The sequence below is a fragment of the Bacillus sp. ISL-77 genome, from assembly GCF_018613105.1.
On the sequence record NZ_JAGGQY010000013.1, the window covers coordinates 1 to 57671 of the forward strand.

A 57671-nucleotide genomic window follows, 5' to 3' on the forward strand; every position below is an offset into this window, starting at 1 on the left:
AGACAGTACATAAATGTGTAGTCGAAATAAAGGAAAAAAGCATCCAATCGTTCCATTAGGACGATTAGATGCTTTTTTTTTATCCCTAGCTATACTTCAAACATAAAAAACTGAAGTTTTTCAGTGGCCTCCATTTATGTAGAGGGTTTTTTGTAAATCGGACGCTCATTCATTGTTCACACAGAACGCTTTTTCCAATAAAAAACAGACCCAAATGCTTGGGCCTGTTTTATCGGCGGGTCATTATGCTTTACGGACGTTTACTGCTTGTGGTCCACGTTGACCACTTTCAATTTCAAACGTAACCTCTTGACCTTCATCTAATGTTTTGTATCCTTCGCCTTGAATAGCTGAGAAGTGAACAAATACATCTTCTCCACCTTCACGCTCAATGAATCCAAAACCTTTTTCACCATTAAACCATTTTACTTTACCATTTTCCATTTTTGTAGCCTCCTAGCATGTAACAATTACATGTAAATTGCAAATTGACTTGCCTAATTATTTTTACCCATTTATGGATTGCATATACCAAACTAATTCCTAAAAAATTTTATCGTCCATATTTTATTTTGACAGCACCCATTTACGGATTGCCTTCGCTACTCCATCCTCTTCATTGGTTGCTGTTACCCAGTCAGCGGACTCCTTTACCGTATCCTGAGCATTTCCCATTGCTACACCCAAACCCGCAGCTTTGATCATCGCTAAATCATTAAGGCTATCTCCTACGGCCATAACATTTTTCATTTCCAATCCCAGTCGGCTGCAAACAATCCCAAGCCCCTTGGCTTTATTAATTCCAGCTGGATTTACTTCAATGTTCTTCAGGGTTGAATTGCTTAATTCAAATTCACCTTTAGCCTGTAATTCATTAAAGATTAGTGCTCTTGTTGCGTCATCATCGATATTAAAACCAAATTTCATCCATTCCAGTGTATGTAGGTCAGCCGGCATTTCATTATGCCAATTACGCTCGGTACTAATCGCCCAAAATTTTGTGTTATGCTGTTGAGATAACCCCCACATCCACTCAACCAGCTCCGATTTGACCAAATTCCTTTCCACTAATTCCCGTTTCTCATCCCAAATTTCACTTCCATTTACCGTTACCAAATATGAATTCAGCTCCAATGAATCAGCATGCTCTCGACTAGTAATCACAGAACGTCCAGTACTTAGAACGACAAAAATCCCTTTGTCCTTTGCAGCTCTGATTGCCTGGCGATTTGCTTCCGATATCTGGCCTTTATTATTTAAAAGTGTGCCATCCATATCAAGTGCTACTAATTTGATTTCAACATCATTTATAAAATTATCCATATGTATAAACATTCTCCCTTCTAACTTTTCCCATTATAAGATTAACACCATTACTAAAAACTAATCAAATTATTAAGTTTACATAATACATTTACGTTAAACAAAGAAGAACCCTGCGAATCCACATTCAATCATAATACAGGAGTACCATTAAGTAACAAATAGGCACACTTTAGCATATAGTACCCATAAGCCAAAGGATAGAAAGGTGTTTAAAGATGCCATCGGTTGTAATCAATTTATATTATTTAAAAATTAACAGTATTTCGGGTAATGGTTCCATAACTATAGGGGAAGCATCTCATAATAGTCCCACTTCCAATACTAAATCACAAGGAATTAATGCTTCATATGGAGATACTTCACCCACTGAAGCAATGATGGAAAACCTATTAAATGATCCTGACGTCAATGATCAAACTTCAATTGGAACTACTGATGTTGCCAATGTAAATAAACCCATTCAACCTGTACCACCAATCTAACATTATAGGGGTTATATGATATGCCATTTCAAATAAATATTTTAAATTTTAAGATTAATGGAGCTACGCAAAACGGAAATGTTGATATAGGTCCTACTGTGCATAACAGCCATACTGCTAATAGTAAATTTGTCGGAGCAAATTTTTCTTTGGGTGATTTTTCACCGGCTTCTTCTCTTATGAACTCTGGCAATCTAGATCCAGATGTTAGTGATCAGGATCAAATAGCTAACCCTTCTATGCCTATCGCCAATCAACTTTAAAGGAGTAGTAAGATGGATATAGAAAAAATGAGAAAATGGCTAGAGATTACAAATGAGTATAGAGAGAGCAATTTTTGGTCTAGCGTACTTAAGCAAAAACATCCTGATGAATTTTTTAGAGAAGCGGTATGTAATCCAAAATTTGATATATATCTAAATGAAAATTATTACTTTATTATTTTTGAAATACCTGGAGTAAATCAAGAAGATCTTTCAATTAACTTAATCACAAATACACATTTAAAAATTAATGGCAGAATAAAGCCGGTTCTACCATTTGAAATGGGAATGAAAAGAGAGCGAATCTATGGTGATTTTGAACGCGTCATTGAACTTCCAGAACCAACTTATGCTCATTTAATGCAAACACAAATTAATAATGGACTACTTCATATATCCTATCCTCGAAAAAGTGTGTTGAATAATTTTCAATAGAAAGAAAAGAATATATTCACAAAAAAAACGCAGTGAACTCACAAGCGTTTTTTCTTGTTTTATTAATGGTGATGATGTACGCCCATTGTTGGGTTGGTAATTAGCCATTCTTCTTTTGGTAATTGGAAATATTGAATCCAGATATTATTTAAGGTCGGATCATTTTTATCAAGAATAAAGTCAATTTCTTTATCACTTGTAACCACTACATCGTTTTCTGTTGGTGTATCAAGCTTTAAATCATAATGGGCGTGGTCCCCGTGGATACTTGTCACATATACTCGAAACAATTTCCCTTGTGCCTCTTCTTGTTCCATCATTTTCTTCAATGCTTTTGCTGCATTCCGATTAACTTTTACCTTCATTTTGTGCTCTCCTCTAACTATGAATTCCTTTATATTATCCCACTTTTAATCCAAAATACAATGTTTAGCTTTGAAACAACAAAAGACATAAATGTACTTTTTGTAAAATTAACTTACCTAATTTTTCCTAGTAAGGGATTTTAAATCCTTAACAAATTTGTCACAATTTAATCTAAAAACCTATATTAACATCACAGCAATGTTGTTAATATAGATTTTAGGAAATACATACAGACTAATTAATATTAAATGATAATTAATTTAAATTTTTACATCTATTACAATGAAGGAAGGAATTAGTCTGGTTTTGTTTGTGAATGAATTCACGATAATCATATCAAAAAATGAACATTCTAGAAGGGAGAAATATTCATGTTTAAAAAAAGCTACATCATTCCACTGTTAGCTTTAGTACCAACTTTACTTTTAAGCGGCTGTACGAATATGGTCGTCTTTGATCCAAAAGGCCCTGCCGCACGTGACATTCTAGAATTAATTAACTGGTCACTTATTTTTATGCTGTTAGTGGTTGTCGTTGTATTCGGTTTATTTGGATATATCATTTGGAAATATCGTGCGAAACCTGAAAATGCAGATTACGAACCGCCTGAAGAACACGGCAGTACAAAATTAGAGATTATTTGGACTGTCATTCCTATTCTGATTGTCATTGCTTTAACGGTTCCTACTGTTAAAACAATCTATAAATTAGAGAAAGTACCTGCCGGGTATGAAAATAAAAAACCTATTACCATTAATGTAACATCAGCTGATTGGAAGTGGATTTTTAGCTATCCAGAACAAGGGATCGAGACAGTGAACTATGTGAATATTCCTGCTGGCACTCCGGTACAGTTTAAGTTAACCTCTGCTGGTACAATGCAATCCTTCTGGGTTCCTGCTTTAGGTGGTCAAAAGTATACCATGAACAAAATGGAGACAGAGTTGTATCTCACAGCAGACAAACCTGGAGAATTTCTAGGTAAAAATACAAACTTTAACGGCAAGGGATATGCTGATATGGAATTTACAGTTGAAGCGAAATCCCCGCAAGCCTTTGAAAAGTGGGTTAAGGATGTCAAAGATACTGCCCCAAAGTTAACAGAAAAGAAATACAATCAACTTCTAAAACCTACACACTTAGGTCGTGAAACATTCCTGGGAACTCATCTAGCATGGGTAAATCATGCTGATATGAATTCTAAAACTTATACAAATCCTGAATTGTACGAAGTACATGGCGTCAAAGGAAAGATTTTTAAAGAGAAAGAAACAAATGGTCATTCTATGGACATGGATGGAATGGAAAGTATGGACATGGGCGAGAAATCAGATGGAGGTGAGCACAATGGGCATTAATTGGCATGACTTTTTTATCGTCGGCAACCCATTAATACTAGGTTCTCAGATTGCTATTCTATTAACAATGATAGGAATTGTAGCAGGGGTTACCTATTTAAAGAAATGGAAATGGCTTTGGAGAGAATGGTTGACAACCGTTGATCATAAACGGATTGGGATTATGTACATCCTTTCTGGTGTGCTGATGTTTTTCCGGGGAGGCGTAGACGGTCTTTTAATGAAGGCTCAAACCTCTCGTCCAGAGATGAAATTTTTAGATGCGCAGCATTACAATGAAATTTTTACCACACACGGTGTGATCATGATTTTGTTTGCGGCGATGCCATTATTAATTGGTTTAATGAACGTGGTGATTCCGCTGCAAATTGGCGCGCGTGACGTGGCATTCCCTCAACTTAACGCTCTAAGCTTCTGGTTGTTCTTTAGTGGTGCTATGTTGTTTAATATTTCGTTTGTCATTGGCGGTTCCCCGGATGCCGGCTGGACAGCCTATTTCCCTCTTGCAGGTAAAGAATTTACTCCTGGGATCGGAAATAACTATTACGCTATTGCCCTGCAAATTGCTGGGATTGGTACGTTAATGACAGGAATTAATTTTATCGTAACTATATTAAAAATGAGAACTAAAGGCATGACACTAATGAAAATGCCAATGTTTACTTGGACTTCATTCATTGCATCGGTTATTATTGTGGCTTCCTTTCCAATTTTCACTGTCGCACTTGCCTTGATGACCTTTGACCGGATCTTTGGAACGCACTTCTTCACCTTAAGCGGTGGCGGTATGGATATGATGTGGGCCAACTTATTCTGGTTATGGGGTCACCCTGAAGTATATATCGTGGTTCTTCCAGCATTTGGGATGTTCTCTGAGGTTATTTCAACCTTTTCTAGAAAAATGCTGTTCGGTTATAAATCAATGGTATTCTCCATTGTTGGAATTGCGTTTTTAAGTATGCTTGTTTGGGTTCACCACTTCTTTACGATGGGGGCCGGACCAGGAGTCAACTCTGTTTTCTCCATTACGACGATGATGATTGCTATTCCAACTGGTGTCAAAATGTTTAACTGGTTATTCACGATGAGAAAAGGTCGAATCGAGTTTACAACAGCGATGCTGTGGGCGCTTGCGTTCATTCCTTGCTTTATCATTGGTGGTGTAACTGGAGTTATGCTTGCCATGGGTGCTGCAGATTATCAATATCACAATACCCTATTCCTTGTCGCTCACTTCCACTATGTGTTAATTCCTGGTGTTGTGTTTGCGGTGTTTGCCGGGTTATATTACTGGTGGCCAAAAATGTTCGGACATATGCTAAATGAAAAAATCGGTAAAATTCATTTCTGGTTCTTTACGATTGGATTTAACTTAACGTTTATGCCGATGTTCTTCCTAGGCTTAGACGGTGCTGTCCGCCGTTCATACACGTATTCAGCTGAATCAGGCTATGCACCATTATTCATGTTATCTACCATTGGCGCAGTGATTTTAGCTATCGGCTTTGGTGCTCTTTGCTATAACATTTATTGGAGTGCACGCTATGCGGACCGTAATATTTCAAACGACCCTTGGGATGCAAGAACCTTAGAATGGGCTACTGCTTCACCACCTCCATTCTATAACTTTGCGAAATTACCTGAAGTGAAATCTGTTGATGCCTTCTGGTATATGAAAAAGGATAACGAAGGATTGACCCTGAAAGACGACGAAATTAAAGAAATCCATATGCCAAGTAATTCAGGCTTACCAATCTATATGGGGGTTATCTTTGGCATCGCCGGATTCTTCCTTGTCTTTGAATGGAAAATTGCGGCTCTGGTAGCCTCTGTTGGAATAATTATTGGATTAATCATTCGTTCGTTCGATTATAACGATGGCTTCCATGTTACTGTTGACGAAATAAAGGAAACGGAAAAAGCATGGCGTAACGTCGATAAAGGGGGGAACAGCCATGTCAGCTAATGTAAATACAGCCTTACCGCTCGAATATCAAACAGAACAGAACCGGATGAATATTCTAGGATTTTGGATTTTCTTAGGAGCTGAGATTGTCCTCTTTGGAACTCTCTTTGCCGTCTTTTCTGTTCTAAGTGCGAGGTACGCAGGTGGTCCCACACCAAAGGACCTTTTTGAAATAAAAGATGTGATGATTGAAACCATACTTCTTTTAACAAGTAGTTTTACTTGTGGTCTTGCGATCTATGAGATGCGCCGCCATAACCGTAATGGTCTATTATTATGGTTCATTATTACCCTTCTACTTGGTGCTGGCTTCGTATTCATGGAGATAACGGAGTTCATCCATTATGTGCAAGAAGGAGCAACAATGCAAACCAGTGCTTTTCTATCTAGCTTCTTTGTTTTACTTGGTACACATGGACTGCACGTGAGCATGGGTATCGGCTGGGCAACCATGGTGATTATTCAAATATTAAAAAGAGGTTTAACACCTGTTACTGCCCGTAAAACATTTATTATCGGTCTATATTGGCACTTTTTAGATGTTGTCTGGATTTTTATTTTCACATTTGTGTATTTAGCAAGGATGGTGGCATAAATGGCTAAAAATACAAAAGGGTTTCCGCTTACACACGTGTTAGGTTTTATCATGTCATTAGTGCTAACCTTTGCTGCACTTGGTGTGGCACTAAAAACCTCTCTTCCCTTTACAACCATCCTTTGGATTATAGGCTCTTTAGCTGTAATCCAAGCTGCCCTTCAATTATATATGTTCATGCATATGAACGAAGGAGAAGATGGTAAATCCCAAATCATCAACGTCATCTACGGCTTCTTCATTGCCTTCGTAACCGTTGCTGGATCCATTTGGGTCATGTCGTTTGGAATGTAAGTAAGGAAATAGAAATAAAAATAGGGTGTCAGGCACCATGTGAAAATTTCACATTGTGCCTGACACCCTTCTTTATTTTGGACTATTTTTTCTTTTGTTCCGAACTAATTGGTAGCCGATAAAAGCTATATAAAGCGGTATTGCTACGTATATGAAGTACGGAAAGCGATGCTGTTCTTTTTTAAAGACAAGGTATATGGCGTATCCCAAAAATAGTGTGACGATAATTCCGTATTTTGGAAGCGGGATATCCTTTAGGCTAGGAATTTTAATGGTACTAACCATCAAGTAGCACAGAATAAAAAAGGCAAAAGGAAGGATAATCGCTGGCATTTTCCCGTGGAACAAGGTAAGAAGTGTTAACAATCCCCCTGCGGCCGTTATTGGGACACCAGTAAAATACTTATTGGATGATTTAACTGCATTAATATTAAACCGAGCTAACCGATAGGCACCGAATAAAGGAAATAGACCAGAAATGGCCATGCCTGCTACCCCAAATTCAGAAAAGTAGGAATAATATGCCATCATTGCAGGGGCCACCCCGAAGGTAACTACATCCGCTAAAGAGTCTAATTCTTTCCCCAATTCACTATCCACCCGTAACATTCTTGCAATTCGGCCATCCATGCTATCGAGCATCATCCCTATCAAAATTAAAATGGCTGCGTTTTTGTAATCCCCTTGCGCAGAATACATAATTGATAAAAATCCAAAAAATAAATTAGAAATCGTAAATAAATTAGGAATACTGTTTCTGATGATATGTATCACTCCATACTAATTAAGATAATCATGCAATACCCTTTTCTCGTTGTTTCTTCTTATTATAACGTTTCTCTTGGTAATATTGAAAAAACAAAATCGCCATTGTAATCCAGAACCCACTTGCAAAATAGCCGCCGATTATATCGCTTGGATAATGGACACCTAAATAGATTCGGCTGATTCCGATTGCTAAAATCATTACCATGCTTACGGAGATTAACACACCTCTGCCAAACCTGCTTGGAATATGACGCCATAATAAAAACGAAAGAATACCATAAACCGTAAAAGCATTCATCGCATGTCCACTTGGAAAACTATAGCCTTCAATATCAATTAAACGATGGAAATCAGGACGGACTCTTTGAAAAAACTGCTTTAAGATATCATTTAATATCGCCGATCCCGTGATTGCCGCAGCAAACAATATTAATTCCAAGCGATGATGAAGTACTTTATAGAGAAAAAATAACAGAAAAAGACTAAGAACAATGACAAAAGGGGCAGAACCAATAAACGTAAAAAATTTCATCACATTTGTAAGAACCAATGTTTCAGACCCTTGGACCATATCAATTACTGTACGGTCAAAATAGATGATTTTCTGATCACTTATCAATAAGGATATCAAACTAAATCCAATTATGGAAACAGCACTAATGCTAAAGGCAATAACAAGATACGTTTTTAAATTCATCAACTCAAACCTCTCAGGCAAATTGGAATTGTGATTGTACGATAATAAGGTGCTCTTAGTTTAAGCCTTTACTGTCTATACTATCACTGAGACTTTGAAAAGTATCTCAAAAATGTATGTTCTTAGTTAGGATTAATAATAAAAGGCAGAACTTTTTAGTCTGCCTTTTATTAGGCTTAAAATGAATTAATAATTATAAAGTCTCTTGTTCTTTTCTCATTGGTTCTGTGCTGTTGTCTTTGGAGAAAAACCAGCCTGCGGCAGCAATACCTACCAACACAACATAAAAGGTTACTTTCCATCCCATTGAATGCGCAAATTCCTCGCTTAAAATAGCCAATGCTGGATGTGATAAGGTGTAAACTGCAAGCTTCACACCGACCCAGCCAACAATCGTAAAGGCAGCAATTTCAAGACCTGGACGTTTTTCTAAGAGCTTTACAAACTGATTTGCTGCAAACCTCATAATAATTAGACCAATAATGCCGCCAGCGAAAATAACTAAGAATTTACCACCATCCAGACCGCCGATATTAGGCAGTGGAGTGTCTGGTAAAGCAACCGCCATCGCGACAGCAGCAAGAATCGAATCAACCGCAAAAGCAATGTCAGCCACTTCGACTTTTAATACAGTCATCCAAAAGCTGCTTTTTTTTGATCCTTCCTTCTCCTCTTTATCCTCTGCTGCCTTCCCTTTGATTACCTTACGGAATATATGATTTCCAGCCATAAACAGTAAATAAAGAGCCCCAATTGCTTGAACCTGCCATACATCAACAAGAAATGAAATCACGAACAAGGAAGCAAAGCGGAACACAAAGGCTCCGGCTAAACCATAAAATAAGGCCTTCTTACGTTTTTCCTCGGGTAATTGCTTAACCATAATTGCGAGTACTAAAGCGTTGTCTGCAGCTAACAGACCTTCTAATGCCACCAAGATCATTAACACCCAGCCGTATTCGAGTAACAGAGTTAAGTCCATGAATGTTTCCTCCTCAAAAGTTTGTTTTTTTAAAATACTCCCTTACGCCATAAAAATAGGCCTTTACTGGTTACAGTAAAGGCCTAAAAAGACACAAAAAGACCTTTACAGTAAAGTAAAGGTCTTGCTAACAACGTAAATGTTGCCAATAAAGCCGGAGAATTGAATTCTCGGAATGACGACTTTATTGTAGCAGCTACTCCCCTTTAAAAAGGAAATATTTAATTAATCATACTATAATATAATTCAAGTTTATTGTCAATGTGAGTTTCCATGTTTAATAAACTTAAATAGTTACAATTCGTAAACCTCTGCATATTTTTTCTCAAGGTACTCGACAAGGTATTCGGCGTTTAATTCCTCACCCGTTACCTTTACAATCAATTCATTTGGGGTGTAAAGCTTACCGTACTGATGAATATTTTCTTTTAACCAATCTTGAATCAGGTCAAATCTGCCATTTTCGATATGGTTGTAGAATTCTGGAAGTTCTCTTTGAATCGTCACGAGGATCTGCGCTGCATAGAGATTTCCTAATGAATAGGACGGAAAATAACCAATACCGCCAAATGACCAATGAACATCTTGGAGTACGCCTTCTGAATCAGTACTTGGTGTTACACCAAGGTAATCCTGCATTTTCTGGTTCCAGACAGTCGGAAGGTCTTTCGCTTCGATCTCACCGCTTATTAATGCCTTTTCGATTTCATAACGAAGCATAATATGCAAATTATACGTTAACTCATCTGCTTCTACACGGATAAATGAGGGTTTCACAGTATTAACCGCCCGATAAAATTCATCCACAGAAATAGTTTCGAGCTGTTTCGGAAAATACTCCTGCAGTTTAGGGTAAAAGTATGTCCAGAAAGCCTTGCTGCGGCCGACCATATTTTCTAAAAACCTCGATTGCGATTCATGGATTCCGAAAGATGCTCCGCTTTGGAGAACTGATTCCTCATAATCAGGGTTGATATTCTGTTCATAAATTCCATGACCCGCTTCATGAATTGTACCGAATAGTGCGGACCGGACGTTTCTTTCTAAATATCGAGTTGTTAACCGTACATCTCCAGTATTAACGGTTTGGGCAAACGGATGGACCGTTTCATCCAACCTGCCGGCCTCAAGGTCAAAACCAATGATAGGCAAGATAAAGCGATTAAATTCCTTTTGTTTTTCAATTGCAAACGATTGATCAAAAATTTCCGCCTGTGTCCGCTTTCCATTTTGTTGAATTCGTTCTAATAGTTTAACACTAGAATCTCTTAACTTGGCAAATAGCGGATCCAGTCTCTTAACCGTTAATCCAGGTTCAAATTCATCCAAGAGAGCATCGTATGGGTGGTCAACATATCCATATATTTCAGCAAATTTCCGTTTGTACTCAACGATTTTTTCTAAATAGGGCAGGAAGCAGGCAAAATCATTGTTTTCCCTAGCCTCTTCCCAGGCATCATTTGCCTGTGCTGTTAGAATGCTATATTCCTGAAAAAGGTCAGCAGGAATGCTCTTCGATTTTTGGTAGTACGCTCTATATTCTCTAACTTTTGCTTTTGTTACTTCATCTAATAAATCAAAGTTGTCAGGAAGAGTTAGTTCCGTTAGCAAGTTGCCCATTTCCTGAGAGACAGAGAGTTTAAAAATTTCCGTCCTAAGTGTGCCAGTTGCCTTGGCAAAGATACTTCTCCCTTTTTTCGGTGCCATGACCTTTTGATCCCAATCAGCCAAACCGATGATACTTGAAAAATGGGTGATTTTTTCATCCAAACCCTTAAATTGAGCTATTGCCCTTTGTACAGCTGGATCGATCACTTTCTGTTCCATAATATACAGACCTCCTAATCATGTTTCTAAAGATGTTCGTTCAAGAAAACAACCACATCCCAATTTATTATAAATTAAAATTTCAAATATAGGAAAAAATTAGAAATTTTTTTATAGACAAAAAATTCATAGAAACATAAATACTGTCGATAAATGATCCCATCACTTAAAGAATTTGATCAATTTTCATACCACTATTTACAAATGGGCAGGATATATATGTAAACATTTTTGTTCTGTAAAAAGGATGTGCAGGCAATTTGGATAAACAGAAAAAGAAGAAGTCACACTTCCCCTTTCGGTTAAATATCATTTTTTTTAGTGTTTTTTTACTATTTTCTGTTTTAATCCTCCGGCTTGGCTTTGTGCAAATCGTGTATGGTGAAAATTTTAAAAGAGATTTAGAAAGAAAAGAAGATGTAACGGTCAGTAATCCTGTCCCAAGAGGAAAAATACTTGATCGGGATTACAGAATCATCGTTGATAATGTCCCAAAGAATGCGATCAGTTACACGAACGAGGGATTTAGCCAACCACAAATGCTTGAAACCGCTGAAAAATTAGCAAAACTAATCAATAAAAAAACAGATAAGGTAACCGAAAGGGATAAACTTGATTTCTGGATTATGAATAATCCTGAGCGTGCTAATGCCAAAATCACAAAGAATGAAATGGAATTATATTATGCCAAAAAATTAACAGACTGGGATATTTATCAGTTAAAATTGGAGCGCATAACACCTGAAGAATTAAAGGAAATAAATAAAGATAGACTTGAGATACTTGCACTTTTTAAAGAGTTCAATAGTGGGTACAAATTTACAACACAGATTATTAAAAATGAAGGAGTTACCGCTAAAGAATTGGCCGTTGTGAGCGAAAATCTCCAATCCCTTCCCGGGGTGGATACTACTACCGACTGGGAGAGGTGCTATGCTTTTGACCGAACCTTAAAGTCCGTGTTAGGAAAAGTCACCAAATCAGATGAAGGGCTGCCAGCTGAACAATTAGAATACTTCTTGGCTCGGGATTACAGCCGTAATGATCGTGTCGGCAAAAGTCAACTTGAATGGCAGTATGAAGATGTTCTTCACGGCTATAAATCAAAATTAAAAAATGTAACTGATAAAACAGGCAATATAATTGAAAATCATCCCGCATCAAAGGGAAAAAAGGGAAAAGACCTTGTCTTAAGTATTGATATGGATTTGCAAATGAAAGTGGATCGGATCATAGAGGAGGAGCTTTGGGCAGCTAAAAGATATCCTGGTACTTTTTTAACTGACCGTGCCTATGTTGTCTTAATGAACCCAAAAACAGGCGAAGTTTTAGCCATGTCAGGTAAAAAAATAGTCAGAAACAAACAAACTGGCAGAGTTGAAATGGAAGATGATGCCCTCGGGACCTTTACCACCACGTATAACGTGGGTTCGACTGTCAAGGGTGCCACGATTTTGACTGGTTATAAAACAAGTGCGATTGGCCCCGGAACTGTTTTTGATGATAAAGGTTTAAAAATTCAAGCTACTCCTCTAAAAAAATCATATGCCTACTTAGGAAAATTAAACGAAATTAATGCCCTAAAATTATCTTCTAACGTTTATATGTTTCATACGGCAATTAGAATTGGAAAAGGTCATTATGAATATGATAAACCCTTAAATATTAGCGCGAAGGCTTTTGACACAATTAGAAACTCATTTGCTTCGTTTGGCCTTGGATCAAGAACTGGAATTGATTTACCAAATGAACAAACCGGATTTAAAGGTCAGAGCCACCTGCCTGGATATTTGCTTGACCTTGTGATTGGACAATATGATACCTATTCCGCCATGCAGTTGGTACAATATGTTTCAACAATTGCGAATGGTGGATATCGAATGCAGCCACATGTGGTCAAACAAATGCTCGAACCAAAGGAAGGGAAAGATGAACTAGGTCCTGTTGTACAAGAAATCTCTCCAACCGTCCTTAACACGATTGATGTGAAACCAGATTGGATGTACCGTGTCCGATTAGGTTTTAAAAAGGTCATGCAAGAACGTGGCGGTACGGCCTATAAGTACTTCAGCACTGCACCCTACTCACCTGCTGGTAAAACAGGTACAGCAGAAGCCTTTTATGACGGACCGGAGCGATATAGGTTTGGTAAGGAACCTCCTCCAGTAATGAACCTAAGCCTGGTTAGCTACGCCCCTAGTTCGAATCCAGAAATCGCCATGGCCGTTATTGTTCCATGGGCATATCAGGGAAAAAAAGACAACCGAGCAAACCTGAAAATTGGCCGCCGTGTACTGGACACCTATTTTGAAATGAAAAAAAAATAAATCATGGTCGAGGGTGCCACAAAATGGCATCCTTTTTCGTTAGATCGTTCCCCTTTTGTCACTTCTTCTTGAGCACTGATTTCAATGCCCTTTCAATTTCAGCATAGCCGGTACATCGGCAGATATTCGACTCCAGCCATTCTTTAATCATTTGATCATCTGCTTCTGGATGCTTTAGTATTAACGAATGGCAATTCATAATAAAGCCGGGGGTGCAGTAACCGCATTGAAATGCAAAGTTTTCCACAAAAGCCTGCTGGATAGGGGTATTCTCCAACCCCTCAATGGTTGTTACTTTTTTTCCCATCGCTTCAACAGCAAGCATTAAACATGATTTCATCGGCCACCCTTCTACATTAACTGTACATGCGCCGCAGTCTCCGTTTAAACAGCCCGGTTTTGCACCTGTCAACCCAAGTTTATCCCGGACCGTATATAAAAGTGTATCGGCAGACCGAACGGTTACACTTCGATTTTCTCCATTTATATTCATCGTAATTGTGTGAGATTTCAAGTTACTCTCCCCTCCTTTTTTTATTTTATGAATCTAACTTCAAGTTCCATCCAAAACTGCTAACACATCCATCAATAGATTCCGCAAAACAAATAGCCTATATTTTGCTGACCCTTCCACATCATCTAAAATAGGCTTTGGTAATTTGGAAACCCCCTCATCAATCCTTGAAACTACTGGCAGATTTCTTTTATTTAACGAAGCTTCCAGTTCTTTTGACCGAAATGGAAAAGGGCAAAAGCCACTGATTGCGACACGTACTTCCTGACCTATTTTTAATGCCGCTACCGTGATCAAAGGGTAGCCAGTGTCCCACTGCTGACGACGCTTGAAACTAAAGAACGGTGCTTTAATAAACCGTGTTTCTGTTGCTAATTGAACGAGAAATTCCCCTTTTTTCAGTTGAAGCTTCTCTAAAAATATCTCATTGATTGGCACCATCTTTTTTCCTTCTGGTCCGACAATTAAAACTTGGCTATCAGAAAGTAAAAATGGCAAAACAGCTTCCCGGTAAAAAATCCGAGCACAGATATTCCCTCCTAATGAAATCTTCCCTCGAGCCGTATGATCAGCGACTTGACTGGCAGTTTTCGTTAATAATGGGAAAAGATTTGCTTCTTCTATTTTTGTAAGTGAGAGGGTACTGCCAAGCAGCAAATGATCACCACTAACCTGCATAACATTGCATTCGAGGATATCCTTTATATCAATAACAGCTTCGGTATAGGCTAAATCTATTCTTCCAAGTGTAATTAATTCGGTTCCTCCCGAAAAGAACATCGGCAGCTTGCCATGCTGATTTAAATACTGATGTAAATCGACTGCTTCTTTCAATGTGGCCGGCTTATAATAATCAAAATCAAAGGGAAGCATTATTTTTGCGCCTCCTTTGCTTTCCAAATCAACTCTGGAATAAGAGGCAAATGATGGAGTGAAACTCCTGTCGCTGTCGACAAAGCATTCCCGAGTGCTGCAGGCATGCCCATTAGACCATGCTCTCCAACTCCGCGGGCCCCATAGGGACCATCCAGCTGCGGTGTTTCCACAAATTCTACTAAATATTCTGGATTCTCACCGTAGCGAAGTGGCCGATACGTTCGAAGTTGGGGATTCAGAACCCTGCCAAGTTCGTCAAAATAAAACGTTTCCCTTCCTGCAAAGGCTAATCCCATGCTCATGGCACCCATAACCTGACCCAAGGCTGCTTTTTCATTTAAGACTCTGCCAATATCAACAACGGTACAAGCCTTCAGTAGCCGATAGGTAAGATCCCTTTTATCCAACTCGATTTCCACTCCATAGGCTGCTACCGTCCATTCGGGTCCAGGTTTTCCAGCCCCAGTCTCAGGATCTAAATGGGTTAGATGCCGCAAAATATAATTACCACGACCTATAATTTGTCCACCAATAGAATTCCCATTTGGATATTGATAACCATAGCAAATATCTTTAAAAGGGACTCCGATTGATGGGTCATCCCGTAAAAAGACTCGACTATTCGCTACTTCAAGATCTTCTATTGGTGCCCTTAAGACCGTTGATGCGATATCTTTCAATTGGATAATGATATCCTCTGCTGCCTCCAATAGAGCTCTACCCGCCATAAATGTTCCCCTGCTTGCGACTGTTTTCCAATGCTCTGGTGTTGTTTGAGTATCTACTTCCATACGTACATAAATTTTATCAACATCCATTTTCAGCCTTTCAGCAAGTATTTGAGCAAGGACTGTCTTCGTCCCTGTTCCAATTTCAATCACACCAGATAGCAAATTAATACTACCGTCACGATTAAACGTTAGAATGACCCCCGATGGTGCGTTTGGATCAATGGTCGATGTTTTCCAGCTGCAGCTAACTCCTTTTACCCTGATCATCCGTTCACTTATTTCTTTGATTGGACCTTCGTCCCATTTCATTAAATCTCTAACTCTCTCAATACATTTTGATAAGTTACCAACATTACTTTTATTTAAGCGGACCCTTGTGGGGGTGGTATTCCCCGGTTTTATGGCATTAATGTTGCGTAGTTCCAGCGGGTCTAGCTTTAATTTTTGCGCCAGTAAATCCACTGTCCGCTCAATGGCAAAGGAAAGTTCCGAATGACTAAATCCTCTAAATGGGGCTGCATAGGGGTGGTTCGTATACATGCAGTACGAATCGCACCAGACATTTTCAATATTATACGGTCCAGTGCAATCTGCTGCACCTGCTCTTGTTAAATCAATTGCTTTATCAGAATAGGCCCCGCCATCCCACAAAAAGCGAATATCTGCTGCTTTAATTTTGCCACTACTGTCTGCTCCAAGTTTAACTTTTGCATCTAAACCTATGTGACAGGGTGACGTTAACATATCTTCTTCTCTCGTATTCAATATCTCTACTGGTTTTCCGCCAACTGCCTTTGAAGCTAGATAGGCAAGAACTTCAAGCTGTACGGCTGCCTTCCCGCCATAGGCTCCACCTACGAGCGGAGTACGGACAATAATTTTCCCCATATCCTCACCAAAGTAATCAGCAATAAGCCTTTTGGCCATAAAAGGGGCTTGAGAAGAAGTGGTAATAATGATAGTCCCCTCAGGTAATATCTCAGCAGACGCACATCTAGTTTCCATTGCGACATGATCAGAAGGGGAAAAGGAAAAACTCGCTTCCACCACTGTTTCACTTTCGCTCCAGCCCTTTTCCCTATTGCCCTTGCGGATTTTAATATGGGTAGCAATATTGGTGTCAGGCACCGGGTGAGAACCATCTTCCTTTTTATAATCACCTAATCGTTCATGGACTAATGGTGCCCCTTTTTCAAACGCTTGTGACGGTGAATTAACCACCGGTAAGAATTCATATTGAACCTTAATAAGGTCAGCAGCCATTTTAGCCTGCTCAGGTGAATCGGCAACAACCAGCGCAACAGTTTCCCCATGATAACGAACCTTGTCAACTGCGATTGGCGGTCGATCTCGGATTGCTTCCCCAGTTAATGGGTAGTGCTTCCCAGCGAGGATTGCCCTTACCCCAGGTATCTTTGATGCCTCCGTTGTGTCTATTTTCACTATTTTGGCGTGGCCATAAGGACTAATGACCATTTTGCCAGACAGCATCGGAATCGTATGATAGTCATGAGTATATTTCGCCCTTCCAGACACCTTATCAAGCGCCTCTTTGCGAATGACGTTTTTCCCAATAATCTCCAATTTCATCCCTCCCCCCATGTATAAGTAGATTTTATACTGAGTAAATCCAACTTATTATGGCCTATAAACCTGTTATTACCTACTGAAGAACAATTCATCTACTCGGGAATAGTCCACAGAAGTTGCACTCTTTCATGGACAGGCTTTCTCCACACCTCAATCAATTGAGCAACTATACTAACAGCGATTTCCTCAGGACCCTTTGCTCTAATATTCTTACCCACAGGTGAATAAATCCAGGTTGGGACATTTTCATATTTAAGCAGCCTTTTGGTTCTTTCCCGCGGCCCTAGTACACCTAAGTACTTTATATGCTCCTTACGTAACACCTCTAATATTTCTTGATCCCTCTCAAAATGATGTGTCATGATGACCACATAATCATAGGGAGAGAAGGAAATTTGCTTCAAAAGCTTTTTAGGAAAGCCCAATAGGAGCTGCTCAGCTTTTGGAAAATATTTTTTTTGACAAAACTCTTCCCGCCAATCGCATACCGTTACTGAAAATCCTGTTTCCGCGGCCAGGTGAACAAGCGGTTTTGCGTCTTGTCCTGCCCCGAAGACTATGAGCCTTGGCCTAGGTTGATACGTATGTTGATAAATGGAATCAGTTCCAGGAATGATTCCACTTTTAGATGTAAAGGCAATTTTAGGAATATCTCCTGACCAATTGCCAAACGGATCCCCTTCCTCCTCAATAAAAAGATACTCCCCCAATTCATCGAGCTTTTTTAACACAATTACAGGTTTACAGTTATCTAGGGATCTTTTTACAACAAAGAGATCTTCTGTTAATTTTTCAGAGACTGGCTCTAGTAAAATATCAATTGTTCCATTGCAGCCATTACCTTGACCCCAACTCATATCGTCTTCATCTGCCAAATTATAATGGAACATTTTTGCTTCCTGCTTTATGAAAACCTCTTGAGCTTTTATGGTCAAATCTGTTTCCAAGCAACCTGCAGTTAACATGCCTAATTGCTTCCCATCCTCACAAAAAAGCATGGAAGAACCTTCTCTTTTATATGCTGATCCTTGAACACGAACAATGGTTGCTAATACCTTTTGGCCTGGTTGATCAATGACTTCTAAAATTGGATAAATATCATCCATAAGACTCCTCCACTTCATACTCAAAAATTCCTATCTTATTTATATTAGTTTGGAGGCTATTCCTAGAATGATAAATTTTCAATGTGCCACTCATAGAAATAAATATATTGCAAAAAATAAACTGATTCTAAATCCAGCAAAGGATGAAGACATGAAAAAAAATCGTGCATTATTTTTAACAGCTGTCGCCTCTGGAACGATGTTAAATCCTCTTAATTCATCAATGATCGCCTTAGCATTACACAGTATACAGAAGGATTTTCAGCTTTCCTTTACAACCGTTTCGTGGTTGATATCCAGCTTTTATTTAGCAAGTGCAGTAGCACAGCCGGTTACTGGAAAGATTGGTGATATTTTTGGTCGGAAAAAAACCTTTTTAACGGGACTCATTTTAGTAGCCTTGTCAGCGTTTGGGGCACCTATGTCACATACCTTTCTCATGTTGCTTGTCATGAGACTGTTTCAATCGATAGGGAGCAGTGCCATTTATCCAGCAGGGATGTCGTTAATTCGAGACCATATCAAAGAAAGACAGGCCTCAGCCCTTGCCGTATTATCGATTTTCGCTTCGGCAATGGTAGCACTAGGGCCTACTATTGGAGGTTTCTTAATTGTTTGGGGCAATTGGCCAGCCATCTTCTGGGTAAATTTTCCCTTTATTATCCTCAGTTTTCTGCTGGGGTGGTATATGTTTCCGAAAGACATCAAACAAGATAAGGCTCAAATGAAGAAATTATTCTCCAACTTGGATTTTCTCGGAATCGGGTACTTCGCTGCAGGAATGGTATTCTTTTTATGGTTTTTGTTATCTTTTGAAGGAAAAATTCATTATCTGTCGGGGTTTGTTGGAATCATCTTTTTCGGTTTATTTGTTCTGAGGGAGTTAAGAGTCAAGGAGCCATTTATTGATATTCGCATTTTTAAAACACATCCAAAGCTTTCGATGGTGTACATCCAGTTCATATTTTTGAATATCTTTTTTTATTGTTTATTTTTCGGGCTGCCCAGTTATTTTCAAGAAGGATTGGGTTTAAGCGTGGAAATGAGTGGCTTGTTAATGTTATTTATGTCTGGAATAAGCATTATTATTTCATCTGTAACAGGAAAATGGATCGACCGGGCCGGTGTAAACCTGCCGATTATGGTTGGCTCTTTTATATCGATTATTGGTGCACTAGCTTTTATCCTGTTTTTTGTAAATACTTCCTATTTAGGCATTGGGATTATTTTATCAATCATGGGCTTAAGCTATGGAATTGGAAATGTTGTTCTCCAAGTGGCCATGGTTAAGGAGAGTCCAAAAGAGATTATTGGGACAACATCCGGCTTATTTCAAACCTGTCGATATTTGGGCTCCATTTTATCTTCAATCATTTTAGGATTAATCTTTGGGAAAGATGTTACAGCGGAAAATATGAAAATCATCGGGGAAGTTTTACTGTTCACGGGCATCATTAGCTTTTTAATGAGCCTATGGTTTTCTCGGGAGACATTTAACTATAGAAAAATGCGGCATGTTTAATCACACACTATTCGAATTTCAGTCCTCATGACTCCCATGAGGACAAAGCTTGCTCTTCGATTCTGATTTCTGTCCTCATGAACGCTCCATGAGGACAAATTTCGCTCTTCCATTCTGATTTCTGTCCTCATGAACTTTCCATGAGGACAAAGTTTGGTCTTCGAAACAGATTTTTGTCCTCATGAACAACTTACGAATGAATCGGCAAGACATAAAACAACACACAAAAAAAGTGAGCAACACTGGCTGCTAATACAAATAGGTGCCAGACTGCGTGGTGATATTTAAACCCACGCCACACATAGAAAATGGCTCCGAGTGTATACAGTGCGCCCCCAATAGCTAAATAGGTCATCCCTTCCAGAGATAGATTATTCACTAATGGTTTCCATGCGAAGACAATTAACCAGCCCATGACCACATAAAGCGCCGTTGATGAAAAAAGGTACTTTTTCACAAAAAAGCATTTAAAGACGGTACCCGCAATCGCAAGTCCCCAAACTATTCCAAAAAGTGACCAACCTAGTGTTCCTTTGATTACGATTAATAAAAATGGTGTGTAGGTCCCGGCAATAAAAAAGTAAATTGACGAATGGTCAAAAATTTCAAAAATGTCCTTTGCCTTTCCTTCAGGTAAACTATGAAGCAAGGTAGATGACATATAAAGTATAAACATTGTTACTCCAAAGATCGTGAAGCTAACCACATGCCACACCGTTCCATATAGGGATGCATATACAATTAAAATAACTAACGCAGAAATGCTTAATAGTGCCCCCACTCCGTGTGTGATGGAATTAGCTAGTTCCTCTTTTTTTGAAAAAGTATGTGTAACTGCCAATAGGGTTTCCTCCTTTCAAGTAAAGCGCGATTCAATTAAATAGAAATGATATTCATGAAAATAACATGATTTGGAAAGGAGGACAATGGACATTTGTCATCTACCAAAACTAAAAAAAGTGAAACTTATCGTTAAGTATCACTTTCCTTTCTAACCTTATTAACATTATCGATTATTTTCTTAATATTTTCTCTCGGACTCCAGCAATTAAATTGGTAGTTCGTTTTTGTCTCAAAGCCTAAACGACTACAAAAGTAGAGCATCCCCTCTGGCTTTTTTTCTGCCTTAAAATGCCTGCATGTCGCACAACAATGGAAATCTTTCATTTACTCTCCTTATCTTTTCTTAAACTATTAATCTTTCGTTCATAATTTATTAATAATTATCCATTAAGATTTAAATAGGTTCACGGAAGAACCTTAAACCTCCGCCCCCTTAAAATATAGATTAGTTTGAATACCCGGCCCCATGGCCGGGTAATTTTTTTATAGAAATTTCCACACCTGGATAAGTATACTTCTCCTAAACCCTGTCAATAACAATACCAATCATGGAAATAGATGAGGTGTTGTATATGAAGGGAATTTATTTTATCAATGATCGTATTTGTTTAAATGGTCTAACTAAGGAAGAAAGTATTTCAGTTCAAGAACAATCCTTAAAGAAGATGATCCACGACCAAAAAATTCAAGTAGTAAAGTTCAACCCCTACCAGTTGAATGACTATTACACCATTCCACATGCACTTTTATACGATTTAAAAAAAGAAAAAGTTCCTATCGATTGTTTTTTGTATTACTCTTCACAGGTGATCGAAGATTTTATTTACAGCTATCCTGCTAAATGGCTGATTTTAAAAAGCTTCTTTAAGGAACTAATCTCCGTTGAGGAACAAAATGATTTAAATATTCAAGAAGTTGTTTAATCAAGAGAATTCTTTGCCTGCTTTCGATAAACAATAACAAAGTTAATCAGGATAATGATGACCATATAGGCGCCGTAAAGTCCGAAAGAATAAAGCTTGTTATTACTAAATGAAGCACCTGCATAAGACAAAAGCAGAATGTTTGGAACTTTTCCGATCATGGATGCGGTAAAAAATGTTAGCCATCTCACATGACTTAATCCACAAATGATATTGACAACCGGTGCTGGAATGATAGGAATTAATCGACAGGTTAATATCGCTACAAAGGAATTTCTGTTTAAAAACTCATCGTATTCCTGAACTTTTGGATATTTCATCAGTTTATCCTGGGCAAAATCGCGAAAACCATACCTGGATATGAAGAAGAAAGCCATCGTCCCAGCCATGGCCCCTGTTAAGGATACAAGCATCCCTTGGGCTGTTCCAAATACGGCTCCGATCATTCCTGCTAAAACTGGAAACGGGATGATAGGAAAAAAGACACATATCGACACTAATAACATACTAATGAAAATCGAAAAGGCTCCGCCTTGTTTAACAAGATGCAGTAATTCATCCTTTTGTAAAAAACCAATCGTAATAATTACTAGCAATATCCCTATACTTAAAATTCTTTTAAACATCCGACAACTCCATTCACTTCAATTTTTTTGATTAGCCTTATCATACTATATTTTTAATTTTGAAAAAATAAAAAGAGCCTTTCTAATGTTGAAAGACCCTTCTACTTATCACAATTAAAATGCAGTCCTTGCACCAAGGTACCTTGGTTTCCAGTAGGAATTTGTCATATCTGCAATCGATACACCTTTTGATCCCGCTTGAATGAATTGGTTGTTTCCTAAATAAATCCCTACATGTGTAGGACCAGGAGCGTATGTTTCAAAGAATACTAGATCTCCAGGCTTTGGGCTGCTGACAGCTTTCAGTCCAGACCATTGTGTTGCTGCCGTTCGTGGAATGGTTACTCCAACTTTATTAAATACATAACTTGTCAAACCACTGCAATCAAAACCTGCCGGCGTATTGCCACCCCATAAATACGGTGTTCCTATGTATTTTTTGGCTTCATCCATCACCAGTTGCGCCTTTGATATAGTTGGTGCAGGTGCTAGATTTGATGTACCTCCCGCAGTTACCTTTAAGACTTGTCCTACATAGATCGTATCTGATGTGAGGTTATTCAGTGATTTAAGCTGGGCAATGGAAAGTTTGTAGCGTACTGAAATAAGGTAAAGTGTGTCCCCTTTTTGGACCGTATAGGTAGGTGCAACTAGTTCGTGGCTGTGTGGTGCTAATAATGATAGCTTCTGATTTACATAGAGATTATCACTTGTTAGGTGATTCCAAGTTTTCAAGTCAGCAACTGAGACTTTGTTTGCTTGTGAAATCTTCCAAAGTGTATCTCCCGATTGGACAGTATAAATGTTTTCATGTGCACTAGCAGAACCAACAAATGTAGAAAACAGGATCCCCGCCGTTGCTACGAATGATAATAGTTGTTTTTTCATCGTAGTACCCCTTCAATTCGTTTGTGTACCTACATCATAAACGAACATTAAGGATGGAATAAACCCCAAGGATATGACTTACAAGGTAAAAAAATCCAATACTAGCAAAGAAAACCGTAAATATAACAAACACAATTAAGTAACTATCCACTATTTATCATGTTTTTCATGGAATCTTACATTATTTTTTAATGTTTTTGTAACATAAATGTAATAGAAAAGAAGTTTATGATTTTTATAGATATCACATAATTCTCACTAGGATGTAGAAATATTGTAACAATACTCCCATCCACTGTGGGCTGATAAACCTATAATAAACCTATAGTTTATAAATATTAATGAATTTGGGTGATGATGATGCAAGGAATAGGAAAAGGACATCCACATGCTATGGGGCACCCTCATGGAATGAGAAATGTAATAGATTATGATAAAAATCCATTTATCGTTATTTGGGAAGTAACGAGAGCCTGTCAGCTTAAGTGCATTCACTGTCGTGCTGATGCGCAGCTTACTCCAGACCCACGGGAACTTTCACATAAAGAAGGAATCAATTTAATTGATCAAATTTATGAGATGGATAATCCAATGCTCGTTTTTACAGGCGGGGATTGTATGATGAGAGAAGATCTTTATGAACTTGCTGATTATGCAATTAAAAAAGGGATGCGCGTTTCCATGACACCTAGTGCCACAGCGAATGTAACAAAAGAAAAAATGAAACTGTTCAAAGATGTCGGACTCTCACGCTGGGGCTTTAGTTTAGACGGCCCAACACCCGAGATTCATGATCATTTCCGCGGGACCCCTGGATCATTTGATTTAACCGTTGAAAAAATTAAATACTTAAATGAATTAGACATGCCGCTCCAAATCAATACAGTAATCTCTCGTTATAATTATGACTCGCTTGAACAAATGGCAAAACTAGTTGGCGAGCTAGGCGCTGTTATGTGGTACATCTTCCTACTTGTCCCAACTGGCAGAGGTCAAATGGACGCATGTATTTCTCCTGCTGAGCATGAAAAGGTGTTTCGTTGGTTGTATGAATTAAGCAAAACTGCACCATATGATATTAAAACTACCGCAGCACAACATTACCGCAGGGTTGTTTTACAGCAAAAGACGCGCGACCAGTTAATTGAAAAAGGTGAAATTCATTACGAAGACTCGATTACAACTGATTTTGCTTCCATGCATGATGGCTTGAAGCGTGCACCAAAAGGGGTAAATGATGGCAACGGCTTCGCCTTTGTCTCCCATATTGGAGATGTTATGCCAAGTGGATTACTTCCTATTGTCGGTGGTAACATCCGTGATACCCCGCTTGCAGAAATTTATCGTGAGGCAAAAGTATTTAAAGAACTACGTCAACCTGATAACTACAAAGGCAAATGCGGCGTCTGTGAATACAACAAAATGTGCGGCGGTTCCCGCTCACGAACTTATGCCGTAACAGGCGATTATCTGGAAAGTGAACCGTTCTGTGTTTATATACCACAAGCGATGCGGAATAAAGAAACTTCACCAATCGTATAACCATTATTAATTAGTAAAGAGGCATTCTGCTATATAGAATGCCTCTTTTTTTCCATTAAATCCTCAATTTCGAAATGGACAATAAAGACAGGGAAACTCCTTATATAATTTTGAAAATTGAACAATAAAAGTTATGATAAGGTTATACATAATATCTTTTTATGGAATGATAATCGAACGAACTAAGGAGTTAACATGATTAGAACAATTGCGATATCCCAAACTAACCAATTGAAACCAGACCTTTCAATTGAGGAACTGATAAGTGGAGATTTTCAATGGTATTGGATTGATTTTCATCAGCCAACCACCGAAGAAATCGAATTCCTAAGAACCCCTCTTTCCTTTCACCCACTAGCCATTGAGGATTGTATCCATACTTTACAGCGACCAAAGTTGGATTATTATGAAGATCACACTTTTTTAGTTACACAAGCACTAAATCAACAGATGTTTACTCGGGAAGAAATTGATTTCTTTCTTAGCAAGAACTATATAATTACTTTTCATCATAAATTTTCAACTGAAATTGAGGAAGTATGGAAACGTTTGAATTTATCGACTAACATAAAAACGTGGGATCCATCCCATGTTTTTTACCTTGTACTTGATAAAATGGTTGATAATTATTTCCCACTTGTCTATCAAATTGAAGATCGGTTAAATGAAATTGACGAGAATTCTAAAGGAAGATCAATGGAGGCATTGCTCGAGGATTTATTTGACACTAGACACCACCTCCTATCCTTGAGGCATACCATTACACCGATGCGCGATCTAATTTACAGGGTCCTAAATTCTCAGCGAATGACTTCCATTCAGAGGAAAAGGGAATACTTTTCCGATATTCATGACCATTTATTAAAATTAACCGAGATGATTGAGGCAAACCGTGAACTCACCACGGACATCAGGGATAGTTATATTTCGATAAATTCACACCAAACAAATCATGTAATGAAGGTCCTTACCGTTATTACCACCATATTCATGCCGCTCACCTTTATTGCAGGACTATATGGGATGAACTTTCATTATATGCCTGAGTTGACATGGAAATATGGATATTTCGCAACCATTGGGCTGATGATTCTCGTAGCGATCGGCATGTCAGTTTGGTTTAAGAAAAAGGGATGGTTTAAATAAAAAGACTAGCTGCCGCTAGTCTTTCTTGACTTCTACTTATTTCCACTCTTCAAAGTCAACGGTTCCCCCTGTTAAATCAATCGTGTTGCGCTCACCCTTATAATAGGTTTTCCCATCCTTTTCAAAAATTAGATTCTCATACGTATAGACCTTTTGTCCGTTTGGAAGATGGATAACCACCTTTGGTCCCGGATTTTCTATTGGTGCTTCAATTCGAATTGTGTTTTGATAGAAATAACGAAAAGCAAAAAAACCGGCAGTTAATACAATACAAGCTAATATGAAAAAAAATAGACCCTTAAAGGATGATTGCTTCGGCTTAGAGTGGTATAATTCGGCTCTGGTCAACTTTTTCCCCTCCCATTGGTATATATTCTATTAGTTTTTTAAATAGTTAGAATATTTCCATTCATGCCCATACCGTCATTTTTTATTCCTATTTAAAAAAATTTAATACTTGTTAACCTATGCATCACCTAAGGAAAAGTTGATAATAATCGTATCTAGACACATCATTTTCGTAATTATGTATAATATTAGTGAAAGAAAACAGAAAGGGGTAATTGCTTTGCCTACTATAAATCCACAAGAAACCTTAAAATTAATCACTGACTTGGTATCCATTCCAAGCCCTTCAGGAAACACAAATGACGTGATTACCTTTGTTGAAAATTACCTTGCTGACTTACAAATCAAATCCTATAGAAACCGTAAAGGCGGTTTAATAGCCACAATTGAAGGTATTGATTCAAGTAATCACCGTATGCTTACGGCACATGTAGATACTCTCGGTGCGATGGTAAAGGAAGTAAAGTCAAATGGTCGCTTGAAAATTGACTTGATTGGCGGATTTAAATATAACTCGATTGAAGGAGAATATTGCCAAATCGAAACCAGCAGCAGCAAAAAATATTCTGGAACTATTTTAATGCACCAAACATCAGTCCATGTTTATAAAGATGCTGGGAAAGCTGAGCGAAATCAGGAAAATATTGAAATTAGAATTGATGAGAAAGTACATACTGCTGAGGATGTTCGTGCATTGGGAATTGAGGTCGGTGATTTTGTTTCATTTGACCCACGTGTAGAAGTAACACCAAGCGGCTACATTAAATCCCGCCACTTGGACGATAAAGCAAGTGTGGCCATTCTTCTGCAATTAATAAAGAAAATTAAGACTGAAAATATTACCCTTCCCTATACAACCCATTTCTTAATTTCTAATAATGAGGAAATCGGATACGGTGGAAACTCGAATATTACTCCAGAAACGGTTGAGTATTTAGCAGTCGATATGGGAGCAATGGGCGACGGACAATCGACAGATGAGTATACTGTTTCGATCTGTGTGAAGGATGCAAGTGGACCCTATCATTATGAGTTGAGAAAAAACTTAGTTCGACTAGCAGAAGAAAACAATATCCAATACAAATTAGATATCTATCCTTTTTATGGCTCAGATGCCTCAGCAGCGATCCGCTCTGGTCATGATATTGTCCATGGTCTTATTGGACCTGGCATCGATTCATCACATGCATTCGAGCGTACACACGAATCTTCCATTGATAACACTTCCAAACTACTGTATCATTACATTCAATCAGATTTAATCAGATAGGACTATTAAAGCTGGTGGTGGGTCCACCGGTTTTTTTACGATTCCATTTAGATTTTGTACAATTAATGATAAAAAGGTATAATAGACACTGGTTTAACTAGCATTCATCACTAGGAGATGAAAATATGTTTTCTAATATTGGAGTACCCGGATTAATTTTGATTTTAATCGTAGCCTTAGTCGTCTTCGGTCCAAACAAACTTCCTGAAGTTGGCCGTGCTTTTGGCAGATCGATTCGCGAATTTAAAAGAGCGACTGATGGAATTGCTGACGATATAAAGGAAGAGATAAAAGAGGAAATCAAAGAGACTAAACAAGAAACAATTAGTTTAAAAAAATAAGTTTTATGACTTATTGTCGTCAATCATTGGTAATTTCTTGCATCATTAAAAGACATCCAAAAAACATCCCCATCAACTGATTGAGGAGGATGTTTTTTGGATTATTTTTTAGTAAATGCTTGAAATTGATTCATTAATTTTTGCCTGGATTTTGGATTACGAAGTAAATATGCAGCACCTAGTGCAACGGTGGTCATCATTAAATTTTTCCTTCTCATTTCATACCTCCTCGGAATTAATCATTCTTAAATATTCCCTTTAATAAGTTATTTTAACAGCAGTAATTATTGACATCTTGTCATCATGAAGAGGTTGAATAATTGAAGATTGACCTGTTTAAACAAAGAAAAAACTAATCCCTTTGAATTAGTTTTTCGATAGAAGCTCATTACTTTTTCAGTAATTCTTTGATTTTTTGATTATGCTGTTTTGTTTGATCTAACAGTTGATTTAGAAGTACCACGGCCTGTTTATTGTCTTTCTTTTCAACGGCATTCCTTAATTCATGGAATGTCCTCCAATGTGACATTTCTTTTCCGCCATGTGCCTGTTTTATAAATTCCTCTTTTGTTAACTTACCTGCATCAAATTGTTTTTTTAGTTCTTCTATTTTCACCATTTTTTCTTTTTTCCATTGCTCACGTTTTTCAGCATTTTCAGGACTCATCCAATGGTTACTTAGTGTCTTCTTTTCCGCAAGGACGGTTGTCCACTCGCCTTTTTTATCTGGAGTATACTGGTCTACCCATGATAGAAGCATTTTCTCTCTTTCCGCCATCTTTGCTTGCCAATCTTTATGCATCATATGATGCTCTCTGCCCTCTTTACAATCACAAGGTGCTTTTTCCCTTTGCCCCCCATTATTGGTGTCAGGCACCGTTTGGTTTGCTCCAGCCATTCCAGGCACAGACAATAATAATCCTAATGATAAAAGTAACATTTTAAACTTCATAATTATCTCCTTCCGATTTTTTAATTAGTAAAATAAACCTTTTTTAACGGTACGGAATTATCATTCCCAGTTGGTAAAAAAAAATTTACCATTTCGACAAATATTTAGTTATAAAACACTTGAGATTTTATTTGGATTATCGTATTCTAAAAGCAGAGAAGATATGTGAAATGTTTCACAATAAATTAGAGAAAATACTTTACAAAAGTGTTAGGAGTGGGAAGTTATGAACAAACCAAAAATCGTCATCCTCGGTGCAGGCAACACTTTGGTGTAAGTAGAGAACCAGTGAAAGTTACTGTGAAACAGTAAACCTAACCATTATTTATGCAAATTTCCTTCCGGCCGGGGTCCCCTCCCCTTGCAGGAAATTGAATAGAATCATCCCTAAGAAATGTGCCTTCAATCCCCCAATTTAAGGCATTCAGCCCCATTCCAATTTTCTGGAGTGGGGCTGTATTTATCTCAACGTAATTTCTAGAGCCATTCTAATAATTCAAGTCGATTGCCAAACGGATCATGTACATGAATTCTGCTCGCCCCTGGAAGTAGATCGTCCTCTGTATACAAAACTCCCTTTTCACGTAGATGACCTTTTAATTCCTCGATATTTTCTACCACTAATGCAGGATGTGCTTTTTTAGCTGGTGAAAATGGTTCCTCTACCCCAATGTGAAGTTGAAAGGTCCCAAATTCAAACCAAACCCCACCGCGTTTCTTTAATTCTGCTGGCTTTTCTACTTCAATTAATCCCAGAATTCCATTGAAAAATTCCCTCGCGGTTTCTTCACAGCCCTTTGGGCCAGCAAGTTGAATATGATCGATCTTTTTTATTGCAAATGACATAGACACTCCTAAATTTGTCAATTATCCTCTCTATATTTTATTGATTTTATAATATTCTTTCAAGTTTGAACTTTCGTTTTTTAATTTAACTCTGTTAAACTGGGCTGTTGATTTCCACTCCAGGCGCTTCGCTCCAATCACCTTGGCTATAAAAATCAACTATGACCATAACACACCCAATAAAAAAGCTATTCCCGCAAACACGGAAATAGCATTCTCTAATAGACATCTCTTCTAGTAAAGACAAAAAATGAAACGAATAAGGCAACAGCCCACCATATAAGGAGGATTTGGATGGAAAATGAAAGATCCATGCCTTCAATCGGAGGTGCTGTTCCTTTCATATAATCGGTTAACCGTAAATTAACCATAAAAAAGTACTTTGCAGATTCCCAGGAGGATACCATGTTCGTTAATATAGCTCCTGAGATTAAGGAGGCAAGCATGACACCCATGCCGGCAGCCGTACTGCGAATCAAAACCGACAACATAAAGGATAAGGTACCGACGACAATAGAGACAAACCAGACCAGTCCAAAGTCCATTAATAAAAATTTCCATTGCCCCATAAGTTTGACTTCTGAAGTATTTAAGCCTGTTTCGGTCACATTAAATCCTGTTAAAATGGGTGCTCCCCAGCCTTTGTATCCAAACACCAAACCAGAAATCAAATAAGAAAGGATTCCTGAGATCGCAATAATTAAAGAAATGGCTAAGCAAAGCGTCAAATATTTACTTAAGAGTACCTTCCATCGTTTGACCGGCCTCGTCAATAGCAGTTTAATTGATCCTAAACTGTGCTCGGATGAAACCAAATCACTGGCAATGACCATGACCATTAATGGAATAAAGAGATCAATCGAGTTTTCTAAGAAAATCCTCATAAACGTTGGTGCACCAGGCTCAGAAGGATTAATATCATGATCCAGATAATATTGTTGCTGTTGCAGGGATATTTGCAGTTGTTTCTTCCATTCATCGGTAATCCGACTGCTGCTCAAACGATTGGTCGTATCAACAATTTGCTGTTGTAAAATTGTTCGCCAATCACTAGTTCCCAATTTTTCTCGTTGTGTTTGAACTTGTTTATATTGTGCATATGTAAATAACATGACAAGAACACCAATAATGATAGCAATAACAATAAGCCGCTTCTTGGCAATCAGTTTCATCATTTCATTTTGAATCAATTTATTCAATTGTATCACCCCCCGTAAGTTCGAGGAATAAATCTTCCAGGACTGGCATTTTTCGATTCATTTCAGTCACAGCAATTCCTGCTTCAACCAACTGCTTATTCCATAGAGGTATCTTTTGTTCATTAAATTCTGTCAGTATGGTACCATCTTCTGTTACATCAATTTTGGTTAACGAACTTAATACTTCCTTTCCCTTCTCAAGCGGATGAACCTGCCAAACGACTCTCTCGCGATTTGCCAGCAGTTGATGGACAGTATCCGTTCGAATAATCGTCCCTTTTGAAATAATCGCGACACGGTCACACAAAAGTTGAATTTCGCTTAGCAAATGACTGGAAACTAAGACGCTTAAGCCTTCATCCTCTGCAAGAAACCTGATAAATTGTCGCATTTCACGGATTCCTGCCGGATCCAACCCATTAGTTGGCTCATCAAGAATCAGCACTTTTGGTCTTCCTAATAAGGCTTGAGCAATCCCAAGACGTTGTCTCATCCCTAAAGAATAGGTTTTTACCTTATCATGAATTCTTTCTGTTAAACCAACAAGTTCAGTAACCTCTTTAATTCGTTGTTCTCCGATTCCTTCGAGCATTCTGGCAAAATGAAGGAGGTTATTATACCCGGAAAGATATGGATACAATTCTGGATTCTCGACAATACAACCAAGATTGGTCATTGCTTCTTGAAAATTCTCTTCTATATTCGCGCCACAAATGTGAATGCTGCCGGATGTGGGTTTGATTAATCCAACAAGCATGCGGATCGTCGTTGTTTTCCCTGCTCCATTTGGGCCTAGGAAGCCAAATACCTCTCCTTCCCGTAAATCGAAAGTCAATCCCTTGATAATTTCCTTTTTTCCAATTACTTTTTTAAGATTTTTTACAGATAGTGTAATTTTTTTCTCCATCGAATTCCTCTCCTTACCAGGTAAGCAATGAGGCTACCCGTTCGGCAATTAAACGATACCCTTTTGAATTTGGATGAAACTTGTCGGAATATAAGTAGTCATTAACCTTTAACTCAAACAAGTCGAAGGTTGGTATAAACACGATTTTTGGAAAAGAGGCACTGACTTCTGCACTATCGTAATTCCAGTGGCGGACCACTTTCGACATCTCTTTTCCCTGCTCTAATTCAATAAATGGATTATACAAACCAATGAAAAACACATTGGCATTTGTATTGTTTTTACGTATTTGCTCAAAAACAAACTTCAAATTATCCAGGTATTTCTTCTCAATCGCTGCAATATCTTCAGTTTCAAAATCGCTTAAGCCTTGCCCCCCGCGGAACAAGTCGTTTCCGCCAATCGTCACTAGGACAATATCCGCTTTTTGAATTTGGCGCCCTACTTCTTTTTCCTGTACTTGCTTCCTAAGAGATCCAGATCTTTGTCCATTGATGCCAAGGTTGGTCAACTGTACCGGACGCTTTGTTTTTCCCTTGATTTCATCAATCAAGACACCCACATATCCTTTTCCGGTTTCATCGCCTGTTCCTCGAGTTAACGAATCACCTAACGCCACGATGGTTAACCCCTTTTTATTTTCCACCTTGGAAACGGTTTTTGCTTCTGGAACCTTTTCTGGTTTTCCAGCATAAAATTCCCCTACCGCCCAGCCAAGCCCGATCAGCCAGAGGAGGCAAAATAATACAGCTATGCCCGTGATCGAACGTATGACATTTTTATTCATTAAATAACATCCTTTCTGGCCATTTCTCTATTTAATTTAATCATAGTTGAGATATGAATCAAACTTTCAAGGAACATATATCGTATAAAATACATAAAGTTCGAAAATTGTTAACTTCTACAACTATTTTCTCTAAATAAAAATCAAAGGAACCGTTGAGAGGACTCCTTTGATCTTAATTTGTTCTCCTATTTGGTTCCTGTTTCTATAACTACATTCCTTAATTTCCTAATCCCATAAATAATTACAATTAAAATGACAATAACTACGCTAGTTAAAATTAAATATTTCCTGATGAGCTCAAAAAAAACTTCCCATTGAGGACCAAGTATTTTTCCTAAAGAGATAAAACTAGAAACCCAAATCGCTGACCCGAGCCCTGTATACAAGGTATAAACCCTAATTGGTAAACGTGTAATCCCTGAAAAATAACCGATAAAATGCCTAAATACTGGAATAAATAAGGCAATGATTAATATTTTATTGCCATATTTTCTTAACCAGTTTGAAATTGAATTCAAACGATCTGGTTCTAAATGTAGCCGCTTCCCATGCTTTTCAAAAAAATGAATCCCCAGCTTACAGCCTACCCAATAGGAAAGCAACATTCCTAGCGTACAACCAGCTGTAGAAGCGAGTATACTTCCAATCCAATTAAGCTTTCCAAGAAAGGATAAAAATCCTGCATATGCCAACATTGCTTCCATTGGAATCGGAAGTGCAAAAATACCTAGAGTAATGGAAAGAAAAAGAACAAGATACCCGTACTCGTTCATGATCGTCGTTAAAAAATGCAATAATGTTAGCTCCTTTCCTAAAAGGGATATTTGGCATTGAAATGGCATCAATCTTATTGGTATTTTAACCAAACTTCTCTAATATAGTTATCGACTTGTAGATTCAAATTTATATTCTTTGAAAGGCTGTTCGTAAGTTCACTACAAAAATAAAGCCGACTTCTATTAGAAATCGGCTTGTTTCTCTGTTATTCTTCTAAATTCCCCATAGGACCAAAAAATTCAAAGTGAATTCTTTCTTGATTTACCCCTAATTCTTTTAATGAACGATTAATAGCTTTCATAAATGGAACAGGTCCACAGAAATAAAAATCGGCGTCCTTGGTTGTGATATTTTCTTTCAGCCACTCACGGGTTACATAGCCTTCAACATCAAAGAGGTTATTCTTGCGATCCTCTTCTGTTGGTGAATCGTAAAAGAAATAAGAATGTACGTTTTCAAGCTTTGATACCTCTTCTACTTCGTCTCTTAGTGCATGTACATTCCCATTCGCAGCTGCATGGACAAATGTTACCTTACGTTCTGGCTGGACTTCAACGACTGTTTTTAACATACTCATCATTGGTGTTAAACCAACGCCGCCACTTAGTAACACAACAGGAGTATTTTTCTCAGTATCAAGAACAAAATCCCCCGCTGGAGCACTTACTTTTAAAATATCTCCTTGGCTCACTCCATTGTGTAAGTAATTAGATACCATGCCGTCCGGGTTTGCAGTTCCCGCTTCGCGTTTAACACTGATTCGGTAATAGTCTTTACCTGGAGCATCTGATAGGCTGTATTGACGAATATGTGTGAACTTTTCACCAGCCATTTCTAGCTTGATACTAATATACTGACCAGGGGTAAAATCGGCAATTCCTTTGTTGTCTTCTGGTTTTAAGTGAAACGAGGTGATCACTTCACTCTCAACTACTTTACGGTCAACAATAAAGTTGCGAAATCCCTTCCAACCACCATGTTGATTTTCAGTTTCATCATATAATTCTGCTTCTACACTGATAAAAACATCTACAATTACATTATACGCTTGGGCCCATGCGTCAATAATCTCGTCTGTTGCTGCATCACCTAATACATCCTTAATCGCTAGCAGTAGATGTTTACCGACAATCGGGTAATGTTCAGGCAAGATGCCAAGGCTTCTATGTTTTTGTGCAATTTGCTTCACTACTTGAAGAATAGCTTCCAGATTATCGATATACATGGCTGCGGCATATACCGTTCCAGCCAATGCTTTTTGCTGTCTGCCTTGTTTTTGATTAGCATGATTAAATATATTTAATAATTCAGGATGGTTGCCAAACATCAATTGGTAAAATCGAGTTGTAATTTTTTCCCCATGTTTTTCTAAAACAGGTACAGTTGATTTGATTATTTCAATCGTTTTTTGATCTAACATTTTAACACTCCCTATATATTTCACTGTTTCCATAGTGATTATATGATATTTAACACACGAAATAAGTGATTTAAATCACAGACTACTATTTTTGAATAATTAGAACTATGTACTTTTTAGTGTTTCTCGCCTAAAAACTTCACAAAGTTTTCATATTTTAACATGACAAATATAACTTGTTGGTTAATATTCCTTCTTGTAATGTTGAATCTAGTTATCAAAACAAATGGTATAAAACTAACATGTGTAATGAGCAATATTGAGATTATATGATATAGAAATAAGAGATTTCACTGGAGGAAGAGGATTAACATGAATGCAGCAAAAATTGCATGGATTACTGACACAACAGCTTCGCTAAGCAAAGAGTTTATCGAGCTAAATAATATACATGTAGTTCCACTTAACATTGTAATTAACCAAGAATCCTACAAGGAAACAATAGATATTACACAAAAAGAGTTTTATGAGCGAATGAAACATGAGGATTCGAAATTTCAAACCTCCCAGCCTGCCCTGGGTGATTTTGTGGAACTTTATACAAAGTTAAAGGAAGACTATGACTACGGAATAGCCATTCATGCTTCCAGTCTCTTATCAGGGACGTTTCAAACCTCTGTAATGGCAGCAGAAATGGCTGATTTTAAACTGTTTCCCATCGACTCCATGACAGGTTCCTACCCTCTTTCTTTTTTAATAAAAAAAGGGATCGAACTTGTGGAAAAAGGACTTGATAGCGGTGAGGTTGTCGCAGAATTAAATGCACTACGCGACATTACACGCTTATATTTAGTCCCCTCAAATCTGGACCAACTCAAAAAAAGCGGCAGAGTATCCGGCGGCCAAGCAATACTAGCTTCATTATTTAATATAAAGCCGATTTTAGCGATTGAAGACGGTGGCGCAAAGATAAAAGATAAGGTTCGAACCGAAAAAAGAGCGATTTCATGGTTGATTAATAATTTACAAACAGACTTGGAAACAAAGAATGTTAGAAAAGTTGCTATCGTTCATGCTAATGATATCGAGAGAGCTGCCGTGCTTGAACAATTAGTCAACGAAACATTCCCTGATATCCAAACTGAATTAATGATGCTGATTACTGTGGCAGGTGTGCATACTGGGGTAGGAACGCTTGGACTTTCGTGGGTGTGTGAATAATGAAAAGGAAAGGACTGGGGGATCTAATACATATGAAAATATAAATTTTTCGAAAAAGCTTATTCCCGAAGGTGCCAAGATTGGTCTTGTCGTTACAAATAATTTTCATCTCTACCGGGCAGTCTCAATTGCCCGTGATTATGGCCTACAGGTGCAGGGACTCCCAGCAGAAACACCATGGATTGCTGTGGTAAAATCCTATTCCCGCGAATATTTGGCGATTACTAAATTCTATCTAAAAAGATATTTCCTTGATTAATTTCGAGATTTGATATCAATTGTGAAAGAATTGATCGGTTTTTCATAATAAAAAAGAGTACTGAAATTCAGTACTCTTTTCTAATACCAAACATCTCAACTATTACTAGTTTTTGCATATACACACGTATCTCTTAAATCTTGGCCATCTGCAGACATTTCATCATTTCTAAAAATGCCTTCTAAGGTAAACCCTAATCGTTCAGGAATGGCCCGACTTTTGATATTTTTTGAGTCACAACGAATTTCAACCCGTTTTGCATTGAGTTCAGTAAAGGCAAATTTCGTTATCGCCTCTGCCGCCTCCGTTATATACCCCTTCCCGCTAAAGCGCGTATCAATCCAGTAACCTATTTCAACCTTTGGGATATTCCAGTTGATCCTGTGCAATCCAGAAGAACCGATGAATTCTCCTGTTTCTCGATTAAATATATGTAACCTTAAATCCTCACGGGTTAAAAACTTAGCATGTGCCTCACGCATATTTACTTCTACATCTTCCTCGGTTTGCTCGTGGTGGGCCCAAGGCATCCATTCTTTTATTTCATTTAACGAAGACTGCATTGCTTGGTACACCACTTTACCATCTCCGGGCAGAGGCATACGTATTAATAATCTTTCTGTGTAAAATTGATTTGGAAAGTCTAGTAGTATTGGTTTCATAATCTTGCCCTCCTTCTGAATATAAATAATTCGCTACGATCATTGTTCATTCCTTTTTTCAGAAAGAAATATGGAGGAGCCGATTCGCTGATAGAATGGGAATATTCGCTGATTAAATCATTAAATTCTCTGATTGAATTGATAAATTCGCTGATTGAATCAATAAATCCGCTGATTGAAAAATCCGCTGATACACCGAAAGTTTAATTCGCCCATTGAACTGAGAAATTCGCTCATAAAACCAAGAAATTCGCCCATTCAATTGAAAAATCCGCTCATAAACTTAATTTCGTTCACAGTTGCAGACAATATATAATAAAAGAGACCCTTCCCAACCAGGAAGAGCCCGAAAGTTTGCTATTTTTAGTATGCTTTTGCCCAATAAACCATTTTATTGGCTTCTTTTCCACAGCATACACATTTGTCAGATACTTTTTCTTGCTCGAATGGCAAACATCTAGATGTTGCCCCAGTATCTTCTTTAATTTTTTCCTCACAAGCTAATTCGCCGCACCACATGGCCTTGATAAAACCTGGTTTTGCTTCGAGTGATTGCTTTAACTCATTAAGTGTTACAGCAACAGTGGTTCTTTCTTCACGATGAGTAAGTGCTTTATTATATAAATTTGTTTGAATTTCATCTAATAACTCAACAAGCTTCGTTTCTAATTGGTCGAGCGGAACAAACACTTTCTCTAAAGTATCGCGTCTTACTAAGACCACTTGCTTGTTTTCGATATCTTTAGGTCCCACCTCAAGACGGACTGGAATACCTTTCATTTCATACTCATTGAACTTCCAGCCTGGCTTTTTATCACTAGCATCGATCCCTACACGTACAACACTTGATAAAGTCTCTTTTAACTCATAGGCAAAATCAAGAACGCCTTCTTTATGCTGAGCTATCGGCACAATCATCACTTGAGTTGGTGCAGCTTTTGGCGGAATCACAAGGCCGCGGTCATCGCCATGCACCATGATTAAGGCACCGATAATCCTTGTGGTGAAGCCCCAAGAGGTTTGATGCACATATTGGAGCTTTCCTTCTTTGTCTGTATATTGAATGTTAAATGCCTCGGCAAATCCTGTGCCGAAGTGGTGGGATGTACCAGACTGTAATGCTTTTCCATCATGCATTAAGCTTTCTATCGTAAAAGTAGCTTTCGCACCTGCAAACTTTTCTTTTTCCGTCTTTTGGCCTTTTACAACTGGAATCGCAAGAATTTCTTCACAAACTGCGGCATAAACATTTAGCATTTTAATGGTTTCTTCCATAGCCTCTTCGTCAGTTGCATGCGCGGTATGACCTTCCTGCCATAAAAACTCTAATGTCCGTAAAAATGGACGGGTTGTTTTTTCCCAACGGACCACGTTTGCCCATTGGTTATAAAGCTTTGGCAGATCTCTGTAAGAATGGATGATGTTACTATAATGCTCGCAAAAAAGAACCTCTGATGTAGGGCGGACAACTAATCGTTCTGCCAGCGGTTCAGATCCGCCATGTGTGACCCACGCCACTTCTGGTGCAAAACCTTCAACATGATCTTTTTCTTTTTGCAGCAAGCTTTCAGGAATAAACAAAGGCATATAAACATTTTCATGCCCCGTTTCTTTTATACGGCGATCCAATTCATTTTTTATATTATCCCATAAAGCATAACCATATGGTCGAATAATCATCGAGCCACGAACACTTGAATAATCAATTAAGTCAGCTTTTGTTACTACATCGGTATACCACTGGGCGAAATCATCGTCCATTGCAGTTACATCTTTTACAAATTCTTTTGCCATGTTTGACACCTCATTAAATTTTTTTAAATAAGTAACGGTCGCTCCCGCTTTTCTACACAAAAAGGCCTTGATCCTCAAAAAAGGGACCAAGGCCTGGCGGTACCACCCTAAATTCATAAAGCTAAAAAGCTTTATACACTTTCCATGATAACGGACATTATCCGCATGTATCTTCATATGTATCCGATACAGAACTCAGAGGCAGGTTCAAATGACCATCTTAAGAAACCTCGCACCATTGGTTTCCTCTCTTGATAAGACCTTTTCACTTTACTAATCCCCGTCACAGTTTCAATAGTATTTTTGAAAATTATATATTTCATTATAAAAAAAGTCAATTTTTTTTATGGAATATATTGCTGAAGCCTGCAATTTTCCTTCAAATTTACTTTAAACGTCTAAATAAATCAGTTAAAATGCTAGTAATTAAAAAAATGGGGTGGCTTACTTGGAAAAAGAAAAGGAAGATCTCCAACAAGAGGAAGAAGAAAAAGAGTTTCTACTTGAATATATCAAGATGCAGAATGAGGCCATGAAAAGAATTTTTAAAAATACCCTTGATAAAGAAAATAAAGAATAAAATCGATCTCCTACTATTCCATATCCTTGTTTAACCTCATTAATATTCATAAAACGTTCATATTAATCACTAAAAATACAAATTTGAATGGGTTATTTCCATTTATAATACTCATATGTTGTAAATTATTTAATGAATAAATCATACACATCTGAGGAGACATAAAATGAATATTTTTGCGATTATTTCGGCAATTGTAGTTGCCATTGGTACCGGATATTCCATTTATTCTGTTTACCGTCATAAAAATAAGCTAGCCAATACATCTGGGATTATGATTAGTATGGTCATCGCGGTAATCACAGGGTTACTGACCGGCAGTATCATTGGCATCATTTCCAGTGAGATTTTTCTAGTAGTAGGAGTCAGTATGATTATTGGTTTCGTCGTAGGTTTCTTAGCTGGACACCCCGTTGGGATATTAGCCATCCTAATGGGATCAATTTCTGGTTTAATGGGCGGGATCATTGGAGCTATTCTCGGTGCATTTCTTCAATTTATTAATCCTACTATTTTACTTGGAATCTTGTTAGGTTTTTATATTTTAATTATTGGATTCGTGATCATGTATATTTTCGTGGAATCGAATAATAAATTATCCCTTGATACACAAGAGCTCTCACCATTTGCGATCATCGCAGGAGGCGTTGTGATAGTATCATTATTTTTATTTATGTATAGCAGTGATATGGTCGAAATTCCTGGTCAAAGTCAAACAACGCAAACAGCAACTAAACAAGCTGCTACTAGTCAAGAGGTTCCCAAAACGAAAGTTGATGTGACAAAGGAAAGCAAGCCACTTGTAAAGATGGAAGTAACCACACAGGGGTACACACCTAATGTTATTCTAGTTAAAAAGGGTGTACCAGTAGAACTAGAAATTAAAAATCCATTGGATAGTAGTAATTGTATATCCACCTTTATGATTCCTGATTTTAATATTAACAATGTCAACCTAAAAACTGGAACAACAAAACTAACTTTTACCCCGGATAAGTCCGGAGAATATACCTTTAGCTGCGGAATGCAAATGTTTAAAGGGACAATTATTGTTGAATAAGAATGCCAAAAGCACACGACAACTTCATTCGTGTGCTTTTTGTTTAGAAAAAAACAAATTCAATTTTTTGGGGTTTTTGGAAAAGTAATTTCAATTGTTGTCCCTTTACCAAGGGTGCTTTGTATCTTTGTTTTTCCATGATGCTTCTCAATAATCCACTTGGCAATCGACAGGCCCAATCCTGTTCCCTCGGCAGCCGTTCTAGCTTTATCGCTTTGATAGAATCGGTCAAAGATTTTAGGGATATCCATTTCAGGAATACCAATTCCGTTATCTTTTACTTTAAGGAAAATAGACGAATGAGTATGTCCGCAAGATAGCAGGATCTCTCCTCCTTCCATTGTATATTTCATCGCATTGTCCAATAGTATGACGATAAGTTGATGAATTCTCGCTTTATCACCAAAAAAGGTAACAGGTTCAGCTGCTTCTATCCGCAGTGATTTTTCTTGATACATAACAATTTCTTCGTATTGTTGATGGATTTCTTTTAAAAGTTCATTTAGATGGAACGTTTCCTTTTTCACTTCAATTTGGTCAGAGTCCGATCTCGCCAGTGTCAATAAGTTGGTGACTAATTTGGAAAGTCGCCTGGATTCATTTGAAATCGTTGATACATCAAGAATTTTATCCTTTATTGTTGCAGCGGGAGACCGAAATAGTAAATCCGTTTTTGCTTGGATGACGGCTAATGGGGTTCTTAACTCATGCGAAGCATCGGAAACAAATTCTGTCTGCTTTTGCCAAGCCTTTTTAATCGGTACAAGTGCCTTTCCTGCTAAAAAATAACCAGAAGCAACTGCACAAATGATTCCAACTCCCATACCAATCAGCATTATCAACAATAGTCTTTCGAGTAATTTTTGTTCAGAGTTTACATTACGGATGAATTGAACAGTGATTTTTCCTAGTTGAGGATGATCCACTTCGAAGGCAATATACCTAAACGAAAAATCTTCTACATCAACATCCTTTAAGGTATTTAATGTTTTTGGGCGAATCAGCTTCTCATTATCTTGAAAAATTTCAGAATCACGGTTTTGTTCCAACAAGAGCTGATTATTTTCATCCCAGATTAGGGTCAATATCCGGGGATCTCTCCTGATAAATTTAGGAATAGGCCCCCCATCGTCCCCACGAATTTCACCTGGTCCCTCCGGCTGCTTTTGAAAATGTTCAATCGATTCATGGAGCGATTGGTTTACATCCCTATATAATTTATTCTCTGTGTAAAAATAAATAACGCTTCCGAGTGCGCTGATAAGTACAATAAAGACTAATGAATTTAAAAATGTCAGCTTAATAAGTGTTTGCCGAAACATGAGATGCCCCTATTCTTCGTTCAACATGTAACCTACGCCACGAATGGTTTTAATATCGGTATGATAGCCTGACGGTTCTAATTTTTTACGGAGGTGGTGCATGAATACCTCAACTATAGCGATTGTTGTATCCGAATCAAAGCCCCATACACGGTCATAGATTTGCTCTTTCGTTAGGATTGCGCCTTTATTCTGAATCAGATATTCTAATAACTCATATTGCTTTGCCGTGAGTTTCAACTGCTCACCATCGACGACAATATCTCTTTCCTTCCCTAACAATTCAATGCCGCGAAATTGAATGGTTTGATTGGTTGTTAAGCTGCCGCTTCTTCTTAATAAGGCACGGATTCTGGCTTTCAATTCTGCTGCTTGAAATGGTTTAACTAAATAATCATCTCCACCGCTATCTAAGCCTTTGACACGATCTTCGAGGGAATCCCTTGCAGTAAGGAATAGGACAGGAATCTTTAATCCTTCCTTTCGAATCGTTCGTAAAACTTCGAACCCATCAATCTCAGGAATCATGACATCTAGTACAATCACATCATGGATGTTTTGCATCGCTAAAAATAAGGCATCCTCACCATTGGATGCTTGATCCACTTCAAACTCATCTGATAAAAGCTGAACAATCGATTCCAATAAAGGAAGATTATCCTCCACAACTAATAAGCGCATTTTCAATCTCTCCTAAGTTTGTATCTAAAAATAATTATATAGCAAATAAAGCAATCGTAACATAGGACATGTCCGCTGTTTACCTTTCATTTAAAAGAGGTGTTTGGGAAGCTAAAATTACCTCCTGTTTAGTTTCCACCCCTACCGCCAAATTGTCCTTGACCTCCAAAGTTCCGGTTCATTCCGCCCACGTTTCCGATTCCACCAAAAACACTGCTTTGGGAATTACTACTTGAATTATTTGACGAGCTCGCTTTTGCTAATTGAGGTAATTTTACTGTTTCTCCTTCCGATACTCCTTTTGTTATTTCCACATAATCTTCATTTGCGATGCCCGTTTGAACTGTATTTTTCTCCGTTCCAGAGGTGTTACTATCTGTGCTCTTCGAATTGACTATGACATATTTCTTATTGTTTGATGTGTATACAGCATCAAGTGGAACATAAAGGGCATTAACTTTACTTTCTGTTAAGATTCTTGCTTCCGCACTCATCCCGACTTTAAGTTGATCTGGTTTATCAATAGAAATGGTAACATCAAAAGTAGAGACTCCGTTTGATGATGCTCCGTCTTCAGAAATTGCAGATACTTTACCAGTAAATACTTGATCAGGAAACGCATTAATGGTTAGGTCAACTGGCTGATTCTTTTTAATTTTGGATATATCAAGCTCATCAATTTGAACCACGGTTTGTAATTGCTTATAGTTTGTGACATGGGCAACAACTTGTCCATTTGTTACTGGCTCTCCTGCGGAAACTGCGATTGTCGTAATAACCCCAGTGGCGGGCGCTGTTATAGGGTCACTTCCATCTGAAAAAGTAATTAACTCATCTCCTTCGGTTACATTCTCCCCCACAGCTGCAAGTACTTCATCAACTTCATTATTATTAAACGTTGTTTTAATATCTTCACTCGTTACCGCTTGAACTGTCCCCGAACCACTAATGTTGACGTTTAACGTCCCTTTTTGAACAACTGCTGTTCTGACTTGCGCTGACACCGTTTGTGTACCTAACTTTAATGAATCCCATCGATAACCAACGAAACCAACAACGAGTACACTACCTACAATAATTATCCATTTTTTCATCTAAACTTGCTCCTTTTCCGTCCTGAATTCCCCCCAGGAAGCCAAATAATCTAATCTACACCCATTATTATGTTTATTTCTTAACTTTTCCTTAAAAGATAGTAAGTTTTGAGGAAAACATAAATTTGAACAGGTAGTGTCAAGGATGATTTGTATCAAGCGATTGATCAAGTAAAGTTGGACCATTATTATACGGGAAACTGGGTAATCAGTGATGACTTGGTCACCAATTCCCAGGAAGGTTTGAAGAAAACAGAAGGAATTACCGTTGGTTTCATTCTAATTGTCCTCCTTCTTGTATTTAGGTCGGCGATTGCACCAATTATTCCGTTAGTAACAGTTGGTTTCAGTTATCTTACGGCCCAATCCATAGTTTCCCTATTAGTGGATAAGGTTAACTTCCCTCTATCCACTTTTACTCAGATTTTCTTAGTTGCCGTCCTCTTCGGAAATGGAACGGACTATTGTATTTTGCTGCTTAGTCGTTTTAAAGAGGAAATGGCAAAGAATGATAGTGTTACAGAATCCATTGTGGAAACCTATCGGACAGCCGGAAAAACAGTTTTCTTTAGCGGAGTCGCTGTAATGATTGGTTTTGCTTCGATTGGCTTTTCCACCTTCAAGCTTTATCAGTCAGCAGCTGCTGTTGCGATAGGTGTGGCGATTCTTCTAATAGCACTTGTAACTGTTGTTCCCTTTTTCATGGCTGTGCTTGGCAAAAAACTATTTTGGCCATCTAAAGGAAAACTTGAACACAGTGAAAGTAAATTTTGGGGCTTGGCCGGGAGATTTGCGCTGGCACGTCCGTTGATTGCTTTTATAATCGTTGGAATTATTTCTGTACCTTTCTTATTTACGTATAAGGATCAATTATCATTTAATTCACTTGAAGAAATCAGCGATGATTTTCCTTCGATAAAAGGCTTCAATATCATTTCTGAATCATTTGGTCCTGGTGAATCCATGCCAACCCAAATTGTCATTAAAAACGATGATCAAATGAATACTTCTGATTATATTGCGATTACGGAAAAAATGAGTCAAGAGCTAGAAAAGGTAAATGATGTTGATACGGTTCGTTCTGTGTCGGCCAACCGGTGAGCCGATTGATGATTTATATCTTTCCAAACAGGTGGTAAGTCTTGGTGATGGACTTGGTCAGGGCAATGATGGGATTAAAAAAATTAGTGATGGTTTGGAGGAAGCAGGCAGCCAGATGGCGGCTAATCAGCCTAAAATGCAGGAAGCCACAGCTGGCATCAGTGAATTAATAAATGGAACAAATAAATTAAAAACTGGAATGGGAGACATTCAAGGCGGACTTACTGAAATTGAGACGGGTCTGAAAGCTGGTTCCGCTGGTTCAACACAGATTAAAGAAGGTTTGGCTCAGATAAAGACAAAATCTGCGGAGGTTTTGGCTGGTAGTAAACAATTGCTTGCCGGCTACCAAAGAGCAAGTGCTGGATTAGTTACTCTTCAAGGTCAATACGAAGATGTAGCGACAAGGTTGGAGACATTGAACAAAACCCTAACTGCTACAAATCAATATTTTACTAATCTTGAAAAACAATATAGTGACATTGGAGAAAATCAAAACTATCAAGCTATCAAAATGACTGTTCAGGGCTCGCAAATGGCAACAAAAGAATTAGCGGGAGGATTGCAGCAATTAAATACTGGCTTAAAAGGCGCACAAACAGGAATTCAGTTTGCTAATAGTAAATTTGCAGAAATAACAGATGGCCAGAAAGCCCTAATTACCGGTATGGAAGGACTGTTAAAAGGAATTTCCGACCTTGAAACAGGATTAGATAAAATGGCCCAAGGGCAAGGAAAAGTCATTGATGGACTTCCGCAATTTACAGGTGGACTCTCTGGAATAAATGATGGGCAGAAGCAGCTCCTTACTGGCTTCCAAGACATTTGTGGACAGATCACTCAGCTTTCTGATGGGTTAACGCAAAGTTCTGACGGATTAAATAAAGTTTCGGATGGCCTTAATTCTGCTCAAGATTATCTTTCCGAGGTATTCAAACAGAAGCAAACCGGATTTTATATTTCTCAGGAAGTCCTTGACAGCAAAGATTTCGAGCAAGCACTGAATGCCTACATGTCAAACGACAAAAAAGTAATGACGATTGATGTGATATTTAATAAAAATCCATATTCTAATGAAGCGATTAATCGCGTTCCTGAAATTAAGCAAGCAGTCAAACGTGTTATTAAAGACACCAAACTGGAAAATGCTAAAGTGGCTGTTGGCGGTGTATCGAGTATGCATAACGATCTTGATACTATTTCAAAAGCGGATTATTCAAGAACCGTCGTATTAATGCTAGTCGGGATAAGTATTATCTTAATCATCCTACTGCGTTCACTAATTATGCCCCTTTATCTGATTGGATCATTAGTCCTAACCTACTATACTTCGATGGCTATTTCGGAAAAGATCTTTGTTAATTTATTAGGATATTCAGGTATTAGTTGGGCAGTTCCCTTCTTTGCCTTTGTTATTTTAGTAGCTTTAGGAATTGACTACAGTATTTTCTTAATGGACCGGTTCAACGAATACCGAAACATGCCGGTTGAAAAAGCAATCCTGATTTCGATGAAAAAAATGGGTACAGTTATTATTTCAGCAGCGATCATCTTAGGCGGAACGTTTGCAGCGATGATGCCATCAGGGGTATTGTCCTTACTGGAAATTGCTACGATCCTATTAATCGGCTTAGCCTTATACTCACTTGTTGTGCTCCCACTGTTTGTACCTGTTATGGTAAAAACATTCGGCGAGGCCAATTGGTGGCCATTTAGAAAAAATAATGATAGTGCAAATCATATAAACTAATCAATGCATGCTGATCAAAAGGATCAGCGTGCATTTTTATGGCTTTATATATTTTTGAAACTTTTTCACTCTTGTCTCGTACATAAAGTGTGGTATATACAATGAAGATACTTATCTGTCATGAAATTTTTCCCTTTTTCAAAAATACATTTATAATGTACATATGAAAATAATCAAGAGGAGTGAAAAAAGTGGGTGTTACACTTAGCAAGGGGCAAAAAGTAGATTTAACAAAATCTCACCCTGGACTGCAAAACGTCGTTGTCGGCTTGGGTTGGAACATTAGTCAGCAAGGGTCCAATTTTGATTTAGATGCTTCTGCATTTTTATTAGGCCAAACTGGAAAAGTGAACAGTGACCAGGATTTTGTTTTTTATAATAATCCGTCAGGTGGAAATGGCTCCATTATCTATAGCGGTGACAATCGAACTGGTGCAGGAGCCCGGGATGATGAGCAGATCAGGATTGATTTAAACAAGGTTCCTTCCCAAATTCATCGGATTGCTTTTACAATTACGATCCATGATGCGCAAGCGAAACGGCAAAATTTCGGACAAATTTCTGACTCTTATGTGCGTATATTTAATGAGCAAACAAATGAAGAATTATTGAGATTTAACCTTGGACGGGATTTAACGGTGGAAACAGCAATTGTGGCAGCGGAGCTCTACCGTCATAACGGTGAATGGAAGTTTAATGCAATTGCCAGTGGCTTCCAAGGGGGATTAGCAGCTTTATGTGGTAACTTTGGTATTACCGTTGACGACCCACCTGCTAGTGTACAAACAACGCCGCCGTCTCAGCCAACAAGTTATCCATCAAGCCCTAATTCGTATCAACAGAGTAATCCATATCAACCAAGCCAAACAAATCCTAATTCTTATCAACAAAGTAATTCATATCAACAAAACCAATCAAGCTCAAATTCGTATCAGCAGCCCATTCATCTTCAGCCAGAATCATCTCATCAGCAGCAGCCTGCCTACGGATATCCGACGCAGTCCTATCCTGCTTCAACCAATTCTCACCAATCATATGGTGGAGATGATATCATTTGCCCACGCTGCCATTCCTCAAATGTTCGGACAGGAAAGAAAGGGTTCGGTCTTGGTAAAGCAGCAATAGGCGGGTTAATCCTTGGTCCTGTCGGTTTACTGGGTGGTTTTATTGGAAAAAATCAACTAAAGTTCTCATGTAATAGCTGTGGCAACAACTGGTCCCCTTCGCAAACAGATTATGCGGAATGGGCAAACAATCAAAAGAAAAAAGCACAAGAACTATTTAATCGATATAAAAGCCAGGATGTACTCGAAGCAGTGGTCGCAGCCTGTGCATTAGTGGCGATGGCAGACGGATACTTGGATGCTTCTGAACGCCAGAAAATGACTGAGTTCGTCCATCAAAGTGAAGAATTACGAGTGTTTGATACAAATAAGGTCCTCCAAAAATTCAATATGTTTGTTTCTAGAATAGAAAATGATCGGATACTTGGTCGTGCCGAGGCATTTCGTGCCCTTGGAAAAATCAGAACCAAGCCAGAAATTGCTCGTCTTGTCGCTCGTTATTGCATCGCCATTGGCTATGCAGATGGAAATTTTGACAACAATGAAAAACAAATGGTTAGCGATATCTGTCGTGAACTCGGCCTAAACCCTGCAGAGTTTCTATCTTAAAAAGAAAAAAAGCCTCTTTCCCATCCAAGGATCGAGGCTCTTTGGCTATTTTTTCCAAACTCGCTTATTTTCCGCACGCTTTGTAAGTCCTAATGCATCTAATTTTTCTAAAAACGGAATCATGTATTTTCGTGACAGTTCAAGAACATCTTTGGCATCCCCGACCTCAAATTCAGAACCTGTATGGCTGCGCAGTTTATCCACGGCTTGTTTAAATACTTCCCCATGATAAGCAAACTGTACATCCAACTGGATAAGTAGTTCTTCCTCTTCAAGAAAGTGTCGTAAATCAGCTTCAAGATTGTCAGGAATACCGGCATCAGCAAAATATTCCTTTAGGTTACGAACCTTTAATCCGTCCCTCTGCAATCCATTAATTAGATTTTCAGTCCGCTTCGCCCAGTTTTTTGGTACATGTGGTACAAAACTTGCCAAGGAAACAAACTGTCCTTTTCTGTTAAAAATATGATTTGTCATTCCATTTTCCACCACATAATCTAGCAGTGATTTAGGAAATCTTTTTTGCATCGTTTGCAATAGCTCTGCTTTATTGATGCCAATCTTCATCGAATGAAGTTGATGATAATCCTGCAATCTATCAAAGATATCTTCCTCTAGCGAATCGATCAACTGCTGGAGTGTATATTTTTTTCCATCATATAAAACAAATTCTCCATCCGATAAGTGCTCAATTAAGGTAGCTTCATCTAGGGAAGTTCGTTTGATCAACTCATGTAGGGGCAAACTTTTCGCTTCCATTAAAGCAGCAGTAATTCGTTCCTTCGGTGTGCCGACTTTTTTCTTTTCAAGATCATCGATGGTTTGATTGCCGAACCGGTATTTATCTCCGCGTGGGTCAATCACCCAACCCCCGCCAATCGTCTCTTGCGGGCTTGGCCTGCGTAGAATAAAGCGGTCACCTCGTTTTGTAAGGATTTCATCCTCAAGCCTCAGTTGGCAAAGGATTTCACCATTTTCTTCCTTGATTTCATTGCGGTCAAAAAAGACAATCCGACCCATTACCTCAGCTGTTCCAAGATGAAGCTTAATTGGCATCCGCTGTTTAACCATATGCTCTAGGTCCTCAACCACACGAATAGCAACATCCAAAGTCTTCGTAACTAGGAAATGTTCAGACGATACAAGCACATCTCCACGTTCTACCTCTTCCTTTGAAACACTTGAAAGGTTAATCGCCGTCCGTTGTCCAGCATAGGCCTTCTCGGCCGGATTATGATGTACTTGAATCTGCCGCGCTCTTACCTCAATACCTCTTGGCATAATCTTAAGTGTTTGTCCCTCTTCGACCGTTCCTTCATAAACAGTTCCTCGAACAACAGTCCCCTGACCCTTAACCGTGAATACTTGATCAATCGGCAGACGGAAGGCCCCTTTTGCATCTCGCATTTCTTGTTCTTTTAACATTTTGATGATTAATTCTTTAATTTCTTCGATCCCTTTTTTGGAAAGACTGTCTACTAAAACAAACGGTGCAGCCTCAAAGACGGTCCCAGAAAGTTCCTCCAAAATATCATCTTTCACTAGCTCGATAAATTCTTCTTCTACCCGGTCAATTTTTGAAATAGCGATCAAACCATTTTTAACTCCTAAAAATTTCAAGATATCCAAGTGCTCCCTCGTTTGCGGCATAACACCTTCGTCTGCTGCAACGACAAGTACTACTAGATCTATCCCAGCTACACCAGCTATCATCTGCCTGATAAACCGTTCATGTCCTGGAACATCTATTACAGAAATTTGAATTTCATTATCTTCATATAAAGGCGCAAATCCGAGTTCAATTGAAATTTGACGTTCCTTTTCTTCTTTTAAACGATCTGTATCTACATTAGTTAACGCTTTCGTTAACGACGTTTTCCCATGATCTATATGCCCTGCCATACCAATCGTAAAATACCTTTTTTCCAAATTTGCCACCTACTTTATCGTTCTTCCATTCTAATGTAGCCTTTATAGCTCTATTGTTCAAGAGTAGATTTTGCGACATCTACTCTTATCTTTCAATCAAAAAATTTAAAGGAACTTAGGAGTTTCCTTGAAAAAAACTCACTAAAATAACAAAAACCAGAAATCTGGTATTTGTTATTTCACCCGTTCATTTAATGCTAAGAACCGATAAAACACTATTAATAAAGATTGAATGGATAGATAGGTACAAATAGAGTAAATGATGATGTTCCCGTTTTTATATTCAAATACTCCCATTTTATTGTAAACCCACTCTACAGCAACCGCAACTACTGTGAAACTTGATATGAAAAACACTAGATAGCGGTCTCTTAATCGATATTTTTTTATATAAATAAAGAAAAAAGTAGGCAAAGGGTGGATATAGGAAATAAACGACTACATCCATTACAGTTTAAGCAGGACCATCCATAATATCGTAATAGTCAAACGGTGCAGCACCCATCGAATTATAGAAAAGACCTGCAGCTGTCAAGCTATAAAGGAAAATGAGAATGGTCAGTTGCTTAGAAAACACTTTTGGCAAAAAAAACAAAATTCCCCATGATAAAATAACAGCAAAAATAACAAAATAATCATTCATATCAAATTTATTTTCTACCAATTTCACCTGCGATGATCACCTCCTGCTTTTCCAATCCCCTATTCATCGCCGTGAATCTTCTTACTGCCCTGGGGGTCGACCCGACGCGAACACTTGTTATCAGCCAAGTCGTTCTAAGCATTGTGTTACCATTTCCGATAATTGCTTTAATCTACTTTACGCAAAAAAAAGAGTTCATGGGCGTGTTAACGAATAAACCAATCACAACCATTGCTTCCGCTCTTTTTGCGATTATCATTATGGGATTAAATATTTGGCTGGTCGTACAGACGTTTTTGGGCTAATTTATGATAGTGACGTTAGATCCCATAGGTGTTAAACAATAAAATAATAATAATATTGACGTGTACATTTGCACACGTCGTTTTTTTCGTTTAAAAAGGGATCATTCTAAATACCTATTTTTCTCTTAAGTTATAAATAAACAGGCTAATTTATTAGGACAACATCATTCCGTGATACATATAGATGCAGTATAAATATAATTAATTATTTTAAGGGGGAAAATTTTTTATGAATAAAGACATCATGAAATGTTTTATAGGTAAAGTAATCAGAATTGATCGAGGTGGACCAGAATCCAGAATTGGGATGTTACTGGATGCAAGTGACAATCTTATCGTCCTTCTCACGGAAGAAGATGGGGTCGTTTACTACAATACATCTCATATTAAAAGTTTTACAGATAATATGAAGGAGCAGATGGAATTCAACATTAAAGTTCCAAAAGATTTCAAGTTTAAAAAAGCTGCTAATTTCCAAGACCTTCTAGACACATTGAAATTAAAATGGATACAAATTAATCGTGGCGGTCCTGAGAAGTTAGAGGGAGTACTCTGTGAGGCAAATAAAGATTTTGTTTTTTTGATCAATAATGGGGAAATTGTGCGCCTTTCAATGTCCCACATTAAAAGTATTAGTTATGGAGTAAAAATTGAAAAGGAAAAATCCAAAAAATGACAGATGCTTCATTAATAATGATTAAGAAGAGGATGAGCCAGATGAATCATTTTCTCATCTTCTTCTTCTGATCTTTCAATTCGACAATGGATTCTAACTCCAAAATCCTATGTTAGTTATGTTATACTGTATTATATTGATTTTTCAGAAAATAAACAACACAATAGATAAGTACTTTTAATTAACCGGGGGGATTCATTTGAAATTTGACGTGATCGTGGTTGGTGCAGGTTTAGCTGGTTTAGTGGCTACAGCTGAACTGGCTGAAGCTGGAACAAAAGTGCTGCTATTAGACCAAGAACCCGAAGCGTCTATCGGTGGACAGGCTTGGTGGTCATTTGGAGGTCTATTTCTAATCGATTCACCCGAACAAAGAAGAATGGGCATCAAGGATTCACGAGAACTTGCCTGGCAGGACTGGTTAGGGGCAGCAGGGTTTGATAGAGAAGAAGATGAGGATTATTGGGGGAAAAAGTGGGCAGAAGCCTATGTTGATTTTTCCGCAGGTGAAAAACGTGAATGGCTATCAGGGATGGGCGTTCGTTTTTTCCCTGTTGTCGGCTGGGCAGAGCGTGGCGGATATACTGCTGAAGGTCATGGAAATTCAGTGCCCCGCTTTCATATTGTATGGGGAACCGGTCCCGGCCTGGTTAAGCCATTTGAGGCTAGAGTCAGACAGGCAATGGCGAAAGGTCTTGTCGATTATCGCCCTCGCCATCGAGTGAATGAATTAATAAAGGAAAATGGTGCCGTAAGAGGTGTCGGGGGAGACGTACTTGTACCAAGTTCCGCATCACGCGGTGAAGCAAGTTCCCGTGAGGTGATTGGAGATTTTGAGTTTCATTCATCCGTAGTAGTGGTGACAAGCGGCGGTATTGGTGGAAACCATGACCTTATTAGGAAAAATTGGCCCGAACGGCTAGGTAAAGCGCCTAAAAATATGATTTCCGGAGTACCGGAACATGTGGACGGTAGAATGCTTGGAATAACGGAGAAAGCCGGCGGACGTATCGTCAATCGCGACCGGATGTGGCACTATACCGAAGGAATTAAGAACTGGGACCCCGTTTGGCCGATGCATGGTATCCGGATCCTCCCTGGTCCATCCTCGCTTTGGCTCGATGCAAAAGGTAAGCGTTTTCCTGCGCCAAACTTTCCCGGATTTGATACCTTGGGAACCCTTGAAGCGATTATGAAGTCCGGCTACGACTACTCATGGTTCATTTTAACTCAGAAGATTATTGAAAAAGAGTTTGCCTTATCAGGGTCTGAACAAAATCCTGATTTGACAGGAAAAAGTATAAAAAAAGTATTAGCCCGTATTCTTCCCGGGCCCACTGCACCGGTAAAAGCCTTCATGGATAAGGGCGAGGATTTTGTTATTGCGAATACCCTACCGGGACTTGTTGATGGAATGAATCAACTTACAGGTGATAACTTACTAAATTTTACCGAAATTGAAAGGCAGGTTCTAGCTCGAGACCGGGAGGTAGAAAATAAATTTACAAAGGATCTGCAAATTACCGCTATGCGTGGAGCCCGAAATTATCTTGGTGACAAACTGATAAGAGTCGCATCCCCACATAGAATTCTCGATCCAAAGATGGGCCCATTAATCGCGGTTCGTTTAAATATTGTCAGTCGAAAAACGCTGGGCGGACTACAGACTGATTTATCAGGGAGAGTCCTCGATGCATCAGGAATTCCTGTTCCAGGACTATACGCAGCTGGAGAGGTTTCAGGGTTTGGCGGAGGTGGAATTCACGGCTATCGCTCGTTGGAAGGAACATTCGTCGGCGGCTGTTTGTTTACAGGAAGACAGGCTGGACGTGCAATAGCTAAAGAATTATTATAATTACGATGAGAATTTTATTAAAGGAGGTGAAAATATGTCATCATTAGTTTTTATGGCACTTTATCGTCCAAAACCAGGAAATGCAGAGGAATTGAAAGAAGTTCTTAAAGTACATATCCCAACATTAAGAGAAGAAAATTTAATTACAAACAGGGATTTACTAACTCTTCAAGCAGAGGATGGGACGATTATCGAGATCGCTGAATGGGTGTCAACGGAGGCAATTGAAAAAGCACACCAATCGGCTGCTGTCATGGCCGTTTGGGATAAAATTGGTTCCTTAGCAGAATTAACTAGCCTTTCAACACTTGCTGAAGCTCAAGAACGGTTTCCTAATTTTAAGCCTTTATGAGTAATGGATATTTTTAAAGTTCGTTGAAAAACACAAAAAGCAGTGTGATTTCAAGCCATTGAAATCACACTGTTTTTCAGCTTGGCCATGGAAGGCTACCAATGCATTAATTGGTAAACATAAATTCCGTCCTGCTGCCCGTCTGGTCTGCCATGACCTCTAGTCTGACATCAATTCGTTCTTTTAGTTCTGGAACGTGCGAGATAATTCCAACCAAGCGGCCGCTGCTCTGAATATCCATTAATGCTTCAATTGCCTGATCCAGGGACTCAGGATCCAGCGTACCAAAGCCTTCATCGATGAACATCGTTTCTAGCGATACCCCGCCGGCATAATTTTGAACGACATCTGCCAGTCCTAGTGCCAGAGATAAAGAAGCTTTAAAGCTTTCCCCACCCGATAATGTTTTGACATGCCGTTCCTGGCCCGTATACTGGTCAAACACGAGCAATTCCAAACCGCTTTGCGTATTACCTTTGGATCGATCGGTTTTTCTCAGCAATTGAAAACGGCCAGAGGTCATTTTTCGTAAGCGACCGTTGGCTTCTCGTAAAATATCATCAAGAAAAGAAGCCAGCACATACCGTTCAAAGGTAATTCGGAAGTTATTTTGACCCTTAGCAATTTCATAAAGATGACCAATTAACTTGTACCGTTCTTCTAGAACCTTCATCTGTTCATTCAAGCTTTCCACCCGGCTGTAAATTTCTTCGTTGTCCCGTTTTTTTACAAATAAATTTGTGCTTTGATGATTAAGTGCCTCGATTTCGCTAGTAATTTTCACTAACTCTTGCTTTAATCCCTCAACATCCGGTGTTTTCACGTCGATTAACAGTTCAGTAAGTTCTTTCAAACGGTCAGAAACCGAGCGTAATTCTTCACGGTAGCTGCGGATTTCTGCTTCAAGGCTACGAATCTCTCCTTCTGTCCGTTTGGAAGCAGCATACATACCGTATTTTTCAAAGCCCTGCTCTGAAAGTTTGTTAATAAAGATTTCCCTTTCCGTTTCGAGCTCTTTGTGTTTACTTGCATGGTGTTTCTCTGCATCTAGTAATCTTGCCGTTTCATTGGAAAGTTTTTCTTTCACTGCCTGGAAGCGCTGCTGTGCTTCTTCGAGCTGTTTAATTAGTATTTCTTGGCGGTTCCGGGAGACAGAGAGAGCCTTTTCATATTCCGCTTCCGAGCGAAGATTTTCGGGAATGACTTTCATCATCCGTGAAAGATTGGTCTTCTTTTCGGTGAATTGCACCGTTAACTCATTCATTTGAGCGGAAACCTGATGGATGGTGTTTTGTAAATTTACTTTTTCAGTTTCTCTGTTTTCTATTTCCAACCTAACCTTATCAAGCTGTTTAATCTGTTCAGCAAGCTTTCCTTGAATCTGAACAAGCTGGTTCCTAGCGGTGACAGCCTCAATTTTTGCATGAGGTAACTCAGATTCTGTAAAAACTGGCTGATACGTACGTATTTCTTGCAATATTTCAGTTACAGCTGCTCTTTGTGCTGCCTCTGTCGACTGACTTTGGTAAAAAGCAGCTTCATCAGCAGACTTTTCTTTTTCCCATTTGGCAGATTGAGCCTTAGCTGCCTTCATTTCCTCTTCAGTAGGAATACTGTCATCCTGATGGATTGCTGGTGAAGGATGATGCTCCGAACCGCAAACAGGACAGCCTTGACCTGATTGAAGCCCTGCTGCTAATATTGCTGCTTGCCCGTGCATCCATTTACTCTCTAAATTTTCAACCATTACTCTAGCATCAGTATATCTAGCCGTCGTATTTTCATAACGGGCGGTGATCGCCTTTAGATTTTGCTCAGACTTTTGATGTCGTTCAAGCAAAGTTTCAATTTTTTCATAGCGGTCAAGTTCAGCCTTTATTTTTTCAATTTTTCCCTCATTTTCTAAATAAGTCAGCTTTCCTTTTTCAATTTCTTCCTTCTGCCGATTAAGGAATACTATTTGTTCTCCTAGTTGTTCAAAAAGTTGTTCGGATTGCGTATGCTTTTCTTTCGCAGTTTTTAGTTCAGTATCCTTGTTTTGCGTTTCTATAAGCAATGCGGCAAACGAATAGACATCCTCTTTCATATTTACTAATCGATTCACCTCATCAAGGGCTGTTTGGCGCTCACCCTCTCGTTCAAGCTCCCGTTGCAGCTGTTGCTCATGCTGTTTTAAAAGTCCATCCAATTTTTCCATTTCCAACTGAATCGACTTCAAATTTCCCTCGAGTTGATCAACTTCGCGTTTTAAACGATGGCAAAGTTCCTCCTGTTTTGCTAAAAGTGCAGCCTTTTGTGCAAGTTGAACCTGCTTGTCTTTTTCAATAAATACTTCTTCTTGAGAAACTAGGCTGTCCTTTTGCCCCTTTAATTCCTCTTTCATTTGCAGTTGTTTTAAGATCGCTTCTGCTTCAAAAAGTTGCCCCTTAAGTTTGTCCTGCTCCTGTACCTTTCCTTTTAATTGGTTGTTCAGTTGTTCCAACGCTACACCCATACCGGCAATTTCTGCTTGTAAAAGCGGCATAATGATCGTGTCATTTACAGAATCCGCATCCAAGTACCCACGGAGCTCTTCATTTGTTACCGTATGAATGCGTCGAATTGCTTCATTTCTTGATTGTACCTGGTCTTCAACAGTCCTTTTTAACTCCGTTGCTTCTTCCTTCAACATATCTTCTACCATTTTATATAACTGGGTATGGAACAGGCGCTGCAGGATCACTTCTTTATCCTTACTATCTGAGGTGAGGAGTTTACGGAATTCGCCCTGCGGAATCATTAATATTTGCCGGAATTGATTCGCATCAATAAGCATAATTTCCTTAATTTTTTCCTCAACATCATTGATTTTAGAAGCAAGCAGCTTCTTCTCGCCATCTTCTGTCCACATATATAACTCAGCTTTGGCACCTATTTGTGTATAGCCATCGCCTTTATCTTTCTTCTTCAACTGCTGCGGTGACCTTGTAATCGAATACGCTTTGTTTCGAAGAGAAAAATCAAGTGAAACCTCGGTTAATACCTCATCTTTGGCAAACTGGCTTCGAAGTTCGGGACCATTACGGTCTTCTCCACTCGCTTTTCCATAAATCGCATAACTGATTGCATCAAAAATGGTTGTTTTTCCGGAACCGGTTTTACCAGAAATGACAAACATCGTACGATTGCCAAGTGCTGTAAAGTCGATTTCTTCATTGCCTGCATAAGGGCCGAAAGCTTGCATCGTCAGTTTTAAAGGTTTCATTTCAATCCCTCTTCCCTAAGCACTTTTTCAATTACCTCAGTCATTGCCTCTTTTTTATCCAGCGAAAATTCCGAGGTTGTCATTTCTGAATAAAATTGTTCAAACAACTCAAGTTCTGACTTTTTTTCACTTCTAATTGAAGTGAAAGATTGTTTCTTCTTTATATCGGTAATATCCAGTTTTCTTTCAAGATGGAGGACGTTCGGATACACTTGACGTAACTTATTAATCGGATCGATTAAGGCCCCTTCATCAAGGAGAGTGATTTTTAAATAATCATGGACTGTTTCTTTTTCATAAAAATAAGGATCAAGTAATTCTTCAAGATGTCCTTCTAGTTCACGCATATCATGTTTTGGAGTAAGCGAACGGTAACGATGCGTAAAGTTACCTTTATCGTCCATTTCAATAATGGAGATCGACTTTCTTTGTTTTGCTTCCGAGAAGGAATATTTTAAGAGGGAACCTGAATATTTCACTTTGTTATGGTTAATTGCATCTGGACTGTGTAAGTGTCCTAGAGCAGTATAGGAAAATGGTTCAAACAATTCGGCGCCAACACAACCTGAGCCGCCTACGGATAAAACTCGTTCAGAATCCGAGGTTTGTCCACCTAAAACGAAGGCATGTCCAACCAAAACATTGGGCTCGTTTGGATTAAGGTGTTCCTCCATTTTTCCAATCAGT

General features: G+C 38.5%; 56 protein-coding genes and 1 other annotated feature (1 of these 57 running past the window's edge). Of the genes, 25 read left to right on the forward strand and 31 right to left on the reverse strand.

The window, feature by feature from the left end:
• Positions 1–243: 243 nt before the first annotated feature.
• Together J7E77_RS04775 and J7E77_RS04780 are read right to left on the reverse strand one after the other, a co-directional pair.
• A complete protein-coding gene (locus J7E77_RS04775) occupies positions 244–444 on the reverse strand; it encodes a cold-shock protein (RefSeq protein WP_168243216.1) in 201 nt (66 codons plus the stop codon).
• 123 nt (positions 445–567) lie between these two features.
• Entirely contained in the window at positions 568–1323 is a 756-nt protein-coding gene (locus J7E77_RS04780; RefSeq protein ID WP_214712780.1) for a Cof-type HAD-IIB family hydrolase, read from the reverse strand.
• A gap of 218 nt (positions 1324–1541) precedes the next feature.
• On the opposite strand from J7E77_RS04780, the gene J7E77_RS04785 reads away from it, so the two are divergent.
• From J7E77_RS04785 to J7E77_RS04795, 3 genes are read left to right on the forward strand one after another with little or no spacing between them, the layout of a single operon-like run.
• A complete protein-coding gene (locus J7E77_RS04785; protein ID WP_168243214.1) occupies positions 1542–1808 on the forward strand; it encodes a spore germination protein in 267 nt (88 codons plus the stop codon).
• A 20-nt stretch (positions 1809–1828) separates the two neighbouring features.
• Positions 1829–2071, forward strand: coding sequence for a spore germination protein (locus J7E77_RS04790; protein WP_214712782.1), 243 nt, complete (start codon positions 1829–1831; stop codon positions 2069–2071).
• 12 nt (positions 2072–2083) lie between these two features.
• Positions 2084–2506: an Hsp20/alpha crystallin family protein gene (locus J7E77_RS04795; RefSeq protein ID WP_214712784.1), complete on the forward strand. Its 423-nt coding sequence runs from the start codon at positions 2084–2086 to the stop codon at positions 2504–2506.
• Positions 2507–2568: 62 nt separating this feature from the next.
• Here the strand turns inward: J7E77_RS04795 and J7E77_RS04800 are convergent, their stop codons facing one another.
• Positions 2569–2871, reverse strand: a complete 303-nt coding sequence (locus J7E77_RS04800; RefSeq protein ID WP_088086841.1) for a heme biosynthesis protein HemY — start codon at positions 2869–2871, stop codon at positions 2569–2571.
• 372 nt (positions 2872–3243) lie between these two features.
• Here J7E77_RS04800 and qoxA point away from each other — a divergent pair, with 372 nt between their 5' ends.
• Genes qoxA through qoxD form a run of 4 tightly spaced genes read left to right on the forward strand, consistent with a single transcriptional unit; the run spans position 3244 to position 7085 of the window.
• Positions 3244–4230 (forward strand): cytochrome aa3 quinol oxidase subunit II, encoded by a 987-nt coding sequence (gene qoxA / locus J7E77_RS04805; protein WP_214712786.1) that lies wholly within the window; start codon positions 3244–3246, stop codon positions 4228–4230.
• Positions 4220–6196, forward strand: coding sequence for a cytochrome aa3 quinol oxidase subunit I (qoxB, locus tag J7E77_RS04810; protein WP_214712788.1), 1977 nt, complete (start codon positions 4220–4222; stop codon positions 6194–6196). The genes qoxA and qoxB overlap by 11 nt, the downstream gene beginning before the upstream one ends.
• Positions 6186–6791 carry a cytochrome aa3 quinol oxidase subunit III gene (gene qoxC / locus J7E77_RS04815; RefSeq protein WP_214712790.1) on the forward strand — a complete coding sequence of 202 codons (606 nt, stop codon included), beginning with the start codon at positions 6186–6188 and terminating at the stop codon, positions 6789–6791. The genes qoxB and qoxC overlap by 11 nt, the downstream gene beginning before the upstream one ends.
• Positions 6792–7085, forward strand: coding sequence for a cytochrome aa3 quinol oxidase subunit IV (qoxD, locus tag J7E77_RS04820; protein WP_168243207.1), 294 nt, complete (start codon positions 6792–6794; stop codon positions 7083–7085).
• A gap of 72 nt (positions 7086–7157) precedes the next feature.
• Here qoxD and pssA read toward each other — a convergent pair whose 3' ends face one another.
• From pssA to J7E77_RS04840, 4 genes are all read right to left on the reverse strand, one after another.
• Positions 7158–7784 carry a CDP-diacylglycerol--serine O-phosphatidyltransferase gene (gene pssA / locus J7E77_RS04825; protein WP_251026664.1) on the reverse strand — a complete coding sequence of 209 codons (627 nt, stop codon included), beginning with the start codon at positions 7782–7784 and terminating at the stop codon, positions 7158–7160.
• A gap of 94 nt (positions 7785–7878) precedes the next feature.
• Positions 7879–8550, reverse strand: a complete 672-nt coding sequence (locus tag J7E77_RS04830; protein WP_214712792.1) for a phosphatase PAP2 family protein — start codon at positions 8548–8550, stop codon at positions 7879–7881.
• A gap of 193 nt (positions 8551–8743) precedes the next feature.
• Positions 8744–9532 carry a TerC family protein gene (locus J7E77_RS04835; RefSeq protein WP_214712794.1) on the reverse strand — a complete coding sequence of 263 codons (789 nt, stop codon included), beginning with the start codon at positions 9530–9532 and terminating at the stop codon, positions 8744–8746.
• Between the two features lie 294 nt (positions 9533–9826).
• Complete coding sequence (locus J7E77_RS04840; protein WP_214712796.1) at positions 9827–11359, reverse strand: carboxypeptidase M32; 1533 nt, start codon at positions 11357–11359, stop codon at positions 9827–9829.
• Between the two features lie 260 nt (positions 11360–11619).
• Here J7E77_RS04840 and J7E77_RS04845 point away from each other — a divergent pair, with 260 nt between their 5' ends.
• On the forward strand, positions 11620–13686 hold the full coding sequence (locus J7E77_RS04845; RefSeq protein WP_214712797.1) for a peptidoglycan D,D-transpeptidase FtsI family protein: 2067 nt from the start codon (positions 11620–11622) through the stop codon (positions 13684–13686).
• Positions 13687–13744: 58 nt separating this feature from the next.
• Here the strand turns inward: J7E77_RS04845 and J7E77_RS04850 are convergent, their stop codons facing one another.
• The 4 genes from J7E77_RS04850 to J7E77_RS04865 all read right to left on the reverse strand — a co-directional run bounded on the left by J7E77_RS04850 (position 13745) and on the right by J7E77_RS04865 (position 18503).
• Complete coding sequence (locus J7E77_RS04850; protein ID WP_214712990.1) at positions 13745–14179, reverse strand: (2Fe-2S)-binding protein; 435 nt, start codon at positions 14177–14179, stop codon at positions 13745–13747.
• A 60-nt stretch (positions 14180–14239) separates the two neighbouring features.
• Positions 14240–15073, reverse strand: coding sequence for an FAD binding domain-containing protein (locus tag J7E77_RS04855; RefSeq protein ID WP_214712799.1), 834 nt, complete (start codon positions 15071–15073; stop codon positions 14240–14242).
• A complete protein-coding gene (locus J7E77_RS04860; protein ID WP_214712806.1) occupies positions 15073–17397 on the reverse strand; it encodes a xanthine dehydrogenase family protein molybdopterin-binding subunit in 2325 nt (774 codons plus the stop codon). The genes J7E77_RS04855 and J7E77_RS04860 overlap by 1 nt, the downstream gene beginning before the upstream one ends.
• 92 nt (positions 17398–17489) lie before the next feature.
• A complete protein-coding gene (locus J7E77_RS04865) occupies positions 17490–18503 on the reverse strand; it encodes an XdhC family protein (RefSeq protein ID WP_214712813.1) in 1014 nt (337 codons plus the stop codon).
• 151 nt (positions 18504–18654) lie between these two features.
• On the opposite strand from J7E77_RS04865, the gene J7E77_RS04870 reads away from it, so the two are divergent.
• Complete coding sequence (locus J7E77_RS04870) at positions 18655–20025, forward strand: MFS transporter (RefSeq protein WP_214712991.1); 1371 nt, start codon at positions 18655–18657, stop codon at positions 20023–20025.
• 190 nt (positions 20026–20215) lie between these two features.
• On the opposite strand, the gene trhA is transcribed toward J7E77_RS04870, so the two are convergent.
• A complete protein-coding gene (gene trhA / locus J7E77_RS04875; protein ID WP_214712815.1) occupies positions 20216–20866 on the reverse strand; it encodes a PAQR family membrane homeostasis protein TrhA in 651 nt (216 codons plus the stop codon).
• Between the two features lie 574 nt (positions 20867–21440).
• Here trhA and J7E77_RS04880 point away from each other — a divergent pair.
• Positions 21441–21791, forward strand: coding sequence for a hypothetical protein (locus J7E77_RS04880; protein ID WP_098934025.1), 351 nt, complete (start codon positions 21441–21443; stop codon positions 21789–21791).
• On the opposite strand, the gene J7E77_RS04885 is transcribed toward J7E77_RS04880, so the two are convergent.
• Both J7E77_RS04885 and J7E77_RS04890 read right to left on the reverse strand, forming a co-directional pair.
• Positions 21788–22417 carry a TVP38/TMEM64 family protein gene (locus tag J7E77_RS04885; protein ID WP_214712817.1) on the reverse strand — a complete coding sequence of 210 codons (630 nt, stop codon included), beginning with the start codon at positions 22415–22417 and terminating at the stop codon, positions 21788–21790. The two genes, J7E77_RS04880 and J7E77_RS04885, sit on opposite strands and share 4 nt — an antisense overlap.
• 114 nt (positions 22418–22531) lie before the next feature.
• Complete coding sequence (locus tag J7E77_RS04890) at positions 22532–23305, reverse strand: C40 family peptidase (RefSeq protein WP_214712819.1); 774 nt, start codon at positions 23303–23305, stop codon at positions 22532–22534.
• A 411-nt stretch (positions 23306–23716) separates the two neighbouring features.
• Here J7E77_RS04890 and J7E77_RS04895 point away from each other — a divergent pair, with 411 nt between their 5' ends.
• Both J7E77_RS04895 and corA read left to right on the forward strand, forming a co-directional pair.
• Complete coding sequence (locus J7E77_RS04895; RefSeq protein WP_251026662.1) at positions 23717–24847, forward strand: TIGR04053 family radical SAM/SPASM domain-containing protein; 1131 nt, start codon at positions 23717–23719, stop codon at positions 24845–24847.
• 195 nt (positions 24848–25042) lie between these two features.
• Entirely contained in the window at positions 25043–25993 is a 951-nt protein-coding gene (corA, locus tag J7E77_RS04900; RefSeq protein ID WP_214712821.1) for a magnesium/cobalt transporter CorA, read from the forward strand.
• 36 nt (positions 25994–26029) lie between these two features.
• Here the strand turns inward: corA and J7E77_RS04905 are convergent, their stop codons facing one another.
• Positions 26030–26341: a hypothetical protein gene (locus J7E77_RS04905; protein ID WP_214712828.1), complete on the reverse strand. Its 312-nt coding sequence runs from the start codon at positions 26339–26341 to the stop codon at positions 26030–26032.
• Between the two features lie 178 nt (positions 26342–26519).
• On the opposite strand from J7E77_RS04905, the gene J7E77_RS04910 reads away from it, so the two are divergent.
• Together J7E77_RS04910 and J7E77_RS04915 are read left to right on the forward strand one after the other, a co-directional pair.
• On the forward strand, positions 26520–27611 hold the full coding sequence (locus J7E77_RS04910) for a M42 family metallopeptidase (protein ID WP_214712993.1): 1092 nt from the start codon (positions 26520–26522) through the stop codon (positions 27609–27611).
• A gap of 125 nt (positions 27612–27736) precedes the next feature.
• On the forward strand, positions 27737–27952 hold the full coding sequence (locus J7E77_RS04915) for a twin-arginine translocase TatA/TatE family subunit (protein ID WP_098934029.1): 216 nt from the start codon (positions 27737–27739) through the stop codon (positions 27950–27952).
• A gap of 388 nt (positions 27953–28340) precedes the next feature.
• Here J7E77_RS04915 and J7E77_RS04920 read toward each other — a convergent pair whose 3' ends face one another.
• The 7 genes from J7E77_RS04920 to hmpA form a co-directional block, all read right to left on the reverse strand.
• The gene (locus J7E77_RS04920; RefSeq protein ID WP_214712830.1) at positions 28341–28904 is read right to left on the reverse strand and encodes a hypothetical protein; all 564 of its coding nucleotides are present in this window, start codon (positions 28902–28904) and stop codon (positions 28341–28343) included.
• Positions 28905–29381: 477 nt separating this feature from the next.
• The gene (locus J7E77_RS04925) at positions 29382–29750 is read right to left on the reverse strand and encodes a VOC family protein (RefSeq protein ID WP_214712832.1); all 369 of its coding nucleotides are present in this window, start codon (positions 29748–29750) and stop codon (positions 29382–29384) included.
• Positions 29751–29968: 218 nt separating this feature from the next.
• Positions 29969–30949, reverse strand: a complete 981-nt coding sequence (locus tag J7E77_RS04930) for an ABC transporter permease (RefSeq protein WP_214712834.1) — start codon at positions 30947–30949, stop codon at positions 29969–29971.
• Positions 30942–31856: an ABC transporter ATP-binding protein gene (locus tag J7E77_RS04935; protein WP_214712836.1), complete on the reverse strand. Its 915-nt coding sequence runs from the start codon at positions 31854–31856 to the stop codon at positions 30942–30944. Before J7E77_RS04935 ends, J7E77_RS04930 begins: the two co-directional genes overlap by 8 nt.
• 13 nt (positions 31857–31869) lie before the next feature.
• Positions 31870–32643 (reverse strand): SGNH/GDSL hydrolase family protein, encoded by a 774-nt coding sequence (locus J7E77_RS04940; RefSeq protein WP_214712838.1) that lies wholly within the window; start codon positions 32641–32643, stop codon positions 31870–31872.
• A gap of 188 nt (positions 32644–32831) precedes the next feature.
• A complete protein-coding gene (locus J7E77_RS04945; protein ID WP_214712840.1) occupies positions 32832–33440 on the reverse strand; it encodes a DedA family protein in 609 nt (202 codons plus the stop codon).
• Positions 33441–33628: 188 nt separating this feature from the next.
• On the reverse strand, positions 33629–34843 hold the full coding sequence (gene hmpA, locus J7E77_RS04950; RefSeq protein WP_214712842.1) for an NO-inducible flavohemoprotein: 1215 nt from the start codon (positions 34841–34843) through the stop codon (positions 33629–33631).
• Positions 34844–35155: 312 nt separating this feature from the next.
• Between hmpA and J7E77_RS04955 the strand changes: the two genes are divergently transcribed.
• Both J7E77_RS04955 and J7E77_RS04960 read left to right on the forward strand, forming a co-directional pair.
• Positions 35156–36004 (forward strand): DegV family protein, encoded by an 849-nt coding sequence (locus tag J7E77_RS04955; protein ID WP_214712844.1) that lies wholly within the window; start codon positions 35156–35158, stop codon positions 36002–36004.
• Positions 35979–36263: a YdcF family protein gene (locus J7E77_RS04960; RefSeq protein WP_214712846.1), complete on the forward strand. Its 285-nt coding sequence runs from the start codon at positions 35979–35981 to the stop codon at positions 36261–36263. The genes J7E77_RS04955 and J7E77_RS04960 overlap by 26 nt, the downstream gene beginning before the upstream one ends.
• Positions 36264–36358: 95 nt before the next feature.
• On the opposite strand, the gene J7E77_RS04965 is transcribed toward J7E77_RS04960, so the two are convergent.
• Positions 36359–36925 carry a GNAT family N-acetyltransferase gene (locus tag J7E77_RS04965; RefSeq protein ID WP_214712848.1) on the reverse strand — a complete coding sequence of 189 codons (567 nt, stop codon included), beginning with the start codon at positions 36923–36925 and terminating at the stop codon, positions 36359–36361.
• A gap of 363 nt (positions 36926–37288) precedes the next feature.
• Complete coding sequence (proS, locus tag J7E77_RS04970) at positions 37289–38719, reverse strand: proline--tRNA ligase (protein WP_214712850.1); 1431 nt, start codon at positions 38717–38719, stop codon at positions 37289–37291.
• A gap of 78 nt (positions 38720–38797) precedes the next feature.
• Positions 38798–39015: a binding site (T-box leader), on the reverse strand.
• Between the two features lie 152 nt (positions 39016–39167).
• On the opposite strand from proS, the gene J7E77_RS31085 reads away from it, so the two are divergent.
• Positions 39168–39299 (forward strand): hypothetical protein, encoded by a 132-nt coding sequence (locus J7E77_RS31085; RefSeq protein WP_285290482.1) that lies wholly within the window; start codon positions 39168–39170, stop codon positions 39297–39299.
• A gap of 166 nt (positions 39300–39465) precedes the next feature.
• On the forward strand, positions 39466–40359 hold the full coding sequence (locus tag J7E77_RS04975) for a cupredoxin domain-containing protein (RefSeq protein WP_214712852.1): 894 nt from the start codon (positions 39466–39468) through the stop codon (positions 40357–40359).
• 59 nt (positions 40360–40418) lie between these two features.
• Here J7E77_RS04975 and J7E77_RS04980 read toward each other — a convergent pair whose 3' ends face one another.
• The 3 genes from J7E77_RS04980 to J7E77_RS04990 form a co-directional block, all read right to left on the reverse strand.
• Positions 40419–41681 carry a sensor histidine kinase gene (locus J7E77_RS04980; RefSeq protein WP_214712854.1) on the reverse strand — a complete coding sequence of 421 codons (1263 nt, stop codon included), beginning with the start codon at positions 41679–41681 and terminating at the stop codon, positions 40419–40421.
• Positions 41682–41690: 9 nt separating this feature from the next.
• The gene (locus J7E77_RS04985) at positions 41691–42362 is read right to left on the reverse strand and encodes a response regulator transcription factor (protein ID WP_214712856.1); all 672 of its coding nucleotides are present in this window, start codon (positions 42360–42362) and stop codon (positions 41691–41693) included.
• A gap of 128 nt (positions 42363–42490) precedes the next feature.
• On the reverse strand, positions 42491–43456 hold the full coding sequence (locus tag J7E77_RS04990) for an efflux RND transporter periplasmic adaptor subunit (protein WP_214712858.1): 966 nt from the start codon (positions 43454–43456) through the stop codon (positions 42491–42493).
• 150 nt (positions 43457–43606) lie between these two features.
• Between J7E77_RS04990 and J7E77_RS31390 the strand changes: the two genes are divergently transcribed.
• From J7E77_RS31390 to J7E77_RS31395, 3 genes are all read left to right on the forward strand, one after another.
• A complete protein-coding gene (locus J7E77_RS31390) occupies positions 43607–44557 on the forward strand; it encodes an MMPL family transporter (RefSeq protein ID WP_308160409.1) in 951 nt (316 codons plus the stop codon).
• Entirely contained in the window at positions 44520–46307 is a 1788-nt protein-coding gene (locus tag J7E77_RS04995; protein WP_308160410.1) for an MMPL family transporter, read from the forward strand. The genes J7E77_RS31390 and J7E77_RS04995 overlap by 38 nt, the downstream gene beginning before the upstream one ends.
• Positions 46308–46498: 191 nt before the next feature.
• A complete protein-coding gene (locus J7E77_RS31395; protein ID WP_214712859.1) occupies positions 46499–47980 on the forward strand; it encodes a TerD family protein in 1482 nt (493 codons plus the stop codon).
• Positions 47981–48025: 45 nt separating this feature from the next.
• Here J7E77_RS31395 and selB read toward each other — a convergent pair whose 3' ends face one another.
• Positions 48026–49909, reverse strand: a complete 1884-nt coding sequence (gene selB, locus J7E77_RS05005; protein WP_214712861.1) for a selenocysteine-specific translation elongation factor — start codon at positions 49907–49909, stop codon at positions 48026–48028.
• Between the two features lie 454 nt (positions 49910–50363).
• Entirely contained in the window at positions 50364–50579 is a 216-nt protein-coding gene (locus tag J7E77_RS05010; protein ID WP_214712863.1) for a hypothetical protein, read from the reverse strand.
• A gap of 5 nt (positions 50580–50584) precedes the next feature.
• On the opposite strand from J7E77_RS05010, the gene J7E77_RS05015 reads away from it, so the two are divergent.
• The 4 genes from J7E77_RS05015 (at position 50585) to J7E77_RS05030 (ending at position 53740) form a co-directional block, all read left to right on the forward strand.
• The gene (locus J7E77_RS05015; protein WP_214712865.1) at positions 50585–50857 is read left to right on the forward strand and encodes a divalent metal cation transporter; all 273 of its coding nucleotides are present in this window, start codon (positions 50585–50587) and stop codon (positions 50855–50857) included.
• Between the two features lie 229 nt (positions 50858–51086).
• Positions 51087–51533, forward strand: coding sequence for a hypothetical protein (locus J7E77_RS05020; protein WP_214712867.1), 447 nt, complete (start codon positions 51087–51089; stop codon positions 51531–51533).
• 199 nt (positions 51534–51732) lie between these two features.
• Positions 51733–53388, forward strand: coding sequence for an FAD-binding dehydrogenase (locus J7E77_RS05025; protein WP_214712869.1), 1656 nt, complete (start codon positions 51733–51735; stop codon positions 53386–53388).
• Positions 53389–53422: 34 nt separating this feature from the next.
• The gene (locus tag J7E77_RS05030; RefSeq protein WP_088086802.1) at positions 53423–53740 is read left to right on the forward strand and encodes a putative quinol monooxygenase; all 318 of its coding nucleotides are present in this window, start codon (positions 53423–53425) and stop codon (positions 53738–53740) included.
• Between the two features lie 106 nt (positions 53741–53846).
• On the opposite strand, the gene J7E77_RS05035 is transcribed toward J7E77_RS05030, so the two are convergent.
• Both J7E77_RS05035 and J7E77_RS05040 read right to left on the reverse strand, forming a co-directional pair.
• On the reverse strand, positions 53847–56984 hold the full coding sequence (locus J7E77_RS05035; RefSeq protein WP_214712877.1) for an AAA family ATPase: 3138 nt from the start codon (positions 56982–56984) through the stop codon (positions 53847–53849).
• Positions 56981–57671, reverse strand: partial view of an exonuclease SbcCD subunit D gene (locus tag J7E77_RS05040; protein WP_214712885.1) — the 3' portion only. The gene runs 455 nt beyond the window's last position; the window shows 691 of its 1146 coding nt (coding positions 456–1146); its start codon lies beyond the right edge, outside the window; it ends in the stop codon at positions 56981–56983. The genes J7E77_RS05035 and J7E77_RS05040 overlap by 4 nt, the downstream gene beginning before the upstream one ends.

Bases quoted from the DNA above. Each gene is read 5' to 3' on its own strand.
- J7E77_RS04775 (WP_168243216.1), bottom strand. From the start codon at position 444: ATGGAAAATGGTAAAGTAAAATGGTTTAATGGTGAAAAAGGTTTTGGA.
- J7E77_RS04780 (WP_214712780.1), bottom strand. From the start codon at position 1,323: ATGGATAATTTTATAAATGATGTTGAAATCAAATTAGTAGCACTTGAT.
- J7E77_RS04785 (WP_168243214.1), top strand. From the start codon at position 1,542: ATGCCATCGGTTGTAATCAATTTATATTATTTAAAAATTAACAGTATT.
- J7E77_RS04790 (WP_214712782.1), top strand. From the start codon at position 1,829: ATGCCATTTCAAATAAATATTTTAAATTTTAAGATTAATGGAGCTACG.
- J7E77_RS04795 (WP_214712784.1), top strand. From the start codon at position 2,084: ATGGATATAGAAAAAATGAGAAAATGGCTAGAGATTACAAATGAGTAT.
- J7E77_RS04800 (WP_088086841.1), bottom strand. From the start codon at position 2,871: ATGAAGGTAAAAGTTAATCGGAATGCAGCAAAAGCATTGAAGAAAATG.
- qoxA (WP_214712786.1), top strand. From the start codon at position 3,244: ATGTTTAAAAAAAGCTACATCATTCCACTGTTAGCTTTAGTACCAACT.
- qoxB (WP_214712788.1), top strand. From the start codon at position 4,220: ATGGGCATTAATTGGCATGACTTTTTTATCGTCGGCAACCCATTAATA.
- qoxC (WP_214712790.1), top strand. From the start codon at position 6,186: ATGTCAGCTAATGTAAATACAGCCTTACCGCTCGAATATCAAACAGAA.
- qoxD (WP_168243207.1), top strand. From the start codon at position 6,792: ATGGCTAAAAATACAAAAGGGTTTCCGCTTACACACGTGTTAGGTTTT.
- pssA (WP_251026664.1), bottom strand. From the start codon at position 7,784: ATGTATTCTGCGCAAGGGGATTACAAAAACGCAGCCATTTTAATTTTG.
- J7E77_RS04830 (WP_214712792.1), bottom strand. From the start codon at position 8,550: ATGAATTTAAAAACGTATCTTGTTATTGCCTTTAGCATTAGTGCTGTT.
- J7E77_RS04835 (WP_214712794.1), bottom strand. From the start codon at position 9,532: ATGGACTTAACTCTGTTACTCGAATACGGCTGGGTGTTAATGATCTTG.
- J7E77_RS04840 (WP_214712796.1), bottom strand. From the start codon at position 11,359: ATGGAACAGAAAGTGATCGATCCAGCTGTACAAAGGGCAATAGCTCAA.
- J7E77_RS04850 (WP_214712990.1), bottom strand. From the start codon at position 14,179: ATGAATATAAATGGAGAAAATCGAAGTGTAACCGTTCGGTCTGCCGAT.
- J7E77_RS04855 (WP_214712799.1), bottom strand. From the start codon at position 15,073: ATGCTTCCCTTTGATTTTGATTATTATAAGCCGGCCACATTGAAAGAA.
- J7E77_RS04860 (WP_214712806.1), bottom strand. From the start codon at position 17,397: ATGAAATTGGAGATTATTGGGAAAAACGTCATTCGCAAAGAGGCGCTT.
- J7E77_RS04865 (WP_214712813.1), bottom strand. From the start codon at position 18,503: ATGGATGATATTTATCCAATTTTAGAAGTCATTGATCAACCAGGCCAA.
- J7E77_RS04870 (WP_214712991.1), top strand. From the start codon at position 18,655: ATGAAAAAAAATCGTGCATTATTTTTAACAGCTGTCGCCTCTGGAACG.
- J7E77_RS04880 (WP_098934025.1), top strand. From the start codon at position 21,441: ATGAAGGGAATTTATTTTATCAATGATCGTATTTGTTTAAATGGTCTA.
- J7E77_RS04885 (WP_214712817.1), bottom strand. From the start codon at position 22,417: ATGTTTAAAAGAATTTTAAGTATAGGGATATTGCTAGTAATTATTACG.
- J7E77_RS04890 (WP_214712819.1), bottom strand. From the start codon at position 23,305: ATGAAAAAACAACTATTATCATTCGTAGCAACGGCGGGGATCCTGTTT.
- J7E77_RS04895 (WP_251026662.1), top strand. From the start codon at position 23,717: ATGAGAAATGTAATAGATTATGATAAAAATCCATTTATCGTTATTTGG.
- corA (WP_214712821.1), top strand. From the start codon at position 25,043: ATGATTAGAACAATTGCGATATCCCAAACTAACCAATTGAAACCAGAC.
- J7E77_RS04910 (WP_214712993.1), top strand. From the start codon at position 26,520: ATGTATAATATTAGTGAAAGAAAACAGAAAGGGGTAATTGCTTTGCCT.
- J7E77_RS04915 (WP_098934029.1), top strand. From the start codon at position 27,737: ATGTTTTCTAATATTGGAGTACCCGGATTAATTTTGATTTTAATCGTA.
- J7E77_RS04920 (WP_214712830.1), bottom strand. From the start codon at position 28,904: ATGAAGTTTAAAATGTTACTTTTATCATTAGGATTATTATTGTCTGTG.
- J7E77_RS04925 (WP_214712832.1), bottom strand. From the start codon at position 29,750: ATGTCATTTGCAATAAAAAAGATCGATCATATTCAACTTGCTGGCCCA.
- J7E77_RS04935 (WP_214712836.1), bottom strand. From the start codon at position 31,856: ATGGAGAAAAAAATTACACTATCTGTAAAAAATCTTAAAAAAGTAATT.
- J7E77_RS04940 (WP_214712838.1), bottom strand. From the start codon at position 32,643: ATGAATAAAAATGTCATACGTTCGATCACGGGCATAGCTGTATTATTT.
- hmpA (WP_214712842.1), bottom strand. From the start codon at position 34,843: ATGTTAGATCAAAAAACGATTGAAATAATCAAATCAACTGTACCTGTT.
- J7E77_RS04955 (WP_214712844.1), top strand. From the start codon at position 35,156: ATGAATGCAGCAAAAATTGCATGGATTACTGACACAACAGCTTCGCTA.
- J7E77_RS04965 (WP_214712848.1), bottom strand. From the start codon at position 36,925: ATGAAACCAATACTACTAGACTTTCCAAATCAATTTTACACAGAAAGA.
- proS (WP_214712850.1), bottom strand. From the start codon at position 38,719: ATGGCAAAAGAATTTGTAAAAGATGTAACTGCAATGGACGATGATTTC.
- J7E77_RS04975 (WP_214712852.1), top strand. From the start codon at position 39,466: ATGAATATTTTTGCGATTATTTCGGCAATTGTAGTTGCCATTGGTACC.
- J7E77_RS04980 (WP_214712854.1), bottom strand. From the start codon at position 41,681: ATGTTTCGGCAAACACTTATTAAGCTGACATTTTTAAATTCATTAGTC.
- J7E77_RS04985 (WP_214712856.1), bottom strand. From the start codon at position 42,362: ATGCGCTTATTAGTTGTGGAGGATAATCTTCCTTTATTGGAATCGATT.
- J7E77_RS04990 (WP_214712858.1), bottom strand. From the start codon at position 43,456: ATGAAAAAATGGATAATTATTGTAGGTAGTGTACTCGTTGTTGGTTTC.
- J7E77_RS04995 (WP_308160410.1), top strand. From the start codon at position 44,520: ATGTTGATACGGTTCGTTCTGTGTCGGCCAACCGGTGAGCCGATTGAT.
- J7E77_RS05015 (WP_214712865.1), top strand. From the start codon at position 50,585: ATGATCACCTCCTGCTTTTCCAATCCCCTATTCATCGCCGTGAATCTT.
- J7E77_RS05020 (WP_214712867.1), top strand. From the start codon at position 51,087: ATGAATAAAGACATCATGAAATGTTTTATAGGTAAAGTAATCAGAATT.
- J7E77_RS05030 (WP_088086802.1), top strand. From the start codon at position 53,423: ATGTCATCATTAGTTTTTATGGCACTTTATCGTCCAAAACCAGGAAAT.
- J7E77_RS05035 (WP_214712877.1), bottom strand. From the start codon at position 56,984: ATGAAACCTTTAAAACTGACGATGCAAGCTTTCGGCCCTTATGCAGGC.